The 55718-nt window shown below is 58.5% G+C and carries 57 protein-coding genes (2 of these 57 cut by a window edge); 37 read left to right on the top strand and 20 right to left on the bottom strand.

From position 1 onward, the window contains the following. The 4 genes from relA to eno all read left to right on the top strand — a co-directional run. A protein-coding gene (gene relA / locus PI91_RS04615; protein ID WP_008499628.1) for a GTP diphosphokinase crosses the window boundary here: on the top strand, positions 1–2006 show its 3' portion. 226 nt of this gene lie to the left of the window's left edge; the window shows 2006 of its 2232 coding nt (coding positions 227–2232); the start codon falls outside the window, past its left edge; the stop codon is at positions 2004–2006. A gap of 66 nt (positions 2007–2072) precedes the next feature. After that, positions 2073–2864: a nucleoside triphosphate pyrophosphohydrolase gene (mazG, locus tag PI91_RS04620; RefSeq protein WP_008499627.1), complete on the top strand. Its 792-nt coding sequence runs from the start codon at positions 2073–2075 to the stop codon at positions 2862–2864. A 223-nt stretch (positions 2865–3087) separates the two neighbouring features. Next, positions 3088–4725 carry a glutamine hydrolyzing CTP synthase gene (pyrG, locus tag PI91_RS04625; RefSeq protein ID WP_008499626.1) on the top strand — a complete coding sequence of 546 codons (1638 nt, stop codon included), beginning with the start codon at positions 3088–3090 and terminating at the stop codon, positions 4723–4725. Positions 4726–4807: 82 nt separating this feature from the next. Continuing rightward, positions 4808–6106 (top strand): phosphopyruvate hydratase, encoded by a 1299-nt coding sequence (gene eno / locus PI91_RS04630; protein WP_003862715.1) that lies wholly within the window; start codon positions 4808–4810, stop codon positions 6104–6106. A 53-nt stretch (positions 6107–6159) separates the two neighbouring features. Here eno and PI91_RS04635 read toward each other — a convergent pair whose 3' ends face one another. After that, positions 6160–7269 (bottom strand): SDR family oxidoreductase, encoded by a 1110-nt coding sequence (locus PI91_RS04635; RefSeq protein ID WP_039265526.1) that lies wholly within the window; start codon positions 7267–7269, stop codon positions 6160–6162. Positions 7270–7627: 358 nt separating this feature from the next. Continuing rightward, positions 7628–8452 carry a MurR/RpiR family transcriptional regulator gene (locus PI91_RS04640; protein ID WP_021241902.1) on the bottom strand — a complete coding sequence of 275 codons (825 nt, stop codon included), beginning with the start codon at positions 8450–8452 and terminating at the stop codon, positions 7628–7630. A 165-nt stretch (positions 8453–8617) separates the two neighbouring features. Between PI91_RS04640 and PI91_RS04645 the strand changes: the two genes are divergently transcribed. From PI91_RS04645 to queE, 3 genes are all read left to right on the top strand, one after another. Further along, positions 8618–10177, top strand: a complete 1560-nt coding sequence (locus PI91_RS04645; RefSeq protein ID WP_039265527.1) for a PTS transporter subunit EIIC — start codon at positions 8618–8620, stop codon at positions 10175–10177. Further along, the gene (locus PI91_RS04650; RefSeq protein WP_039265528.1) at positions 10177–10866 is read left to right on the top strand and encodes an N-acetylmannosamine-6-phosphate 2-epimerase; all 690 of its coding nucleotides are present in this window, start codon (positions 10177–10179) and stop codon (positions 10864–10866) included. The genes PI91_RS04645 and PI91_RS04650 overlap by 1 nt, the downstream gene beginning before the upstream one ends. A gap of 72 nt (positions 10867–10938) precedes the next feature. Beyond that, positions 10939–11610, top strand: coding sequence for a 7-carboxy-7-deazaguanine synthase QueE (queE, locus tag PI91_RS04655; RefSeq protein ID WP_021241905.1), 672 nt, complete (start codon positions 10939–10941; stop codon positions 11608–11610). A gap of 88 nt (positions 11611–11698) precedes the next feature. Here queE and queD read toward each other — a convergent pair whose 3' ends face one another. Further along, positions 11699–12061 (bottom strand): 6-carboxytetrahydropterin synthase QueD, encoded by a 363-nt coding sequence (queD, locus tag PI91_RS04660; RefSeq protein WP_008499619.1) that lies wholly within the window; start codon positions 12059–12061, stop codon positions 11699–11701. A 306-nt stretch (positions 12062–12367) separates the two neighbouring features. Between queD and cysJ the strand changes: the two genes are divergently transcribed. The 3 genes from cysJ to cysH are packed head-to-tail and all read left to right on the top strand — an operon-like array spanning position 12368 to position 16635. Continuing rightward, entirely contained in the window at positions 12368–14173 is a 1806-nt protein-coding gene (cysJ, locus tag PI91_RS04665; protein ID WP_039265529.1) for an NADPH-dependent assimilatory sulfite reductase flavoprotein subunit, read from the top strand. Next, positions 14173–15885, top strand: coding sequence for an assimilatory sulfite reductase (NADPH) hemoprotein subunit (gene cysI, locus PI91_RS04670; RefSeq protein WP_023325980.1), 1713 nt, complete (start codon positions 14173–14175; stop codon positions 15883–15885). The genes cysJ and cysI overlap by 1 nt, the downstream gene beginning before the upstream one ends. Positions 15886–15900: 15 nt before the next feature. Further along, entirely contained in the window at positions 15901–16635 is a 735-nt protein-coding gene (gene cysH / locus PI91_RS04675) for a phosphoadenosine phosphosulfate reductase (RefSeq protein WP_023344813.1), read from the top strand. A gap of 98 nt (positions 16636–16733) precedes the next feature. On the opposite strand, the gene PI91_RS04680 is transcribed toward cysH, so the two are convergent. Then, complete coding sequence (locus tag PI91_RS04680; protein WP_008499615.1) at positions 16734–17777, bottom strand: aminopeptidase; 1044 nt, start codon at positions 17775–17777, stop codon at positions 16734–16736. A 237-nt stretch (positions 17778–18014) separates the two neighbouring features. Here PI91_RS04680 and cysG point away from each other — a divergent pair, with 237 nt between their 5' ends. From cysG to PI91_RS04735, 11 genes are all read left to right on the top strand, one after another. After that, positions 18015–19373 (top strand): siroheme synthase CysG, encoded by a 1359-nt coding sequence (cysG, locus tag PI91_RS04685; protein ID WP_039265530.1) that lies wholly within the window; start codon positions 18015–18017, stop codon positions 19371–19373. Between the two features lie 9 nt (positions 19374–19382). Continuing rightward, a complete protein-coding gene (cysD, locus tag PI91_RS04690; RefSeq protein WP_008499613.1) occupies positions 19383–20291 on the top strand; it encodes a sulfate adenylyltransferase subunit CysD in 909 nt (302 codons plus the stop codon). 9 nt (positions 20292–20300) lie between these two features. Next, complete coding sequence (gene cysN / locus PI91_RS04695) at positions 20301–21725, top strand: sulfate adenylyltransferase subunit CysN (protein WP_039265531.1); 1425 nt, start codon at positions 20301–20303, stop codon at positions 21723–21725. Further along, positions 21725–22330 carry an adenylyl-sulfate kinase gene (cysC, locus tag PI91_RS04700; protein ID WP_021241908.1) on the top strand — a complete coding sequence of 202 codons (606 nt, stop codon included), beginning with the start codon at positions 21725–21727 and terminating at the stop codon, positions 22328–22330. The genes cysN and cysC overlap by 1 nt, the downstream gene beginning before the upstream one ends. Before the next feature lie 58 nt (positions 22331–22388). Continuing rightward, positions 22389–22715, top strand: coding sequence for a DUF3561 family protein (locus tag PI91_RS04705; protein ID WP_008499610.1), 327 nt, complete (start codon positions 22389–22391; stop codon positions 22713–22715). A 166-nt stretch (positions 22716–22881) separates the two neighbouring features. Next, a complete protein-coding gene (gene ftsB, locus PI91_RS04710) occupies positions 22882–23193 on the top strand; it encodes a cell division protein FtsB (RefSeq protein ID WP_008499609.1) in 312 nt (103 codons plus the stop codon). A gap of 19 nt (positions 23194–23212) precedes the next feature. Then, positions 23213–23923, top strand: coding sequence for a 2-C-methyl-D-erythritol 4-phosphate cytidylyltransferase (ispD, locus tag PI91_RS04715; RefSeq protein WP_039265532.1), 711 nt, complete (start codon positions 23213–23215; stop codon positions 23921–23923). Continuing rightward, positions 23923–24402, top strand: coding sequence for a 2-C-methyl-D-erythritol 2,4-cyclodiphosphate synthase (gene ispF, locus PI91_RS04720; protein WP_008499607.1), 480 nt, complete (start codon positions 23923–23925; stop codon positions 24400–24402). The genes ispD and ispF overlap by 1 nt, the downstream gene beginning before the upstream one ends. Continuing rightward, entirely contained in the window at positions 24399–25448 is a 1050-nt protein-coding gene (truD, locus tag PI91_RS04725; protein WP_039265533.1) for a tRNA pseudouridine(13) synthase TruD, read from the top strand. The genes ispF and truD overlap by 4 nt, the downstream gene beginning before the upstream one ends. Beyond that, positions 25429–26190 carry a 5'/3'-nucleotidase SurE gene (gene surE, locus PI91_RS04730; RefSeq protein WP_021241911.1) on the top strand — a complete coding sequence of 254 codons (762 nt, stop codon included), beginning with the start codon at positions 25429–25431 and terminating at the stop codon, positions 26188–26190. The genes truD and surE overlap by 20 nt, the downstream gene beginning before the upstream one ends. Beyond that, a complete protein-coding gene (locus PI91_RS04735) occupies positions 26184–26810 on the top strand; it encodes a protein-L-isoaspartate(D-aspartate) O-methyltransferase (protein WP_008499604.1) in 627 nt (208 codons plus the stop codon). Before surE ends, PI91_RS04735 begins: the two co-directional genes overlap by 7 nt. A gap of 94 nt (positions 26811–26904) precedes the next feature. Here the strand turns inward: PI91_RS04735 and PI91_RS26605 are convergent, their stop codons facing one another. Then, the gene (locus PI91_RS26605; protein ID WP_369751013.1) at positions 26905–27036 is read right to left on the bottom strand and encodes a peptidase; all 132 of its coding nucleotides are present in this window, start codon (positions 27034–27036) and stop codon (positions 26905–26907) included. On the opposite strand from PI91_RS26605, the gene nlpD reads away from it, so the two are divergent. Both nlpD and rpoS read left to right on the top strand, forming a co-directional pair. Continuing rightward, complete coding sequence (nlpD, locus tag PI91_RS04740) at positions 26978–28051, top strand: murein hydrolase activator NlpD (protein ID WP_240613108.1); 1074 nt, start codon at positions 26978–26980, stop codon at positions 28049–28051. The genes PI91_RS26605 and nlpD overlap by 59 nt on opposite strands. 59 nt (positions 28052–28110) lie before the next feature. Then, a complete protein-coding gene (gene rpoS, locus PI91_RS04745; RefSeq protein WP_008499600.1) occupies positions 28111–29103 on the top strand; it encodes an RNA polymerase sigma factor RpoS in 993 nt (330 codons plus the stop codon). Positions 29104–29155: 52 nt separating this feature from the next. On the opposite strand, the gene PI91_RS04750 is transcribed toward rpoS, so the two are convergent. Beyond that, positions 29156–29536 (bottom strand): DUF4440 domain-containing protein, encoded by a 381-nt coding sequence (locus tag PI91_RS04750; protein ID WP_039265534.1) that lies wholly within the window; start codon positions 29534–29536, stop codon positions 29156–29158. After that, positions 29533–30735: an MFS transporter gene (locus PI91_RS04755; protein WP_039265535.1), complete on the bottom strand. Its 1203-nt coding sequence runs from the start codon at positions 30733–30735 to the stop codon at positions 29533–29535. Before PI91_RS04755 ends, PI91_RS04750 begins: the two co-directional genes overlap by 4 nt. 108 nt (positions 30736–30843) lie before the next feature. Here PI91_RS04755 and PI91_RS04760 point away from each other — a divergent pair, with 108 nt between their 5' ends. After that, positions 30844–31731 (top strand): LysR family transcriptional regulator, encoded by an 888-nt coding sequence (locus tag PI91_RS04760; RefSeq protein WP_039265536.1) that lies wholly within the window; start codon positions 30844–30846, stop codon positions 31729–31731. Here the strand turns inward: PI91_RS04760 and PI91_RS04765 are convergent. Beyond that, on the bottom strand, positions 31728–32135 hold the full coding sequence (locus tag PI91_RS04765) for a MarR family winged helix-turn-helix transcriptional regulator (RefSeq protein ID WP_039265537.1): 408 nt from the start codon (positions 32133–32135) through the stop codon (positions 31728–31730). The genes PI91_RS04760 and PI91_RS04765 overlap by 4 nt on opposite strands. Positions 32136–32307: 172 nt before the next feature. Here PI91_RS04765 and PI91_RS04770 point away from each other — a divergent pair, with 172 nt between their 5' ends. The 3 genes from PI91_RS04770 to PI91_RS04780 are packed head-to-tail and all read left to right on the top strand — an operon-like array spanning position 32308 to position 34559. Continuing rightward, complete coding sequence (locus PI91_RS04770; protein WP_039265538.1) at positions 32308–32910, top strand: non-oxidative hydroxyarylic acid decarboxylases subunit B; 603 nt, start codon at positions 32308–32310, stop codon at positions 32908–32910. After that, positions 32900–34327 carry a non-oxidative hydroxyarylic acid decarboxylases subunit C gene (locus PI91_RS04775; protein WP_039265539.1) on the top strand — a complete coding sequence of 476 codons (1428 nt, stop codon included), beginning with the start codon at positions 32900–32902 and terminating at the stop codon, positions 34325–34327. The genes PI91_RS04770 and PI91_RS04775 overlap by 11 nt, the downstream gene beginning before the upstream one ends. 10 nt (positions 34328–34337) lie before the next feature. Beyond that, complete coding sequence (locus PI91_RS04780; protein ID WP_003862116.1) at positions 34338–34559, top strand: non-oxidative hydroxyarylic acid decarboxylases subunit D; 222 nt, start codon at positions 34338–34340, stop codon at positions 34557–34559. A 138-nt stretch (positions 34560–34697) separates the two neighbouring features. Here PI91_RS04780 and mutS read toward each other — a convergent pair whose 3' ends face one another. Continuing rightward, the gene (gene mutS / locus PI91_RS04785; RefSeq protein WP_039265540.1) at positions 34698–37259 is read right to left on the bottom strand and encodes a DNA mismatch repair protein MutS; all 2562 of its coding nucleotides are present in this window, start codon (positions 37257–37259) and stop codon (positions 34698–34700) included. 113 nt (positions 37260–37372) lie between these two features. Beyond that, positions 37373–37603 carry a SymE family type I addiction module toxin gene (locus PI91_RS04790; protein ID WP_008499591.1) on the bottom strand — a complete coding sequence of 77 codons (231 nt, stop codon included), beginning with the start codon at positions 37601–37603 and terminating at the stop codon, positions 37373–37375. 175 nt (positions 37604–37778) lie between these two features. On the opposite strand from PI91_RS04790, the gene PI91_RS04795 reads away from it, so the two are divergent. Then, positions 37779–38123 carry a nitrous oxide-stimulated promoter family protein gene (locus PI91_RS04795; protein ID WP_008499590.1) on the top strand — a complete coding sequence of 115 codons (345 nt, stop codon included), beginning with the start codon at positions 37779–37781 and terminating at the stop codon, positions 38121–38123. Between the two features lie 5 nt (positions 38124–38128). Here PI91_RS04795 and PI91_RS04800 read toward each other — a convergent pair whose 3' ends face one another. The 10 genes from PI91_RS04800 to hypA all read right to left on the bottom strand — a co-directional run bounded on the left by PI91_RS04800 (position 38129) and on the right by hypA (position 48065). After that, positions 38129–39349 carry an MFS transporter gene (locus tag PI91_RS04800; protein ID WP_039265541.1) on the bottom strand — a complete coding sequence of 407 codons (1221 nt, stop codon included), beginning with the start codon at positions 39347–39349 and terminating at the stop codon, positions 38129–38131. 16 nt (positions 39350–39365) lie between these two features. Then, a complete protein-coding gene (locus PI91_RS04805) occupies positions 39366–40127 on the bottom strand; it encodes an ABC transporter ATP-binding protein (protein ID WP_008499588.1) in 762 nt (253 codons plus the stop codon). Continuing rightward, entirely contained in the window at positions 40127–41164 is a 1038-nt protein-coding gene (locus PI91_RS04810; protein WP_023294435.1) for an iron ABC transporter permease, read from the bottom strand. The genes PI91_RS04805 and PI91_RS04810 overlap by 1 nt, the downstream gene beginning before the upstream one ends. Then, on the bottom strand, positions 41164–42162 hold the full coding sequence (locus tag PI91_RS04815) for an ABC transporter substrate-binding protein (RefSeq protein ID WP_039265542.1): 999 nt from the start codon (positions 42160–42162) through the stop codon (positions 41164–41166). The genes PI91_RS04810 and PI91_RS04815 overlap by 1 nt, the downstream gene beginning before the upstream one ends. A 154-nt stretch (positions 42163–42316) precedes the next feature. Continuing rightward, entirely contained in the window at positions 42317–44389 is a 2073-nt protein-coding gene (flhA, locus tag PI91_RS04820; protein WP_032675414.1) for a formate hydrogenlyase transcriptional activator FlhA, read from the bottom strand. A 64-nt stretch (positions 44390–44453) separates the two neighbouring features. After that, a complete protein-coding gene (gene hypE, locus PI91_RS04825; protein WP_039265543.1) occupies positions 44454–45464 on the bottom strand; it encodes a hydrogenase expression/formation protein HypE in 1011 nt (336 codons plus the stop codon). Beyond that, positions 45461–46582: a hydrogenase formation protein HypD gene (hypD, locus tag PI91_RS04830; RefSeq protein WP_039265544.1), complete on the bottom strand. Its 1122-nt coding sequence runs from the start codon at positions 46580–46582 to the stop codon at positions 45461–45463. Before hypD ends, hypE begins: the two co-directional genes overlap by 4 nt. A gap of 2 nt (positions 46583–46584) precedes the next feature. Then, positions 46585–46857: a HypC/HybG/HupF family hydrogenase formation chaperone gene (locus tag PI91_RS04835; RefSeq protein ID WP_008499582.1), complete on the bottom strand. Its 273-nt coding sequence runs from the start codon at positions 46855–46857 to the stop codon at positions 46585–46587. Further along, on the bottom strand, positions 46848–47711 hold the full coding sequence (gene hypB / locus PI91_RS04840) for a hydrogenase nickel incorporation protein HypB (protein ID WP_039265545.1): 864 nt from the start codon (positions 47709–47711) through the stop codon (positions 46848–46850). Before hypB ends, PI91_RS04835 begins: the two co-directional genes overlap by 10 nt. 3 nt (positions 47712–47714) lie before the next feature. Next, on the bottom strand, positions 47715–48065 hold the full coding sequence (gene hypA / locus PI91_RS04845) for a hydrogenase maturation nickel metallochaperone HypA (protein WP_039265546.1): 351 nt from the start codon (positions 48063–48065) through the stop codon (positions 47715–47717). A gap of 210 nt (positions 48066–48275) precedes the next feature. Here hypA and hycA point away from each other — a divergent pair, with 210 nt between their 5' ends. The 9 genes from hycA to hycI all read left to right on the top strand — a co-directional run. Further along, positions 48276–48740, top strand: a complete 465-nt coding sequence (gene hycA / locus PI91_RS04850; RefSeq protein WP_008499579.1) for a formate hydrogenlyase regulator HycA — start codon at positions 48276–48278, stop codon at positions 48738–48740. Between the two features lie 71 nt (positions 48741–48811). Next, complete coding sequence (locus tag PI91_RS04855) at positions 48812–49420, top strand: 4Fe-4S dicluster domain-containing protein (protein ID WP_023294427.1); 609 nt, start codon at positions 48812–48814, stop codon at positions 49418–49420. Beyond that, positions 49417–51231: a formate hydrogenlyase subunit 3 gene (hycC, locus tag PI91_RS04860; RefSeq protein WP_039265547.1), complete on the top strand. Its 1815-nt coding sequence runs from the start codon at positions 49417–49419 to the stop codon at positions 51229–51231. Before PI91_RS04855 ends, hycC begins: the two co-directional genes overlap by 4 nt. 1 nt (position 51232) lies before the next feature. Then, positions 51233–52156 carry a respiratory chain complex I subunit 1 family protein gene (locus PI91_RS04865; protein WP_039265548.1) on the top strand — a complete coding sequence of 308 codons (924 nt, stop codon included), beginning with the start codon at positions 51233–51235 and terminating at the stop codon, positions 52154–52156. A 15-nt stretch (positions 52157–52171) separates the two neighbouring features. Continuing rightward, positions 52172–53881, top strand: coding sequence for a formate hydrogenlyase subunit HycE (gene hycE / locus PI91_RS04870; protein ID WP_025912384.1), 1710 nt, complete (start codon positions 52172–52174; stop codon positions 53879–53881). Between the two features lie 9 nt (positions 53882–53890). After that, positions 53891–54433, top strand: a complete 543-nt coding sequence (locus tag PI91_RS04875) for a formate hydrogenlyase complex iron-sulfur subunit (RefSeq protein ID WP_008499573.1) — start codon at positions 53891–53893, stop codon at positions 54431–54433. Continuing rightward, positions 54433–55200, top strand: coding sequence for an NADH-quinone oxidoreductase subunit B family protein (locus PI91_RS04880; RefSeq protein ID WP_021241938.1), 768 nt, complete (start codon positions 54433–54435; stop codon positions 55198–55200). The genes PI91_RS04875 and PI91_RS04880 overlap by 1 nt, the downstream gene beginning before the upstream one ends. Continuing rightward, complete coding sequence (locus PI91_RS04885) at positions 55197–55607, top strand: formate hydrogenlyase maturation HycH family protein (protein ID WP_039265549.1); 411 nt, start codon at positions 55197–55199, stop codon at positions 55605–55607. Before PI91_RS04880 ends, PI91_RS04885 begins: the two co-directional genes overlap by 4 nt. Next, positions 55600–55718 carry the start of a hydrogenase maturation peptidase HycI gene (hycI, locus tag PI91_RS04890; RefSeq protein WP_039265550.1) on the top strand. 337 nt of this gene lie beyond the right edge of the window, so the window shows 119 of its 456 coding nt (coding positions 1–119); the start codon lies at positions 55600–55602; its stop codon lies off the right edge, out of view. Before PI91_RS04885 ends, hycI begins: the two co-directional genes overlap by 8 nt.

Raw genomic sequence — 55718 nt, forward strand, 5'->3', positions numbered from 1 at the left:
TGCAGGCTGCGCTGCTCTTCCCCCTCGCGGATGCGGACGTGGTCAGCGAAGACGTGCTGCGCGACAGCGTCGGAAAATCCGTCGTTGCGCTGATCCACGGCGTGCGCGATATGGCAGCCATTCGTCAGCTCAAAGCCGCGCATACGGATTCCGTCTCCTCAGAGCAGGTCGATAACGTTCGCCGGATGCTGCTGGCCATGGTGGATGATTTCCGCTGCGTGGTCATCAAGCTGGCCGAGCGTATTGCCCACCTGCGAGAGGTGAAGGATGCGCCGGAAGACGAGCGCGTGCTGGCTGCCAAAGAGTGTACGAACATCTATGCGCCGCTGGCGAACCGGCTGGGGATTGGTCAGCTGAAGTGGGAGCTGGAAGATTACTGCTTCCGCTATCTACACCCGGCGGAATACAAACGGATTGCCAAACTCCTGCACGAGCGCCGCATCGACCGCGAGCACTATATCGAGGAGTTTGTCGGCGGCCTGCGCCAGGCGATGAAAGAAGAGAACGTGCGCGCCGAAGTCTACGGTCGACCAAAGCACATCTACAGCATCTGGCGCAAAATGCAGAAGAAACACCTCGCCTTTGACGAGCTGTTTGACGTGCGCGCCGTGCGTATCGTGGCGGAGCGTCTGCAGGACTGCTACGCCGCGCTGGGGATAGTGCACACGCACTTCCGTCATCTGCCCGATGAGTTTGACGACTATGTCGCCAACCCCAAACCGAACGGCTATCAGTCAATCCATACCGTGGTGCTTGGCCCTGGCGGTAAAACGGTCGAGATTCAGATCCGCACCAAACAGATGCACGAGGACGCCGAGCTGGGCGTTGCCGCGCACTGGAAATACAAAGAAGGCACGTCCGGCGGGGCGCGTTCAGGCCACGAAGACCGCATTGCCTGGCTGCGTAAGCTGATTGCGTGGCAGGAAGAGATGGCCGATTCCGGCGAGATGCTCGACGAAGTGCGCAGCCAGGTCTTTGACGATCGCGTCTACGTCTTTACCCCGAAAGGGGACGTTGTCGACCTGCCGGCCGGCTCTACGCCGCTCGATTTTGCCTACCACATCCATAGCGATGTGGGGCACCGCTGCATCGGGGCGAAAATTGGCGGGCGTATCGTACCGTTCACCTATCAGCTGCAGATGGGCGACCAGATTGAAATCATTACCCAGAAGCAGCCGAACCCGAGCCGGGACTGGCTTAACCCGAACCTGGGGTATGTCACCACCAGCCGCGGGCGCTCGAAGATTCACGCCTGGTTCCGCAAACAGGATCGAGACAAGAATATCCTTGCCGGCCGCCAGATCCTTGACGACGAGCTGGAGCATATCGGTATCAGCCTGAAAGAGGCGGAGAAATTCCTGCTGCCGCGCTACAACTTCAACGAGCTTGATGAGCTGTTAGCGGCGATTGGCGGCGGTGATATTCGTCTGAATCAGATGGTGAACTTCCTGCAGGCGCAGTTCAATAAGCCAAGCGCGGAAGAGCAGGACGCGGCGGCGCTGAAGCAACTGCAGCAGAAAACTTACGCGCCGCAGCAGCGCAGCAAAGACAACGGCCGCGTGGTGGTCGAAGGTGTCGGTAACCTGATGCACCACATTGCCCGCTGCTGTCAGCCAATTCCAGGCGACGATATCGTCGGCTTTATCACCCAGGGGCGCGGGATCTCGATCCACCGCTCCGACTGCGACCAGCTTGCCGAGCTGCAGTCCCATGCGCCGGAGCGCATCGTGGAAGCGGTCTGGGGCGAGAGCTACTCCGCCGGCTACTCGCTGGTGGTGCGCGTCACTGCCAACGACCGCAGCGGCCTGCTGCGCGACATCACGACCATTCTCGCCAACGAGAAGGTCAACGTGCTGGGCGTCGCCAGCCGCAGCGATACCCGCGAGCAGCTTGCCACCATCGATATGACCATCGAAATCTATAACCTGCAGGTGCTGGGCCGCGTGCTCGGCAAGCTGAACCAGGTGCCGGATGTGATTGACGCGCGTCGTCTGCACGGCGGCTAAACATCCTCTTCCGTAGGCCGGGTAAGGCAACGCCGCCACCCGGCATTTTTTCATCAGGACAGTATTATGACTCAAATCGACCGCCTGCTCGGCATCATGAAACGCCTGCGCGACCCGGAAAACGGCTGCCCGTGGGACAAAGAGCAGACTTTCGCCACCATCGCCCCGTACACCCTTGAAGAGACCTACGAGGTGCTGGACGCGATTTCCCGTGAAGATTTTGACGACCTGCGCGGCGAGCTGGGCGATCTGCTTTTCCAGGTTGTGTTCTACGCGCAGATGGCGCAGGAAGAAGGGCGCTTTAACTTTGACGATATCTGCGCTGCCATCAGCGACAAGCTTGAGCGCCGCCATCCCCATATTTTCGGTGACGCTACCGCAGGAACCAGCACCGAAGTCCTGGCCCGCTGGGAGCAGATCAAAAGCGCCGAGCGGGCAGAAAAATCCCAGCACTCCGCGCTGGACGACATTCCGCTGAGCCTGCCCGCGCTGATGCGCGCGCACAAAATCCAGAAACGCTGCTCCGCCGTGGGGTTTGACTGGACCTCCCTCGGCCCGGTGCTGGATAAAGTGCACGAAGAGATTGACGAGGTGATGCACGAAGCGCAGCAGGCGGTGGTGGATGAAGCAAAGCTTGAGGAAGAGATGGGCGATCTGCTGTTTGCGACCGTCAACCTTTCTCGCCACCTGGGTGTAAAAGCGGAAACGGCGCTGCAAAAAGCCAACCTTAAGTTCGAACGCCGCTTTCGCGAAGTGGAGCGGATTGTCGCCTCGCGAGGCCTGGAAATGAGCGGTATTGACCTCGACGCGATGGAAGAAGTCTGGCAGGAAGTAAAGCGCCAGGAATCTGATCTCTAACGAAATTTTGCGATCAAGCGCAATTTGTGTGATTTTTTAAATGACAAGCGCTTGATTTGCGTCAAAAACATTTACCCAAAAGGGGCTATTTTCTCACTCCTTATGTTTGTCATGGCCTGGAATGGAGACGGAGAATGAAAGTTTGTGGCGCTCGCCGTGTTCGGGTATACTACTTTCCCGTCCTGGTTATTCCATCGTTTCACCCTAACTTCTCAGGTTCAGCATGACAACGAACTATATTTTTGTGACCGGCGGGGTCGTATCCTCTCTGGGTAAAGGCATTGCCGCAGCCTCCCTCGCAGCCATTCTTGAAGCCCGTGGCCTCAATGTGACCATGATGAAACTGGATCCGTATATCAACGTCGATCCTGGCACCATGAGCCCAACCCAACACGGGGAAGTGTTCGTTACTGAAGACGGCGCTGAAACCGATCTGGATCTTGGCCACTACGAGCGTTTCATTCGTACCAAAATGACCCGTCGTAATAACTTTACGACTGGCCGCATCTACTCTGACGTTCTGCGTAAAGAGCGCCGTGGTGACTATCTGGGCGCGACCGTGCAGGTTATCCCACACATCACTAACGCCATCAAAGAGCGTGTCCTTGCCGGTGGCGAAGGGCATGACGTTGTGCTGGTTGAAATCGGCGGTACCGTGGGTGATATCGAATCCCTGCCGTTCCTCGAAGCGATTCGTCAGCTGGCGGTAGACATTGGTCGTGAACACGCGCTGTTCATGCACCTGACGCTGGTGCCTTACATGGCGGCGGCAGGTGAAGTGAAAACCAAACCGACCCAGCACTCTGTTAAAGAGCTGCTCTCTATCGGTATTCAGCCTGACATCCTGGTTTGCCGTTCCGATCGCGCCATTCCGGCGAACGAACGTGCGAAAATTGCATTGTTCTGTAACGTGCCTGAAAAAGCCGTTATTTCAATGAAAGATGTCGATTCCATTTATAAAATCCCGGGCCTGTTGAAATCACAGGGTCTGGACGATTATATTTGTAAACGATTCAGCTTGAACTGTCCGGAAGCTAACCTGTCTGAATGGGAACAGGTTATTTACGAAGAAGCCAACCCGGCAGGCGAAGTGACTATCGGTATGGTCGGCAAGTACATCGAGCTGCCGGATGCCTATAAGTCCGTGATCGAAGCGCTGAAACACGGTGGTCTGAAGAACCGTGTCTCCGTGAACATCAAGCTGATTGATTCGCAGGATGTTGAAACGCGTGGCGTTGAAATCCTGAAAGATCTGGATGCTATCCTTATCCCTGGTGGCTTCGGCTACCGTGGTGTAGAAGGCAAGATCGCCACCGCGCGTTATGCGCGTGAAAACAATATTCCATACCTCGGCATCTGTCTGGGTATGCAGGTTGCGCTGATCGAATTTGCGCGCAACGTAGCGGGAATGGAAAACGCGAACTCTACGGAATTTGTGCCAGACTGTAAGTACCCTGTTGTGGCGCTTATCACTGAATGGCGTGATGAAGACGGTAACGTCGAAGTCCGTACCGAGAAGAGCGATCTGGGTGGCACTATGCGTCTCGGCGCACAGGCCTGCCAGCTGACTGACGATAGCGTGGTTCGCAAGCTGTACGGCGAGCCGGTCATCACCGAGCGCCATCGTCACCGCTATGAAGTCAACAACATGCTGTTGAAACAAATTGAAGCTGCGGGTCTGCGTGTTGCGGGCCGCTCCGGGGATGATCAGTTAGTCGAGATCATCGAAGTGCCAAACCATCCGTGGTTTGTCGCCTGCCAGTTCCACCCGGAATTTACTTCAACGCCACGTGACGGGCATCCGCTGTTTGCAGGCTTTGTGAAGGCCGCCAGCGACTACCAGAAGCGTCAGGCGAAGTAAAAAAAGTTAGAACGGCAACGCGTACCTTTGGTACGCGTTGTTTGTCTGGAGTTTTAGTTTAACTTGTACTGAGGAAAATCTAATGTCCAAAATCGTTAAAGTCATCGGTCGTGAAATCATCGACTCCCGTGGTAACCCGACCGTTGAAGCCGAAGTTCATCTGGAAGGTGGTTTCGTCGGTATGGCAGCTGCTCCATCAGGTGCTTCTACTGGTTCCCGCGAAGCGCTGGAACTGCGTGATGGCGACAAATCCCGTTTCATGGGCAAAGGCGTACTGAAAGCGGTTGGCGCTGTTAACGGTCCTATTGCTCAGGCTATCGTTGGCAAAGATGCCAAAGATCAGGCTGGCATCGACAAGATCATGATCGATCTGGACGGTACTGAAAACAAATCTAACTTCGGTGCGAACGCAATCCTGGCCGTTTCCCTGGCGAACGCCAAAGCGGCTGCGGCGGCTAAAGGCATGCCACTGTTCGAGCACATCGCTGAACTGAACGGCACCCCAGGCAAATACTCCATGCCTGTACCAATGATGAACATCATCAACGGTGGTGAGCACGCAGACAACAACGTTGATATTCAGGAATTCATGATTCAGCCAGTTGGCGCGAAATCCCTGAAAGAAGCAGTACGTATGGGTTCTGAAGTGTTCCACAACCTGGCTAAAGTTCTGAAAGCTAAAGGTATGAACACGGCTGTGGGTGACGAAGGTGGCTATGCGCCAAACCTGGGTTCTAACGCAGAAGCACTGGCTGTTATCGCAGAAGCGGTAAAAGCAGCGGGCTACGAGCTGGGCAAAGACATCACCCTGGCGATGGACTGTGCAGCATCAGAATTCTACAAAGACGGTAAATACGTTCTGGCTGGCGAAGGCAACAAAGCGTTCACCTCCGAAGAGTTCACTCACTTCCTGGAAGACCTGACCAAACAGTACCCAATCGTGTCTATCGAAGACGGTCTGGACGAGTCTGACTGGGCTGGCTTCGCATACCAGACTAAAGTACTGGGCGACAAAATCCAGCTGGTGGGTGACGACCTGTTCGTAACCAACACCAAGATCCTGAAAGAAGGTATCGAGAAAGGCATCGTTAACTCCATCCTGATCAAATTCAACCAGATCGGTTCCCTGACCGAAACGCTGGCTGCGATCAAAATGGCGAAAGACGCTGGCTACACCGCGGTTATCTCTCACCGTTCTGGCGAAACTGAAGACGCGACCATTGCTGACCTGGCTGTGGGTACCGCTGCTGGCCAGATCAAAACCGGTTCTATGAGCCGTTCTGACCGTGTTGCTAAATACAACCAGCTGATTCGTATCGAAGAAGCGCTGGGCGAAAAAGCACCATACAACGGTCGTAAAGAGATCAAAGGCCAGGCATAATCGCTTAAGCCTTAACATGAAAATGCCAGTCGAATGACTGGCATTTTTTTTGGCTATTTAAAATCGACCGCCATTTGCTCCGGAATGGTCAGCCCCCGGGTGGTTTGCACGCAGCGGGCAATATAATCCGTAAACCGGGGTGGCTTCGGCATCCCCATGCTCAGCAGCTTATCGTTGCTGAAGCGCACGTTAAGCGTGGCAAACGCGCCGTATAACCGCATGGCTCTCAGCATCAGACGTTCGTTGCACGGGCCAAAAATCGTTTTTAGTTCACGGCGCATTCTGACCAGCGTTTCGTAGCTGACCTGCGCGTACTTATCGCCGACGGGTGCTTTCTCCAGCGCCTGCGCCATCGCATTATCAATATCCGCAAAGCGAACGCTGTTCTCTTCTCCGGCCGAAATGTGTACCACTTCCCCCGGACGCGCGTTGCTGTTGAGCAGCATTAACAGCGCGTCGGCACAATAATCCACCGGGACAACGTCGATCCGGTCCTCCATCGAGCACATAAACTTCTGCAGCATCAGGCCCATGCTGAAGACCCAGAAAATACTGCTCGAGGGCGTGCAGCCGTGGCGGGTATGGCCGACAACGATGGACGGACGCGCGATGAGCAGCGGCAGGTTCGGACATTCCTGGCGCATCAGCTGTTCGATGGTTGACTTCGAAAACGTGTATTCCACCAGGTGTTCAGCATTCTCTCTGAATTCGGCGCTTTCGGCGACCAGGGAATCCTGCTCCGGCGTACATGACATTGCCGTGCCCACGTGGAGGAAGCGTTGTAGCGTTGAAACCTGCTCCATGCGGCGCGCCAGTGCCAGCGTTCCTTCCACGTTGACCTTCCAGATGAGCGGGTTGTTACCAAATGAGGCAACAGCTGCACAGTTCACGACATGCGTGACCTGGTCCAGACGCGGATCGTTCAGGAAGGCTTCAGGCTGGCTGAGATCGCCCATGAGGATATTGTCCACGCTCAGAGTGGCCAGTTTGTCCTCAGGAACGTTGAACTTGCGCATGTTCTCCAGCACGCGCTCCAGCCCGCTCTGCGGATCGCTGGCACGCGCGAGCAAAAGCAGTTTTACGGATTGATCGCTGGTCAGCATTTTTTCCAGTACTGCACCGCCCAGAAACCCCGTCACGCCTGTAATCATTAACATCTTCATTAATACCGTCTCATTATGATTGATGAGGCGGATTGTAGGCGTGCAAAAGTAAACGGCATTTAAATAATAAAAAGCCGAAATCGACAGCATCTTAAGCTTATTTTAAGGAAAGGAATTCAGGTGGAGATATTGGACATTACAGGCAGGGTGAAAATTCAATTTATTAAAATGAATATTTCAACATTATGATTTTAAAGTCCTTTTTGTGGCGCTCATCGGATGGTGAACTTAATTCGAAATGTAATAAATATAATACTTTGTTACACCAAACATTTACCGGATAAATGATTTAAACACCACTTAACTTAAATCAGGCGACATTAAGCGCAGGCTATTTTATTTAGCCTGCGAAGGGTTTTTAGAGTAACAGAGGAAGCGTGGCGCTGGCCGTTTGCTGGCTAACGTCGCCGTAACGGCCATCCAGCGCAATCATGGACGTGGTCAGCAGTTCGACCAGCAGCATGACCCCAACTTTGGCATTGAGCGCGCCCGCGCTAAGCGGCCCCTCTGGCTTGGCGGCCACCAGCTGCATGTCGCTCAGGGACGCCAGCGGGCTGCGGGGCGTATTGCTGAGTGCCAGAACCTTAGCGCCGCGCTTGCGGGCAAGCTTCACCACGTGGAGTAGATCTCGCGTTGAGCCGGAACTGGAGATTGCCACCACCAGCGTCTCTTCCGAAAGCGTTGTCGCATTCATGGCCGCGCGGTGCATATCGCTAAACAGCTGTGCGGGTTTGCCCAGCCGCAACAGCTTGTAGTGCAGATACTCCCCGAGGATCGCGCTGGCCGCAACGCCATAAATCTGCACCGACTGCGCCTGATGCAGCGCCAGCGCGGCCTTTTCAAGCAGCGTGCGGTCAAGGAGCCTGGCGGTGTCCTGCAAAGCCTGCACCGACTCATCCACGACGTTATCAATCTCATCCCCCGCCTGGCGCGCGGGCTGGCCCTGCTGAATATCCAGCGCAAGCGCCATTTTAAATTCGTTATAGCCCTTGCAGCCCAGCGTGCGGCAAAGACGCGTCACGCTGGCCTCGCTGGTGTGGCTCTCGCGCGCCAGTTCGGTGATCGTCAGGTAGAGCACCCGGGCAGGATCGCTGAGAACAAACTCACCGAGTTTTTGTTGTGTTGGGCTGTACCCGGAAGCCTCCTGGCGTAGCTTCAGCAGCAGGTTTTCATGGTCTGACATGCTCGATCCTTAATGCGTTTCTCTGCGACTAGTGTGGCGGAAAGCGGGGGAAGGATGCCAGTCATTTCGAAAAAGTATGATCGTCGTCCTGGTTTTTGATGATAATTTTCACTGTTTAAAATTAATATGGTAAAAATTTTCATCCATTAATGGGGGGATGAAAAAATGATGCAAATATTCAGTGGGGCTTCTTCAGGGGGATGGTTTGAAAAAGCGCAGCGCTTTGGCAAATCCTTTATGTTGCCGATTGCCGTGCTGCCTGCGGCGGGTCTGCTGCTGGGGATAGGCGGCGCGCTATCGAATCCCAACACGCTGGCAGCCTATCCGTTTTTAGACGTGAGCTGGCTCCAGGCCATTTTCACCATCATGAGCAGCGCAGGATCCATCGTGTTTGCGAACCTCTCGGTGCTGTTTGCGGTTGGGGTCGCCGTCGGGCTGGCAAAAAGCGATAAGGGCACGGCGGGGCTGGCGGCGCTTCTCGCGTTTCTGGTGATGAATGCCACCATCAACGCGCTGCTGATCCTCACCGGCAAACTGGCGCATGAGAACCCGGGCGCGGTGGGGCAGGGCATGACGCTGGGTATTCAGACGCTGGAAACCGGCGTCTTTGGCGGCGTGGTGATTGGGCTGGTGACCTGCGCGCTCCATCATCGGTTTAACAAGATTGCACTTCCGCAGTTCCTGGGCTTTTTTGGCGGCTCGCGCTTTGTTCCTATCATCAGCTCGCTGGCGGCGATACTCGTCGGTGCGCTCATGACCGTGGTCTGGCCGCATTTCCAGAAGCTGATTTTTGGTCTCGGCGGGCTGGTGGATGCGACCGGCTATCTGGGCACTTTGCTGTACGGCTTCATTTTACGCATGCTGGGTCCGTTCGGTCTGCACCACATCTTCTACCTGCCTTTCTGGACCACCGCGCTTGGCGGGAGTGAGATTGTCAACGGTCACCTGGTGGAAGGCACGCAGCGGATCTTCTTCGCTCAGCTGGCTGACCCGAACACGCAACATTTCTATGAGGGCACGTCACGCTTCATGTCCGGGCGCTTTATTACGATGATGTTTGGCCTGCTCGGGGCGTGCCTGGCGATGTACCACACGGCAAAACCCGAGAACAAAAAACGCGTTGCCGGGCTGCTGCTTTCTGCGGCGTTAACCTCGTTCCTGACCGGGATTACCGAGCCTATCGAATTCTCGTTCCTGTTTATTGCGCCGGTGCTCTACGTCATCCATGCGCTGTTTGACGGGCTGGCATTCATGCTCGCGCACATGCTGCATATCACCATCGGGCAAACCTTCTCCGGCGGTTTCATCGACTTCGTGCTGTTCGGCATTTTGCAGGGAGAAGCCAAAACCAACTGGATGTTCGTTCCGCTGGTCGGCGTAGCGTGGTTCTTCCTTTACTACTTTACCTTCCGCTATCTGATTAACCGCTTTGATTTCGCGACGCCAGGTCGGGAAAAGGAGGCGATGGCTGATGAGGTCAGTCTGCCGCAAAACGAACGCGCAGCCGCGGTGATCGCCGGATTAGGCGGAAAAGACAATCTGGACGAGGTGGACTGCTGCGCCACGCGTCTTCGCGTCACGGTTAAAGACGGCAGCAAAGTGAATGAGTCGGCACTGAAAGCCACCGGGGCGCGCGGCGTTATCGTGCGCGGCAACGGCGTTCAGGTCATTTATGGCCCGCACGTCACGATTATCAAAAACGAAGTGGAAGAGATCTTATCGTAATGAAAACTGTACTGGATAACCTGAAGGGAAAACTGGTCGTCTCCTGTCAGGCGCTGGAAAATGAACCGCTGCACAGCCCGTTTATTATGTCGCGCATGGCGCTGGCTGCGGCACAGGGCGGGGCTGCCGCCATTCGCGCGAACAGCGTGGTGGATATCGAGGCCATCAGGCAGCAGGTGTCTTTGCCGGTCATCGGCATCATCAAACGGGATTATCCCGAAAGCGAGGTGTTTATCACCGCGACAATGAAAGAGGTGGATGAGCTCATGAGCGTCTCGCCGGACATCATTGCGCTTGATGCGACGGCGCGGTCACGTCCTGGCGGAGAATCTCTGGAAACGCTGGTCTCGCGCATCCGCGCACGTTATCCCGCGGTGCTGCTGATGGCGGATATCTCCTCCGTGGACGAAGCCGTGACGGCGCAGGCGCTGGGCTTTGACTGCGTCGGCACCACGCTTTACGGCTACACGGCGGAAACGGCGGGCCATTCACTTCCGGAAAACGACAGCGCGTTCCTGAAGGCGGTGCTGGCCGCCGTGACGGTGCCCGTGGTTGCCGAAGGCAACGTGGATACCCCCGAGCGTGCGGCCAGGTGTCTGGCGCTGGGCGCGCATACGGTGGTGGTCGGCGGCGCGATCACCCGTCCGCAGCAAATCACGGAACGGTTTATGGCGGCGATTGGCGCGTAAAGCACCGATGGAGCATGACCATCCGGCGGGGATCTGCGATACTTATCGTTTATCCCCTTTACTGAGATGACTATGCAGTACCCGATTAACGAGATGTTCCAGACCCTGCAAGGCGAGGGTTACTTTACCGGCGTTCCCGCTATTTTCATTCGTTTACAGGGATGCCCGGTTGGCTGTGCCTGGTGTGATACCAAACATACCTGGGATAAGCTCGCAGATCGGGAAGTGTCGCTGTTTAGCATTCTGGCGAAAACCAAAGAGAGCGATAAGTGGGGCGCGGGCAGTGCCGAAGATCTGCTCGCCATCATTGGTCGTCAGGGCTGGACGGCGCGTCACGTGGTGATCACCGGCGGTGAACCCTGCATCCACGATCTGACGCCGCTGACCGAGCTGCTCGAAAAGAACGGCTACAGCTGCCAGATCGAAACCAGCGGCACCCATGAAGTGCGCTGCTCGCACACCACCTGGGTGACGGTATCGCCAAAAGTGAATATGCGCGGCGGGTATGACGTGCTGTCTCAGGCGCTGGAGCGCGCGGATGAGATTAAGCACCCGGTAGGACGCGTGCGTGATATCGAAGCGCTGGATGAACTGCTGGCCACGCTGACGGACGAAAAGCAGCGGGTGATTGCCCTGCAGCCTATCAGCCAGAAAGACGATGCAACGCGCCTGTGCATTGAAACCTGTATTGCGCGCAACTGGCGCCTGTCGATGCAGACGCACAAGTATCTGAATATTGCCTGAAAAAAAGCCCGGTGGCGCGAGCGCTGACCGGGCCTGGGTTTCGAGGCTTTTGTAGGCCGGGTAAGGCGAAGCCGCCACCCGGCAAGCATCACTCGCCGCGATACACGCAGCCTGCCGTACAGGTCTCTTTGATCATCACCGCGCTCAGCAGCGGTACCCGCGGTTTCATCTGATCCCAAATCCATTTTGCCAGCACCTCGCTGGTCGGGTTTTCAAGGCCCGGGATCTCATTCAGGTAGTAGTGATCCAGACGATCGTAGGTCGGCTTAAACGCCGCCTTCAGCTCGGCAAAATCCATGATCCAACCGGTATGCGGATCAACTTCACCGGTGATCTCAAGACGCACCATGAACGAATGCCCGTGCAGACGGCCACATTTATGCCCTTCAGGGACATGCGGAAGGTGGTGGGCGGCTTCGAAGGTGAAATCTTTAAACAGTGTGGTGGACATGATCGCTCTCAGTAATGCGGAAAAAACCGCCGCATAGTACCGGAAAGCACAATTTTTAGCATTAACTAAAACGGCTCTGAGCGGCAACCGCCTCGTATTCAGGGTGTTTATCGCTATTTGTTCTTTTATTTCAGAAGGTTATTTAATCGGTTTTATCGCTAAGCATGACAACCAAAACAGGTTAGTCCATTTGGTTATTTATTATTTCCATCCCTTCTTTAATTGTTATTATCCTCGCCGTTAACCTTATCTTCAGTTTGGATTTATTCGCTTAAAGTCCGCTTGGCTACTGGAACATAACGACGCATGACAACACAGGCCCCACCTTCAAATTTGCTTCCCCTGAACCCGGAGCAGCTGGCGCGCCTTCAGGCTGCCACCTCTGATTTTTCTCCCACTCAGCTTGCCTGGGTCTCCGGTTATTTCTGGGGAATGCTCAATCAACAGCCTGGCGCTGTGGCGGGTGCACCGGCCACGGCCGTTGAAATTCCGGCCATTACCCTGATTTCCGCCTCGCAGACGGGCAATGCCCGCCGCGTGGCCGAAGCACTGCGCGACGACCTGCTGGCCGCGAAACTGAACGTGAACCTGGTCAACGCCGGGGATTACAAATTTAAGCAAATCGCGTCGGAAAAACTGCTGGTGGTGGTTGCCTCTACGCAGGGGGAAGGTGAACCCGCTGAAGAAGCGGTGGCGCTGCATAAGTTCCTGTTCTCGAAAAAAGCGCCGAAGCTGGATGGCACGGCGTTTGCCGTCTTTGGCCTGGGCGATACTTCCTATGAATTCTTCTGCCAGTCCGGCAAAGACTTCGACAGCAAGCTGGCGGAGCTGGGCGCGGAGCGCCTGCTGGACCGCGTTGACGCGGATGTCGAATACCAGGCCGCCGCCGCCGAATGGCGCGCCCGCATCGTTGAGGTGCTAAAAGCGCGCGTGCCGAAAGAGACGTCAGCCCAGGCCTCGTTCACCGCGACGGGTGCTGTTAACGACATCCACACCAGCCCGTACACCAAAGAGGCGCCGCTGGCGGCGAGCCTGTCGGTGAACCAGAAAATTACCGGCCGCGATTCAGAAAAAGATGTGCGCCATATCGAAATCGATCTGGGCGACTCGGGCCTGCGCTATCAGCCTGGCGATGCGCTGGGCGTCTGGTATCAGAACGATCCGGCGCTGGTGAAAGAGCTGGTTGAGCTGCTGTGGCTGAAAGGCGACGAGCCTGTCACCGTTGACGGTAAAACGCAGCCGCTTTCTGATGCGTTGCAGTGGCATTTTGAGCTGACGGTGAACACCCCGAATATCGTCGAAAATTATGCCACCTTGACGCGCAGCGAATCCCTGCTGCCGCTGGTGGGCGACAAGGCGAAGCTGCAGCATTACGCTGCGACGACGCCGATTGTCGATATGGTGCGCTTCTCTCCGGCTCAGCTGGATGCCGATGCGCTGATCGGCCTGCTGCGTCCGCTCACTCCGCGCCTGTACTCCATCGCCTCTTCCCAGGCTGAAGTGGAGAGTGAAGTGCATATTACCGTCGGCGTGGTGCGTTACGACATCGAAGGCCGCGCCCGCACGGGTGGGGCATCAGGCTTCCTGGCGGATCGTGTGGAAGAAGAGGGCGAAGTGCGCGTCTTTATTGAGCACAACGATAACTTCCGCCTGCCGGCAAACCCGGAAACGCCGGTCATTATGATTGGCCCGGGCACCGGCATTGCGCCGTTCCGCGCCTTCATGCAGCAGCGTGCGGCGGATGGCGCACCGGGTAAAAACTGGCTGTTCTTCGGCAACCCGCACTTTACGGAAGATTTCCTCTACCAGGTGGAGTGGCAGCGCTATGTGAAAGAAGGCGTACTGACCCGCATCGATCTGGCCTGGTCCCGCGACCAGAAAGAAAAAGTATACGTACAAGACAAACTGCGCGAACAGGGCGCAGAGCTGTGGCGCTGGATCAATGACGGTGCCCACATTTATGTCTGCGGCGACGCTAATCGCATGGCGAAAGACGTTGAGCAGACTTTGCTGGAAGTGATTGCCGAATTCGGCGGTATGGATGCCGAAGCGGCGGATGAATTTTTAAGTGAGCTGCGCGTTGAGCGCCGTTATCAGCGAGATGTCTACTAATGAGCGAAAAACATCCAGGGCCACTGGTGGTCGAAGGTAAACTGACAGACGCCGAGCGCATGAAGCTGGAAAGCAACTATCTGCGTGGCACCATTGCTGAAGATCTGAATGACGGTCTCACCGGCGGTTTCAAAGGCGACAACTTCCTGCTGATCCGTTTCCACGGCATGTACCAGCAGGACGACCGCGACATCCGCGCCGAGCGTGCAGAGCAGAAGCTGGAGCCGCGTCACGCGATGCTGCTGCGCTGCCGTCTGCCGGGTGGGGTGATTACCACCAAACAGTGGCAGGCGATCGACAAGTTTGCCGGTGAAAACACGATCTACGGCAGCATCCGTCTGACCAACCGTCAGACCTTCCAGTTCCACGGCATTCTGAAGAAGAACGTCAAGCCGGTGCACCAGATGCTGCACTCCGTTGGGCTGGACGCGCTGGCGACCGCCAACGACATGAACCGTAACGTGCTCTGCACCTCGAACCCGTATGAGTCCGAGCTGCATGCCGAAGCGTACGAGTGGGCGAAGAAGATCTCCGAGCACCTGCTGCCGCGCACCCGCGCCTATGCGGAGATCTGGCTCGATCAGGAAAAAGTCGCGACTACGGACGAAGAACCGATCCTCGGCCAGACCTACCTGCCGCGTAAGTTTAAAACCACGGTGGTGATCCCGCCGCAGAACGATATCGACCTGCACGCCAACGACATGAACTTCGTGGCGATTGCCGAAAACGGCAAGCTGGTGGGCTTTAACCTGCTGGTGGGCGGCGGCCTGTCCATCGAACACGGTAACAAGAAAACCTACGCCCGTACCGCGAGCGAGTTCGGCTTCCTGCCGCTGGAGCATACGCTGGCCGTGGCGGAAGCGGTGGTGACGACCCAGCGCGACTGGGGTAACCGTACCGACCGTAAAAACGCGAAAACCAAATACACCCTGGAGCGCGTGGGCGTGGAGACGTTCAAAGCGGAAGTGGAGCGTCGCGCGGGCATCAAGTTTGAGCCGATCCGCCCTTACGAATTCACCGGTCGCGGCGATCGCATTGGCTGGGTGAAGGGTATCGACAATAAATGGCACCTGACGCTGTTTATCGAAAACGGCCGTATTCTGGATTATCCGGGGCGTCCGCTGAAAACCGGTCTGCTGGAAATTGCGAAGATCCATAAGGGCGAGTTCCGCATCACCGCTAACCAGAACCTGATCATTGCCGGCGTGCCGGAAAGCCAGAAGGCGAAGATCGAGAAGCTGGCGCGCGATCACGGGTTAATGGATGCGGTCAAACCGCAGCGTGAAAACTCAATGGCCTGCGTGTCGTTCCCGACCTGCCCGCTGGCGATGGCCGAAGCGGAACGTTTCCTGCCGTCATTCACTGACAAGGTAGAAGCGATTCTGGAAAAACACGGCATTCCGGACGAGCATATTGTTATGCGCGTGACGGGCTGCCCGAACGGCTGCGGTCGCGCGATGCTGGCCGAACTGGGGCTGGTGGGGAAAGCGCCGGGTCGCTACAACCTGCACCTGGGCGGTAACCGTATCGGCACGCGCATTCCGCGTATGTTCCGCGAGAACATCACCGAGCCGGAAATTCTTGATTCCATCGACGAGCTTGTCGGGCGCTGGGCGAAAGAGCGCGAAGCGGGTGAAGGCTTCGGCGACTTTACGGTGCGTGCGGGCATCATTCGCCCGGTGCTCGATCCCGCCAGGGATTTCTGGGAGTAACCACGAGAGGTAACTATGTCCGAACTCGATCTAAACGCCCTTAATGACCTGCCAAAAGTCGAACGTATTCTGGCGCTGGCAGAAACCAATGCCCACCTTGAAAAGCTGGACGCCGAAGGGCGCGTGGCGTGGGCGCTGGAAAACCTGCCGGGAGAGTATGTGCTCTCGTCGAGCTTTGGTATTCAGGCGGCGGTCAGCCTGCATCTGGTGAATCAGATCCGTCCGGACATTCCGGTGATCCTCACCGATACCGGCTACCTGTTCCCGGAGACCTACCAGTTTATTGACGAGCTGACGGACAAGCTCAGGCTGAACCTCAAGGTCTACCGCGCGACGGAAAGCGCGGCCTGGCAGGAGGCGCGCTACGGCAAGCTGTGGGAGCAGGGCGTTGAGGGCATTGAGAAATACAATGAGATCAACAAAGTTGAGCCGATGAACCGGGCGCTGAAAGAGCTTAATGCCCAGACGTGGTTTGCGGGCCTGCGCCGTGAGCAGTCCGGCAGCCGGGCAACCTTACCGGTGCTGGCGGTGCAGCGCGGGGTGTTTAAAGTGCTGCCGATTATCGACTGGGACAACCGGACGGTGTACCAGTACCTGCAAAAGCACGGGCTGAAATACCATCCGCTGTGGGACCAGGGCTATCTGTCGGTGGGCGATACCCACACCACGCGTAAGTGGGAACCGGGCATGGCGGAAGAAGAGACGCGATTCTTCGGGCTGAAGCGCGAGTGCGGGTTGCACGAAGGGTGATAACCTTTTTGCCCGGTGGCGCTGCGCTTACCGGGCCTACTAAGGCTCGTTCCATATGTAGGCCCGGTAAGGCGTAGCCGCCACCGGGCTTAACGGCCTCAGGCTTTCCCCGCTTTCGCCAGCTCCTTCACCAGCGGCAGCATCACCTTCACCACATCACGACTGCGGTGCTCAATCCGCTGCGGCAGCGCGCGATCGATGTGCTGCTGATTGTCCAGCATCACGTTGTGCCAGCTCGTCCCGTCCGGGAAGGCCTTCGATTTAGCCCGCTGCTGGTAGCCATCTTTTTTGCCCAGCGCCCAGTTCGTCGCTTCCACGTACAGCACCGGAATGCCCGCCTTATCGAACACTTCCCCGTCGTTGCAGCAGCCTGTGCCTCGCGGATAATCCGGGTTACCGCCGGGGTTGCTGGTGGCATAAACCCCATGGCTGCGGGCTATCGCCAGCGCCCGGTCGCGCGTCAGTTTCCGCACGGTACCCGGCGTACTCTGCCCGCTGTTGAAATAGAGCTTATCGCCGACGATCAGGTTGTCGAGGTTGATCACCAGCAGCGTATTTTTCTTCTCCTCAGCGCTCATACGCTTAAGGAGATTCTCAGCGCCGAGTTTGCCCTCTTCCTCACCGCTGGTGGCAACAAAACGAATGCCATATTGGGTGGGAATATCTTTCATCCGCTCGGCCAGTTCGAGCATCACGCCCAGGCCTGCGGCATTATCGTCCATGCCTTGCAGCGTCAGCCCGCCAAGATTGTTATCCGTATCGGCGTCACTCATCGGGGCGTAGGTATCAAGGTGCGCCATAATGATAATTTGCTCTTTTGCGCTGCCTTCGTGGGCCGCAATCACCGTACTGCCGGTCACGTTATGCCAGTTTTTCGTTTTATTGCGTGAGGTATAGACGTAGCGGCTGTGAAACGATCGGATATCGCTCTGGTAACCCATGTCGGCAAACTGCTGGCGAAGATAGTCCGCGGAGAGCATTTCCGCAGGCGATCCGGTCATGCGGCCAGGGAAAACGGTGGCAATATGCCGCGCCTGCATAGTGGCGATTTCACCATAAGGTTGGTTTTTTGCCTGGGCAGGAAGAATAAAGCAAACGCCGAGCGCCAGGGCAGCAATACGGTGGCGCGTTGCGGAAAACATAGTGAGTCCTTAAAAACAGAGCAAAATAATAACCCGCCTAGTATGAAACTGTGATCGTCCATACACAATTTGAATCGTTCTTAAATGCCCGAAATGTCGCGCGTTAAGCACTTTTTGGTATTAGCTTTTTCACAGCGTTATTCCATTGAGTAACTACTCATTCCAATTCGTAATTTCATTCGGTCTAAGCCGCCCCCTATAGTCCCTCTATTCCTCGTTGTTAGTGAGTTGTTGCCTGTGGACTATCTGCCCTTATTTGCTGCGATTAAAGATAAACCGGTGCTGGTGGTTGGTACGGGTGAAATCGCCGATCGCAAAATCGCGTTTCTGCAGCGCGCAGGGGCCCAGGTGAAAGTCGTTGAAGAGGCGGATTTCGACGAGTCACAAATCGACAGCGTTGTGCTGGTGATTGCGGCGACCGAAGATCGTGACCTCAATCGGCGTATCTCCGACGCCGCTCAGGCCCGTTACCGCCTGGTGAACGTGGTGGACGACCAGCCTTTATGCTCGTTTATTTTCCCGTCGATCGTTGACCGCTCGCCGCTGCTGGTGGCGATCTCCTCCGGCGGGACCGCACCGGTGCTGGCGCGCGTGCTGCGGGAAAAAATCGAAGCGCTGCTGCCGACCAGCCTCGGGCGGATGGCTGAGAAAGCCAGTTACTGGCGCAACCATCTGAAAACCCGCCTGACCAGCGTGACGGAACGCCGTCGCTTCTGGGAACGCGTGTTTCGCGGCCGCTTTGCCAGCCTGATGCATGCCGGTAATGAGACAGCGGCGCAGAAAATCCTCGAGGACGAACTGGATAACCCCGGCAGTACGGGCGGGGAGATCATTCTGGTGGGCGCGGGGCCGGGCGATGCCGGGCTCCTGACGCTGCGCGGCCTGCAGGTGCTGCAGGATGCGGACGTGGTGTTCTACGACCACCTGGTCACCGACGGCGTGCGCGAGCTGATCCGTCGCGACGCGGAGCAAATCTGCGTCGGCAAACGGGCGGGCGAACACTCGGTGCCGCAGCACGACACCAACCAGATGCTAATTGACGCCGCGAAAGCGGGCAAAACCGTGGTGCGCCTGAAGGGGGGCGATCCGTTCATTTTCGGTCGCGGCGGCGAAGAGCTGCAGGCGGCAGCCGAAGCGGGCGTTCCGTTCCAGGTGGTGCCCGGCATCACGGCGGCTTCTGCGGTAACGGCCTACGCCGGTATCCCGTTGACCCACCGCGATTACGCCCAGAGCGTCACCTTTGTGACCGGCCACTACAAGGCGGAAAGCACGCCGTTCGACTGGTCGCATCTCGCCCAGAGCCGCCAGACGCTGGCGATATACATGGGCACGATGAAGGCGGCGGACATCAGCGAACAGCTTATTCAGCACGGTCGCGAGGCGACGACCCCCGTCGCCGTCATTTCTCGCGGCACGCGCGTCGATCAGCATGTTGCTGTCGGCACACTTCAAGACCTTGCAACCCTGGCGAAAGACGCCCCGATGCCCGCCCTGATCGTGGTGGGGGAAGTGGTGCAGCTGCACAGCACGCTCGCCTGGTTTCAGCACACAACCGATACAGAAGGCTTTGGTTCTTCTGTTGTAAATTTGGCTTAAGGAACGGTTATGGACCAAAAACGTCTTACACACCTGCGGCAGCTCGAAGCGGAAAGTATCCATATTATCCGCGAAGTGGCCGCCGAGTTTTCTAACCCGGTGATGATGTACTCCATCGGTAAAGATTCCAGCGTCATGCTGCATCTGGCGCGTAAAGCGTTTTATCCGGGCACGCTGCCGTTCCCGCTGCTGCACGTGGACACCGGCTGGAAATTCCGCGAGATGTACGAGTTCCGCGATCGTACCGCGAAAGCCTACGGCTGCGAGCTGCTGGTGCATAAAAACCCGGAAGGGGTGGCGATGGGGATTAACCCGTTCGTGCACGGCAGCGCCAAACACACCGATATCATGAAGACCGAAGGGCTGAAGCAGGCGCTGAATAAATACGGTTTTGATGCGGCCTTCGGCGGCGCGCGCCGTGACGAAGAGAAATCCCGCGCCAAAGAGCGTATCTACTCCTTCCGCGATCGCTTCCACCGCTGGGACCCCAAAAACCAGCGTCCGGAGCTGTGGCACAACTACAACGGCCAGATTAACAAGGGCGAAAGCATCCGCGTCTTCCCGCTCTCCAACTGGACCGAGCTGGATATCTGGCAGTACATCTATCTGGAAAACATCGAGATCGTTCCGCTGTACCTGGCCGCCGAGCGCCCGGTGCTGGAGCGTGACGGCATGCTGATGATGATCGACGACGATCGCATCGACCTGCAGCCGGGTGAAGTGATCAAAAAACAGATGGTGCGTTTCCGCACCCTCGGCTGCTGGCCGCTGACCGGCGCGGTGGAATCCAACGCCCAGACGCTGCCGGAGATCATCGAAGAGATGCTGGTGTCGACCACCAGCGAGCGACAGGGGCGCGTGATTGACCGCGACCAGGCAGGCTCCATGGAGCTGAAGAAACGTCAGGGTTATTTCTAAGGAGCCGCCATGAATACCACTATTGCTCAACAAATTGCCAACGAAGGCGGTGTGGAAGCGTATCTGCACGCGCAACAACACAAAAGCCTGCTGCGTTTTCTGACCTGCGGCAGCGTGGATGACGGGAAAAGTACCCTGATTGGCCGCCTGCTGCACGATACGCGCCAGATTTATGAAGATCAGCTCTCCTCCCTGCATAACGACAGTAAGCGTCACGGTACCCAGGGCGAAAAGCTGGATCTGGCACTGCTGGTGGATGGCCTGCAGGCGGAGCGCGAGCAGGGCATCACGATTGACGTGGCCTACCGCTATTTCTCTACCGAGAAGCGCAAATTTATTATCGCCGACACCCCGGGGCACGAACAGTACACCCGCAATATGGCGACCGGCGCGTCGACCTGTGACCTGGCGATCCTGCTGATCGACGCCCGTAAAGGCGTGCTGGATCAGACCCGTCGCCACAGCTTTATCTCCACGCTGCTGGGGATCAAACACCTGGTGGTGGCGGTCAACAAGATGGATCTGGTGAACTTCAGCGAAGAGAAGTTCGAGGAGATCCGCCAGAGCTACCTGACCTTTGCCGAACAGCTGCCGGGCAACCTGGATATCCGCTTTGTGCCGCTCTCGGCGCTGGAAGGGGATAACGTCGCCTCCCAGAGCGCGAACATGCCGTGGTACAGCGGCCCGACGCTGCTGGAGGTGCTGGAGACGGTTGAAATTCAGCGCGTGGTCGACACTCAGCCGATGCGCTTCCCGGTGCAGTACGTGAACCGTCCTAACCTCGATTTCCGCGGTTTCTCCGGCACCCTTGCGTCAGGCGCCGTAAAGGTCGGTCAGCGCGTCAAGGTGCTGCCATCCGGCGTGGAATCGACCATCGCACGCATCGTCACCTTCGACGGTGACCTGCAGGACGCAGGCGCCGGTGAAGCGGTTACGCTGGTGCTGAAAGACGAGATTGATATCAGCCGGGGCGATCTACTGGTGGATGCCCAGGAAACGCTGGCCGCCGTGCAGGGGGCTTCCGTGGATGTGGTGTGGATGGCGGAGCAACCGCTGACGCCGGGCCAGAGCTACGACATCAAAATCGCCGGCAAGAAGACCCGCGCTCGCGTGGACGGTATTCAGTTCCAGGTGGACATCAACAACCTGACCCAGCGCGAGGTCACAGAGCTGCCGCTGAACGGTATTGGTCTGGTCGATCTGACCTTTGACGAACCGCTGGTGCTGGATCCGTATCAGCAAAATCCGGTGACGGGCGGGCTTATCTTTATTGACCGCCTGACGAACGTCACCGTCGGCGCGGGGATGGTCCGTGAGCCAAACGAACAGGCGTCCGCAGCTTCAGAATTCAGCGCCTTTGAGCTGGAGCTGAACGCGCTGGTGCGTAAGCACTTCCCGCACTGGGGCGCGCGCGATCTGCTGGGAGGCAAGTAATGGCTGCCCATGATGAGAACGTCGTCTGGCATCCTCATCCGGTCACCGTCGCCCAGCGCGAACAGCTCCACGGTCACCGTGGAGTTGTGCTGTGGTTTACCGGGCTGTCCGGCTCGGGTAAATCGACGGTGGCGGGCGCGCTGGAAGAGGCATTGCATCAGCAGGGCGTAAGCACGTACCTGCTGGATGGCGACAACGTGCGCCATGGCCTGTGCAGCGATTTAGGGTTCAGCGACGACGACCGCAAAGAGAACATCCGCCGGGTCGGGGAGGTCGCCAGCCTGATGGCCGACGCCGGGCTGGTGGTGCTGACCGCATTTATCTCTCCACACCGCGCCGAGCGCCAGATGGTGCGCGAACGCGTGGGCCAGGATCGCTTTATCGAAGTGTTTGTGGATACGCCGCTGGAGGTTTGCGAAGCGCGCGACCCGAAAGGGCTGTACAAAAAAGCGCGTGCCGGAGAATTGCGCAACTTCACCGGCATTGACGCGGTATACGAAGCGCCTGAATCGCCTGAAATTCACCTGGAGGGTCAACAATTGGTAACAAATTTAGTAAGCCAATTATTAGACCTGCTCAGACGGGACGATATTATCAGATCCTGAGACGGTATCGTTCGGGAGCTGTCTTCCCGAACGATGAGTCACGGTCACAGGACTAGCTATGCGCAACAGTGAACATTACATCACCACCACCGGGTCGGAGCCGCTTGCGACCGACGACGAAACGACCTGGTCATTTCCTGGGGCCATCATTGGCTTCGTCTCATGGTTGCTGGCGCTGGGTATCCCGTTTCTTATCTACGGCGGCAACACGCTTTTCTTCTTTCTCTACACCTGGCCTTTCTTTCTGGCGCTGATGCCCGTGGCGGTTGTCGTCGGCATTGCGCTTCACTCGCTGCTCAACGGCAAGCTCCTGTACAGTACCGTGGTCACGATTGTGACGGTGGTGCTGATGTTTGGTCTGTTATTTTTGTGGCTCATGGGCTAACTTCAGCCATAATTCAAACCGTAACCAACTGTGTAACGATATTGAGCAGGACGATTCTGCGGAAAAAATGTGGTACATTTGCCCGCGATGTTGCGGCATCTCTGTTACCCCGGCGTAGTGCTCTGGGGAAGTCTTGGGATGATGATGCCGTTTTTCAGGGGGCAGGATGGGTAAACTAACGCTGCTGTTGCTGGCTTTGCTAATCTGGCTGCAATATTCGCTGTGGTTCGGTAAGAACGGACTGCACGACTATAGCCGGGTGAGCGATGACGTCGCGGCTCAGCAGGCAACAAACGCCAAACTTAAGGCGCGAAACGATCAACTCTTCGCTGAAATTGATGACCTCAATGGCGGGCAAGAGGCGATTGAGGAACGCGCACGCAATGAACTCAGTATGACTAAGCCGGGCGAAACCTTTTATCGTCTGGTTCCGGATGCGTCTAAACGCAATCAGGGCTCAGCACAAAACAATCGATAATCAGGCCCAGGATTACGACATGGCAGTAACTTTTTCGGACGTATGCGCCGTGGTGCCGGCCGCAGGTTTTGGCCGGCGCATGCAGACAGAATGTCCCAAGCAATACCTCTCTATTGGCGATAAAACGATCCTCGAGCACGCCGTGGCGGCGCTGCTGGCGCACCCGCGGGTGACGCGGGCGATCATCGCTATCAGCCCCGGCGATGAGCGCTTCGCGCAGCTCCCGCTGGCAAATCATCCACAGATTACCGTTGTCGATGGCGGTGCCGAGCGCGCCGATTCCGTGCTGGCAGGCATTCAGGCGGCCGGTAACGCGCCGTGGGTGCTGGTGCATGACGCGGCGCGTCCGTGCCTGCATCAGGACGATCTCGCTCGCCTGCTGGCATTGAGCGAAACCAGCAAAGTGGGCGGCATTCTGGCCGCTCCCGTGCGCGACACCATGAAGCGTGCCGAGCCGGGCAAACGGGCTATCGCCCATACCGTCGATCGCGTCGATCTCTGGCACGCGCTGACGCCGCAATTTTTCCCCCGCGAACTGCTCCACGACTGCTTAACGCGTGCGCTTAACGAAGGTGCGACCATCACGGACGAAGCTTCTGCGCTGGAGTACTGCGGTTTCCACCCTGAGCTTGTTGAAGGACGTGCTGATAATATTAAAGTGACGCGTCCGGAAGATTTACAGCTCGCGGAATTTTATCTTACCCGTTTGACCCATCAGGAGAAGGCATAATGCGAATTGGACACGGTTTTGATGTACACGCCTTTGGCGGCGAAGGCCCAATTATCATTGGCGGCGTGCGCATTCCTTATGAAAAAGGGCTGCTGGCGCATTCTGATGGCGACGTGGCGCTGCATGCGCTGACCGACGCGCTGCTGGGCGCGGCCGCACTGGGTGATATCGGCAAGCTGTTCCCGGACACCGATCCGGCGTTTAAAGGGGCGGACAGCCGTGAACTGCTGCGCGAAGCGTGGCGCCGCATCCAGGCGAAAGGCTATACCCTTGGCAACGTCGACGTGACGATTATCGCCCAGGCCCCAAAAATGCTGCCGCACATTCCGCAGATGCGCGTGTTTATCGCAGAAGATCTGGGCTGCCATATGGACGATGTGAACGTGAAAGCGACGACGACCGAGAAGCTGGGCTTTACCGGTCGCGGCGAAGGCATTGCCTGTGAAGCCGTGGCGCTGCTGGTGAAGGCGAGCAAATGACAGAATTCGACAACCTGACATACCTGCACGGTAAGCCGCAGGGGAACGGGGTGCTGAAAGCCAGCCCTGAAGATTTCCTCGTGGTGGAGGATCTGGGCTTTGAGCCGGATGGCGAAGGCGAACATATCCTGGTGCGTATTCTGAAAAATGGCTGCAATACCCGCTTTGTGGCCGACGCGCTGGCAAAATTCCTCAAAATTCATGCCCGCGAGGTGAGCTTTGCCGGGCAGAAAGATAAACACGCCGTCACGGAACAGTGGCTCTGCGCGCGCGTTCCCGGCAATGCGATGCCTGATTTAAGCAAATTTGAGCTTGAGGGCTGTAAGGTACTGGAATATGCCCGCCACAAGCGCAAACTGCGTCTGGGCGCGTTAAAAGGCAACGCGTTTACGCTGGTGCTGCGCGACGTGACTGACCGTGAAGACGTTGAAAAACGCCTGAATGCCATCAACGACCGCGGCGTACCGAACTACTTTGGCGCGCAGCGCTTTGGCATCGGCGGCAGCAACCTGCAGGGCGCACTGCGCTGGGCGCAAAGCGACGCGCCGGTGCGGGACAGGAATAAACGCAGTTTTTGGTTGTCGGCGGCCCGCAGTGCGTTGTTTAATCAGATTGTGAGCGAAAGGCTGAAAAAACCGGACGCGAATCAAGTTGTTGTTGGCGATGCGCTACAATTAGCGGGACGCGGAAGCTGGTTTGTGGCAACGGCCGAAGAGATGGCCGATGTCCAGTCGCGCGTGGACGCAAAAGGGCTGCTGATCACCGCCGCGTTGCCCGGTACGGGCGACTGGGGAACCCAGGGGGAGGCCCTGGCCGCCGAGCAGTCAGCCGTGGCGGATGCGCCAGAATTGCAGTCCTTGCTGGTGCGGGAAAAAGTCGACGCGGCACGCCGCGCGATGCTGCTCTATCCGCAGCAGTTAAGCTGGAACTGGTGGGATGACGTGACCGTCGAGTTACGCTTCTGGCTGCCGGCAGGCAGCTTTGCCACCAGTGTTGTCAGGGAACTTATCAACACCTCGGGTGATTATGCGAATATTGCTGAGTAACGATGACGGGATCCACGCGCCAGGCATTCAGACCCTGGCGAAACACCTCCGTGAGTTTGCGGATGTGCAGGTTGTGGCGCCCGATCGTAACCGCAGTGGAGCGTCTAACTCGCTGACGCTGGAGTCGTCGCTTCGCACCTTTACCTTTGAAAATGGCGATATTGCCGTACAGATGGGCACGCCGACCGACTGTGTTTTTCTGGGCGTGAACGCGCTGATGCGGCCGCGTCCGGATATCGTCGTCTCCGGCATTAACGCCGGGCCTAACCTCGGCGATGACGTGATTTACTCCGGCACCGTGGCGGCCGCAATGGAAGGCCGCCATCTGGGATTCCCGGCGCTGGCGGTCTCGTTGAACGGCTACACGCACTACGACACCGCCGCCGCGGTGACCTGTTCGATCCTGCGGGCGCTCGGCCGCGAGCCGTTGCGTACCGGACGCATCCTCAACATTAACGTGCCGGATCTTCCTCTCGATGAAATTAAAGGCATCCGCGTCACCCGTTGCGGGAGTCGACATCCTGCCGATCAGGTGATCCCGCAGCAGGATCCGCGCGGCAACACGCTTTACTGGATCGGCCCTCCCGGCGATAAGTGCGATGCGGGTCCGGATACCGACTTTGCCGCCGTGGAGGAAGGCTATGTTTCGGTTACCCCGCTGCACGTAGATTTAACCGCGTATAGCGCGCATGATGTGGTGTCGGGCTGGCTGGATCGCGCAGGAGTGAACGCGCAATGGTAAACAAACGTGTACAAACTCTTCTGGAACAACTACGCGCGCAGGGGATCCGCGACGAGCACGTGCTTGAAGCGCTCGCCCTGGTTCCGCGTGAGAAATTTGTAGACGAGGCGTTTGAACACAAAGCGTGGGAAAACGTGGCGCTGCCCATCGGGCAGGGCCAGACGATTTCGCAGCCTTACATGGTGGCTCGCATGACGGAGCTGCTGGAGCTGACGCCCGATTCGCGCGTGCTGGAGATTGGCACCGGGTCGGGGTATCAGACCGCGATCCTGGCGCATCTCGTTCATCACGTATGCTCCGTTGAGCGGATCAAAGGTTTACAGTGGCAGGCGCGTCGTCGCCTGAAACAACTTGATTTACATAATGTTTCGACACGACACGGTGATGGATGGCAGGGTTGGAAGGCTCGTGCCCCGTTTGACGCGATCATCGTGACGGCGGCCCCGCCAGAAATTCCAGCAGCCCTGTTGTCGCAGCTGGATGAGGGGGGCATTCTGGTTCTGCCTGTCGGGGACGAGCAGCAGCTGTTGAAGCGCGTTCGTCGGCGCGGCGGCGAGTTTATTATCGACACCGTGGAAGCCGTGCGCTTTGTGCCTCTGGTGAAGGGGGAGTTGGCCTGAGACTCGGAATTATCCAGGGTTATTAAGGCAAATTCAGCGTATGGTGTGGCGCGAAACATTCGTGCCATCACGGTAAATTTTAAGTCACTGGTAGTTAACACATTCCTGGGGGATAAATGAGCGCGGGAAGCCCTAAATTCACCATCAGCCGTGTTGCGGCATTATCACTGGTTTCGCTCTGGCTGGCAGGCTGTACAAGTTCTAACAACGCGCCTGCGCCCGTCAGTTCCGTCGGCGGAAACAGCGGCTCCGGTAACACGTCCAGCGGAATGTTAATCACGCCGCCACCTAAAATGGGAACGGCTGCGCCGCAGCAAACACCACAAATTCAGCCTGTGCAACATCCTGTTACACAGCCAATGCAGGTTCAGCCAGTTGAACAGCCTGTTCAGACCCAAAACGGCCGCATAGTCTATAACCGCCAGTATGGGAACATTCCGAAAGGCAGCTACACCGGTGGCAGCACCTATACCGTGAAACGCGGCGATACGCTGTTCTACATTGCGTGGATCACCGGGAACGATTTCCGTGACCTCGCGCAGCGCAACAACGTCCAGGCCCCATATGGTCTGGAAGTCGGGCAAACGCTCCAGGTGGGCAACGCGACGGGTACGCCGCTTACGCCTGGCAACACGGTTTCAGCAGCCGATGTGACGGCTCAAAATAACAGCGTTAAGCCTGCACAAAAATCCACCACGGTGGTTGCTTCACAACCTGTAATTACGTATTCTGAGGATTCAGGTGATCAGACTGCTAACAAAATGTTGCCGAATAATAAAGGGACTGCGACTGCTGTCACAGCACCGGTTACGGCACCTGTGGTTAGCTCTACTGAACCGACTGCCAGCAGTATGACCTCCAGTTCGCCGATTTCTGCATGGCGCTGGCCGACTGACGGCAAGGTTATCGAGAACTTCTCTTCCTCCGAAGGGGGAAATAAAGGGATCGATATCGCAGGGAGTAAAGGACAGGCTATCATCGCGACCGCAGATGGACGCGTTGTGTATGCCGGTAACGCTCTGCGCGGTTACGGTAATCTTATCATCATCAAACACAACGATGATTACCTGAGTGCCTACGCCCATAACGACACAATGCTGGTCCGGGAACAACAAGAAGTTAAGGCGGGGCAAAAAATCGCTACCATGGGTAGCACCGGAACCAGTTCTACACGCTTGCATTTTGAAATTCGTTACAAGGGGAAATCCGTAAACCCGCTGCAGTACTTGCCGCAGCGATAATTTGACGGGGCATGCCAGCCAGGGTGTCTCGTTCAGGGATCACGGGTAGGAGCCACCTTATGAGTCAGAATACGCTGAAAGTTCATGATTTAAATGAAGACGCGGAATTTGATGAGAACGGAGTAGAGGCTTTTGACGAAAAAGCCTTAGTAGAAGAGGAACCCAGTGATAACGATTTGGCTGAAGAAGAGCTGTTATCGCAGGGCGCCACACAGCGTGTACTGGACGCGACTCAGCTTTACCTTGGGGAGATTGGTTACTCCCCACTGCTAACGGCCGAAGAAGAAGTCTATTTCGCACGTCGTGCTTTGCGTGGTGATGTGGCCTCGCGTCGTCGCATGATTGAAAGTAACCTGCGACTGGTCGTGAAAATTGCCCGCCGTTACGGCAATCGTGGTCTGGCTCTGCTGGATCTGATTGAAGAGGGCAACTTAGGTCTCATTCGCGCAGTTGAGAAGTTTGACCCGGAACGCGGGTTCCGTTTCTCAACCTACGCGACCTGGTGGATTCGTCAGACCATCGAACGGGCTATTATGAACCAGACCCGTACGATTCGCCTGCCGATTCACATCGTCAAAGAGTTGAACGTGTATCTGCGTACCGCGCGCGAGTTGTCCCATAAGCTGGACCACGAGCCAAGCGCAGAAGAAATTGCCGAACAACTCGATAAACCGGTTGATGACGTAAGCCGTATGCTGCGTCTCAACGAGCGCATTACCTCCGTTGACACCCCGCTGGGTGGCGACTCCGAAAAAGCGCTGCTGGACATCCTGGCCGATGAAAAAGATAACGGTCCGGAAGACACCACGCAGGACGATGACATGAAACAGAGCATCGTCAAATGGCTGTTCGAACTGAACGCCAAACAGCGTGAAGTGCTGGCGCGTCGCTTCGGTTTACTGGGGTATGAAGCTGCGACACTGGAAGACGTCGGCCGCGAAATTGGCCTGACCCGTGAACGTGTTCGTCAGATTCAGGTTGAAGGTCTGCGTCGCCTGCGTGAAATCCTGCAGGGGCAAGGTCTGAATATCGAAGCGCTGTTCCGCGAATAAGCAACCTTTCGTCAAAAAAGGCCCGTCGTGAGACGGGCCTTTTTCTTTTGTGTTACGCCTGCGTCGCCGTCTCGTGCAGCAGACGCCAGGTTATTTTGTCACCTTCCTGATTAAGCACCGCGGTTGACCAGCGCACGTTAACGGGCAGGTCTGGCCGGGTTTGCGTCTCCCGGTAGTGAAGCACTGCACCCCGTTCGCCGCTCTGGATCGTGGTTAATTCGTCAATAACGATTTTCAGCCCGGGACGGCTTCCGCGCTGTTTTTCCAGAAAACTGGCCAGGCCGTTATAGTCGACCTGCACACCGCCCGGCGGGATCATCAGAAAATCGCGACGGAAACGGGCGAGCAGGGCGTCGGCCTCGCCTTCACCTTTGCCTAACCATGCTTCAAGCGCAATGTGGAGGTCGATAATGTCGTGTTCGAAAGGCGTCATGAATTCTCCTGTCGCAGCGGGTTTAGCACCTGCGTATTGTTAAGACGAAAAACGTACGGTACAGGCAGCAAGGTCATGCCTGCGGCAAAAATAAACATCCCGTGCCAGGCGTCGTGTGGCGTCAGCCACGCCTGCGCCAGGTTCAGCACCTGCGCCAGCAGCAGGGCACCGGCAAAAAAGCTCAATTGACGATTGAGATTCCACAGCGCGCTGGCATCCGGCATCTCGTCCCGGCGCGTTGTCAGAAACGCGCTGCTCTGAGCCGTGCTGCTGCACAGGCTTCCCCCGGCGCCCATCAGGGCAAACGCGACGGCAGGCAACAGCGTAGCCGAACTGACGTTAATCAAAAGCAGAATGCCCGTCGCCTGCAACAGGCAGCCGATGACGATCAGGGGTCGGGGGCCGATACGGTTAAAATAACGTCCCGTTGCCGTGATGGCGATAAACGATGCCACAGACCACGGCAGCATGAGCATGCCCGTAGCGGCTGGGCTCATGTTCGCCACGTTCTGAAGATAAAACATGCCCGTGACGTTCACCCCAATAAATATGCCAGGAACGCAGATATAGACAAGCATGGAAAAACGCAAAAGCGGGTCCGCGAGCAAGGTCAGGTTTAGCAGTCTGGCCGCGTTCATCGCAGGCATTTCGTGTTTAAGCCACAGGCAGGCCAGAACAAAGGTCACGATAGCGACCGGTAGCGTGGCGAAAAATATCCATCGCCAGCTTAGCGTCTGTACCAGCAGTCCCCCGATAGCCGGGGAGCAGGCCGGGGCAAGCAGCGCGACCAGCATCACCGCCGAGGAGAGTCTGGCACGCTCGTGAGGCTTATACTGTTGCCAGGTCAGCGCCTGTCCAACGGGGATCAGTAAGCCTCCTCCCACGCCCTGAAGCACTCGCCAGGCAATCAGACTTTCCAGCGTTGCAGACAGGCCCGCCGCAGCGGAGGCGGCACTGAACAGAAAAAGCGAGAGCAGGATGACGCGCTTTGGCCCAATGCGGCGCGAGAGCAGGCCGCTGAACGGGATCGCCAGCGTCAGTCCGGCAATGTAGCCGTTACTGACCCAGGCAAGGGCAGAAGGCGTGGTGTTAAAGGCGTGAGCCATCGCCGGAAAGGCGACGCTGGCAATAAACATGTTGATCAAATCAAGAAAAAAGCCCAGCAGATAGACAGCGGCAACTTGGCTGCGATACGTCATGGTGGATCCTCCGGTGAGGTGGCGTATCGTATCGGCTCGGGAAGCACGAATAAACCTGACAAAGCGCGATATACTGTCAAAAATATTTTGACAGTAAAGGGCGTGATGATGATTAACCTACAGCGGACGCAGATGTTTATCGCGGTGGCCGACACCGGCAGTTTTACGGACGCCGCCGAGGCGATGGGGCTGACAAAAGCGGTGGTTAGCTTCAATATCCGCCAGCTTGAAGATGAGCTGGGCGTTACGCTGCTGCTGCGCTCCACCCGCCGCCTGACGCTAACCGAGGCGGGCGTGCTTTTTCATCAGCGCAGCGTGGACCTTCTGAAGGAGGCCGAACGGCTGCAGGATGATGTCCGTGCGAACCATGCGGGGCTCACCGGCGAACTGCGGATCACGACCACGCCTGAATATGGCGCCCGGGTCGTGGTGCCGCTGCTGGCCAGGTTTAGCCAGCAGCACACGGATCTTCGCGTCCGACATGTTTCGTCGTCACTGCACGCAGACCTTATCTCGGAGCGCTTTGACGTGGCCATCCGGCTGGGGACGCTTGTTGATTCGCGCAATCACGCCGCACTGATTTCTCACTTTTCTATTCTCCCCGTCGCGACGCCCGAGTGGCTTGCGGGAAACCCGATCGAATCGCTTGCGCAGCTGGCGCAGGCCGACTGGATTATCCACGAGCGCTTAGCCTCGCCGCTGCGCTGGCAGGTGAAAGATGCCCGCGGTGCGCCTGACGTGCTGGAGATAAAAAAGGCGCCGCGTTTGTTTGCCGACAGCGCTCAGGCCCTTATGGCTTTTGCGCTCGCAGGCGGTGGGGTGGCGTTACTGCCGGAATGGCTGGTGCGCGATGCGCTTGATGCGGGAACGCTGGTGACGATTTTACCGGAGTATACCTTTGCGCGGCAGGGGATCTATGCGGTCTATCCTGATGCCCGGCATGTGCCCGCAAAAGTGCGCACCTTTATCGATTTTATGCGCACCAGCGTGAGTTAATCGTGCATCATCTTTTTGATGAGCGCAGAGAACTGCTCCCGCTCGGCCTTGTTAAGGCGTCCTAAAAAGGCCTCATCAACCTCATTGCCTACCGGCTTACAGTCTGCAAGCAGGGCCTCACCTTCTGGCGTGAGGAAGACAAAGCGACGGCGCTTATCCGAAGGGTCGTGCTCGCGTTTGACCAGCCCGCGCGCCTCCATGCGGCTCAGCATTTCCGCCAGGGTCGCTTTCGTGCTGACCGCGACTTCAGTCAATGCCACCTGTTCAATGCCCGGATGCTCGGCAATCGAGCGCATCACCGCATACTGCGGCTTGGTCAGTTCCGGCAGGGCATGTTGCCACTTCGCGGTATGCTGTTGAAAAAGCTGACGTAACAGGTGGAACGCCTCTTGTCTTAGTTCCATGAACACTCCGACAGAAAAAATCACCCCCTATGATAGCCGCTAAAGTCCAGGATGATAATGCGGCATTTTTTAGCATTTTGTGTGATCGTGTACGAACGATCTTGTCAGAAAAACAATCCGGGAGTAGTTTACCTACAATGTTCGTACACGAACAAATTGATTGAGGTGATGAATGAGATTGATCGTGGGAATGACGGGGGCGACGGGTGCTCCGCTGGGCGTGGCGCTGCTGCAGGCGCTGCGGGAAATGCCGCAAGTAGAGACGCATCTGGTGATGTCGAAGTGGGCAAAAACCACCATTGAGCTGGAAACGCCTTACACCGCCCAGGATGTTGCTGCCCTGGCTGACGTCGTCCACAGCCCGGCTGACCAGGCCGCCACCATCTCCTCCGGCTCGTTTCGTACCGACGGCATGATCGTCATTCCCTGCAGCATGAAAACGCTGGCCGGGATCCGCGCGGGCTATGCCGAAGGGCTGGTGGGCCGTGCGGCGGATGTGGTACTGAAAGAGGGGCGTAAGCTGGTGCTGGTGCCCCGTGAAACGCCGCTCAGCACCATTCATCTGGAGAACATGCTGGCGCTCTCCCGCATGGGCGTGGCGATGGTGCCGCCCATGCCTGCGTACTACAACCACCCGCAAACCGCCGATGACATTACCCAGCATATTGTGACCCGCGTGCTCGACCAGTTTGGCCTGGAGCATAAAAAGGCGCGCCGCTGGAACGGGTTGCGGGAGGCGAAACATTTTTCACAGGAGAATAAAGATGGCATTTGATGATCTGAGAAGCTTCCTGCAGGCGCTCGATGAGCAAGGGCAACTGCTGAAAATTGAGGAAGAGGTAAACGCCGAGCCGGATCTGGCGGCGGCAGCCAACGCGACCGGCCGCATCGGTGACGGCGCACCCGCGCTGTGGTTCGACAACATTCGCGGCTTTACCGATGCCCACGTGGTGATGAACACCATCGGCTCCTGGCAAAATCACGCTATTTCGATGGGGCTGCCTGCGAACACGCCGGTGAAAAAGCAGATCGACGAGTTTATTCGCCGCTGGGATAAATTCCCGATTGCGCCAGAGCGCCGCGCCAACCCGGCCTGGGCGCAGAATACGGTGGACGGTGAAGACATTAACCTGTTCGACATCCTGCCGCTGTTCCGCCTGAACGACGGGGACGGTGGTTTTTATCTCGACAAAGCGTGTGTTGTCTCGCGCGATCCGCTCGACCCGGATAACTTCGGCAAGCAGAACGTTGGCATCTACCGCATGGAAGTGAAGGGCAAGCGCAAGCTCGGCCTGCAGCCGGTGCCGATGCACGATATCGCCCTGCATCTGCACAAAGCGGAAGAGCGCGGCGAAGACCTGCCGATTGCGATTACGCTGGGCAACGACCCGATCATCACCCTGATGGGCGCGACGCCGCTGAAATACGATCAGTCGGAATATGAAATGGCCGGCGCGCTCCGTGAAAGCCCGTACCCGATTGCCACCGCGCCGCTGACCGGCTTCGACGTGCCGTGGGGTTCTGAAGTGATCCTGGAAGGGGTGATTGAAGGCCGTAAGCGCGAAATTGAAGGGCCGTTCGGCGAGTTTACCGGCCACTACTCCGGTGGCCGTAACATGACGGTTGTGCGTATCGACAAAGTTTCTTACCGCACCAAACCGATTTTCGAATCCCTTTACCTCGGCATGCCGTGGACCGAGATTGATTATCTGATGGGGCCAGCCACCTGCGTGCCGCTCTACCAGCAGCTGAAAGCGGAGTTCCCGGAAGTGCAGGCGGTAAACGCGATGTACACCCACGGTCTGCTGGCGATCATCTCCACCAAAAAGCGTTACGGCGGCTTCGCCCGCGCGGTTGGCTTGCGCGCCATGACCACGCCGCACGGCCTGGGCTACGTGAAGATGGTGATCATGGTGGATGAGGATGTCGACCCGTTCAACCTTCCGCAGGTGATGTGGGCGCTGTCATCGAAGGTCAACCCGGCAGGCGATCTGGTGCAGCTGCCGAACATGTCGGTGCTTGAACTCGATCCGGGATCCAGTCCGGCGGGCATTACCGACAAACTGATTATTGATGCGACCACGCCTGTCGCACCAGACACCCGGGGCCACTATAGCCAGCCGGTTCAGGATCTTCCCGAAACCAAAGCCTGGGCTGAAAAACTGACCGCGATGCTGGCTGCACGCCAATAAGGAGGAAAAGATGATTTGTCCACGTTGTGCCGATGAGCATATTGAAGTGATGGCGACGTCACCGGTGAAAGGGGTCTGGACCGTTTACCAGTGCCAGCATTGCCTGTATACCTGGCGCGATACCGAACCGCTGCGTCGTACCAGCCGCGAGCACTACCCGGAAGCGTTCCGCATGACGCAGAAGGATATTGACGAGGCGCCGCAGGTGCCGACAATCCCGCCGCTGCTCTAAAAAAAAGCCCGGTGGCGCTGCGCTTACCGGGCGATAACGTCGTGCGGTCTGTTTTGCCGGGTGCGACTTCGCCTTACCCGGCCTACAAAATTCGTAGGCCCGGTAAGCGCAGCGCCACCGGGCAAAGACCGCAGAGAACTAAACCAGACTCTTCAACCGATAAATCCACTCCAGCGCCTGACGCGGCGTCAGGGAATCCGGATCGAGATTCTCCAGCGCTTCCACGGCAGGCGATGTCTCTTCCGCTGGCACCAGCAGCGACATCTGCGTACCATCGATCTGCGTCGCCGCCGCATTCGGTGACAGGCTTTCCAGCTCACGCAGTTTCTGACGCGCGCGCTTGATCACCTCTTTCGGTACACCGGCCAGCGCCGCAACGGCCAGACCATAGCTCTTGCTTGCCGCGCCATCCTGCACCGTGTGCATAAAGGCGATGGTGTCGCCGTGCTCCAGCGCATCAAGGTGGACGTTAGCCACGCCTTCCATTTTCTCCGGCAACTGCGTCAGCTCGAAGTAGTGGGTGGCGAACAGCGTCATGGCCTTGATTTTATTCGCGAGGCTTTCCGCACAGGCCCAGGCCAGCGACAGACCATCGTAGGTTGACGTTCCGCGTCCGATTTCGTCCATCAGCACCAGGCTGTGCTCCGTCGCGTTATGCAGAATGTTAGCCGTTTCAGTCATTTCGACCATGAAGGTTGAGCGACCGCTCGCCAGATCGTCCGCAGCCCCGACGCGGGTAAAGATGCGGTCGATGGGGCCAATCTCCACGTTTTGCGCCGGGACGTAGCTGCCGATATAGGCAAGCAGGGCAATCAGCGCGGTCTGACGCATATAGGTACTCTTACCGCCCATGTTCGGACCGGTAATGATCAGCATTCTTCGCTGCGGCGACAGGCTCAGCGGGTTGGCGATGAACGGTTCGTTCAGCACCCGCTCGACCACCGGGTGACGGCCTTCAGTGATGCGAATGCCGGGCTTGTCGGTAAAGGTCGGGCAGGTGTAGTTCAGTGTTTCCGCGCGTTCGGCCAGGTTCACCAGCACGTCCAGTTCCGCCAGCGCGCTTGCGCTCAGCTGCAGGTCGGCCAGGTGCGGCATCAGCATGTCAAACAGCTCTTCATAGAGCTGTTTTTCCAGCGCCAGCGCTTTGCCTTTCGAGGTGAGAACTTTGTCCTCGTACTCTTTCAGCTCGGGAATGATGTAGCGTTCAGCGTTTTTCAACGTCTGGCGGCGCACGTAGTGAATCGGCGCCAGGTGGCTCTGCCCGCGGCTGATTTGAATGTAGTAACCGTGAACCGCGTTATACCCCACCTTCAGGGTGTCGAGACCAAGACGCTCGCGCTCGCGGATCTCCAGCTTATCAAGGTAGTCCGTCGCGCCGTCGGCCAGCGCGCGCCATTCGTCCAGCTCCTCGTTGTAGCCCGGGGCAATCACGCCGCCATCACGCACGAGAACCGGAGGCGCATCAATAATGGCACGTTCAAGCAGCTCGCGGAGTTCGGTAAATTCGCCCATGGTTTCGCGGAGTTTCTGTACCGGCGCGCTGTCAACGTCGCTCAGCTGCGCACGAAGTTCCGGCAGCTGCTGGAAAGCATGGCGCATCCGCGCGAGATCGCGCGGTCGCGCCGTGCGCAGCGCCAGACGGGCCAGGATACGTTCCAGATCGCCCACCTGACGCAGGACAGGCTGCAGCTCGGTATAGCGATCCTGCAGGGCGGCAATCGTCTGCTGACGGCAAACCAGCGTAGCGGTATCGCGAATCGGCATATGCAGCCAGCGTTTCAGCATACGGCTGCCCATTGGCGTTACCGTATTGTCGAGGACCGACGCGAGCGTATTTTCTACGCCGCCCGCCAGGTTCTGCGTGATCTCCAGGTTACGGCGCGTGGCGGCATCCATGATGATGCTGTCCTGCTGGCGCTCCATGGTGATAGAGCGGATATGCGGCAGGGCGGTGCGCTGGGTATCTTTCACGTACTGCAGGAGGCAACCTGCCGCACACAGCCCGCGCGGGGCATTTTCAACGCCAAAGCCAATCAGATCGCGGGTGCCAAACTGCAGATTCAGCTGCTGGCGCGCGGTATCAATTTCGAATTCCCAGAGCGGACGGCGGCGCAGCCCGCGACGACCTTCAATCAGCGCCATTTCGGCGAAATCTTCGGCATAGAGCAGTTCTGCCGGGTTGGTGCGCTGCAGTTCGGCAGCCATCGTTTCACGATCGGCCGGTTCACTCAGACGAAAACGCCCGGAGCTGATGTCCAGCGTCGCGTAGCCAAAGCCTTTGCCGTCCTGCCACAGCGCGGCCAGCAGGTTATCCTGGCGCTCCTGAAGCAGGGCTTCATCACTGATGGTGCCCGGCGTGACGATGCGCACGACCTTGCGTTCCACCGGACCTTTTGAGGTCGCGGGATCGCCAATCTGTTCACAGATGGCAACAGACTCACCCTGATTCACCAGTTTCGCCAGGTAGTTTTCTACCGCGTGGTGGGGTATACCGGCCATTGGAATGGGTTCACCAGCCGATGCGCCACGTTTGGTCAGCGAGATGTCGAGCAGCTGCGATGCGTGTTTGGCATCGTCATAAAACAGCTCGTAAAAATCGCCCATACGATAGAACAGCAGGATTTCCGGATGCTGTGCCTTCAGCTTCAGATACTGCTGCATCATCGGCGTATGTGCGTCGAAATTGTCGAGTGTGCTCATGGAGTTATGATGTCCATTTCTTTGAATATAAACCGTTTTGAGCGGCTCAGTGGCCGTTTGTTCCTTCTATTGTCGCATGAAAAAAAGGTACGGCGCAGAAAAATGTCGCCGCTTTACGAGGCATCTTCCGACATGAGCTCAATGACGATTTTTCCATGCTCTACGCCCACTCGCACCCGGGAGTGGGTGGTAAACCCTGCCTTTTCAAGCCAGTCACCTTTTAAGCTCAGCGCCGCATGCACGCTGTAGCGCTTCGGTATCTTGGTATTGCGGTCTTCATGGCGCTTTCTGAAATATCCCACTGTTAAATGGCGATAGGGTTTGTTGATAGCGAGTTCTTGCATAGGGTCTCCCGACAACACGGATAAAAGTCATTACTGATGCCTGTATAAAATACCAGTGATGGTTGGGCCTTGCAGGGCTAAAACTGGAATCAGGCTTCAGAAAACGACATGCAATAACTGAAATCCCGCATTGAAAGGTGTATTATTTTTGCACTTTATTGTTCGGTAAGTGGCTATGTCCGGTAAACGAATTTCACGCGAAAAAGAGACCATCGCGAAAATGATCGCGCTGTATCAGAAGCAGTGTCCTCAAGCCTCTGTGGAAGAGGGGCACTATCAGGCGCTAAATGCCTATGCCGATAAGCGTCTGGATAAATGCGTTTTCGGGGAGGAAAAGCCCGCCTGTAAACAGTGTCCGGTCCACTGCTACCAGCCTGCAAAACGCGAAGAGATGAAGCAGATTATGCGCTGGGCAGGCCCGCGAATGCTCTGGCGTCACCCCATTCTGACCGTCCGCCATCTGATGGATGACCGTCGTCCCGTACCGGAACTGCCGGAAAAGTATCGTCCGAAAAAGTGACCGGTTCAGCTTCTGAGCGGGCGGCAAATCACGTTAAGGGCCAGCGCGCTGCAGAGCGGGAAGAGGGCGAGCAGCAGCCAGGGGAGCATCGCCTGCGTTGAGGGCACCAGCGCGCGATCCAGCAGGCTGCCAAACAGCAAATTTCCGGCCAGTACCGCAATGCCTCCGGCGGTGGCGAGTGCGCCGTAGTGCGCCCCCAGCGTGGACTCCTCGGCAAACCGGGGGACCAGGTCCTTAGCTGAGGGTACCAGCAGCATCTGTCCCAGCGTCAACAGCGTCACGAAACAGACCGACGGCAGCAGGCGCAGCCAGCCCTCAGGCGGTGCCGTCGGCGCAAACATTGCCACGCTTGCAAAGGCGGCGGAGAGGAATAAAAAGCCCACCGGCAGGATCCTCACCGCGCCCACGCGCCGGGCGAAACGCGCCAGCGGCAGCTGTAAAGCAACAATCAGTACAGAGGCCAGCATAAAAAGCGGGCCGAGATCTTTCTCGTTACCGCCGGCGCGCTGGATCTCTACCGGCAGCGCCAGATAGAGCTGGTTATAGCTCAAAAGCCACGAGCTATAGGCAATGATAAAGGCGACAAAGCGGGGCTGGCGGAACGTCGTCCACCAGGGAACGAGCTTCAGCGTCCGCGCGGCGTGGCGTGACGCGGGCAGGCAAAAGTAGAGAACCACCAGCGCAACGAGAAAGACGCCAGCGCCCGCCAGCGCCACCTGGCGAAAGCCCAGGCCGGTGAGCAGGGCGCCGGCAACCGGGCCCAGTACCGCACCGAGTTCCCCGCAGACCGCAAACAGCGCGAACCACTCCGCCCGGCTTCGTTTACCTTTCGCCTCGCTGTGCGTGCCCGCTTTCGCCAGCAATGCTTCAATAGAAGGAGAAAACAGCGCGCCGCCCACCCCCGTCAGGCACGCGCCCAGAATAATGGGCCACAGCGATTCACCAAGCGCCAGCAGCAGATACCCCGTGACGCGAATAATGCACCCGCTCAGGATAACGATTTTCGCGCCAAACCGGTCCGAGAGCGCGCCGCCGACGATAAACATCCCCTGCTGAGAGAACGTGCGCAGGCCGAGGATCAGCCCGATCAGCCCGCCGGAGAGCAGCATATCGTCGCGCAGGAATATCGCCAGGAAGGGGACAACGGCGTAAAAGCCGATGTTAAAAACAAACTGGCTACCCAGTAAAACGGGGGGCCAGAGCGTGGTGGCAGGGCGAAGGGGCATCGTTGGTCACTCGCCCCTAAACGATAAAGTGAATGTGTTTTTTGCCATGGAACGGCGAGATCTCGATTTTGGTTTTGACCCGGAAGACGTCCCAGAGCAACGACTCGGACAGGATGTCCTGCGGCGTCCCCGTCGCCACAATTTGCCCTTTCTGCATCACAATCAGCGAGTCGCAGAACATCGAGGCGTGGTTGAGATCGTGGATAGCGACAATGCTGGTGACCGGTAATTCGCTGATCAACTGCATCAGCTGCATCTGATGATGAATGTCCAGGTGGTTTGTTGGTTCATCCAGCAGGATTTCCGTCGGGGTCTGGGCCAGCGCGCGGGCAATGTGGACGCGCTGGCGCTCACCGCCGGAGAGGCTCAGCCACCCCTGGTCGCTTTTATCCAGCATATCCACGCGCTGCAGAGCGGCGGTGACGGTTTCGTCATCGTGCGTGCTCCAGTTGGAAAAGGCGGAGTGGTGCGGAATCCGCCCGAGTTTGACCACGTCGCGCACGCGCATGTTGGCGTCAGTCATGCCGTGCTGCTCCACGAAGGCGACCCGGCGGGCCAGCTGCTTTTTGGCAATACGAGAGATGTCCTGGCCGTCCAGCGTCACACAGCCCGCATCCGGGCGCCGCAGCCCCGCGAGGATACGTAAAAGAGACGATTTACCGCAGCCGTTAGGGCCAAGCAGTCCTACCGTTTCGCCCCGGGAAACCTTCAGCGAGACGTCATTAACGATGACTTTTTTGCCGACCTTCCAGGTAATATTTTCAGCGCAGATGCTCATCACTTATTCCTTGAGCGGTAGATAATCACGGCAAAGAACGGAACGCCAACCAGCGCGGTGACCACGCCGACGGGCAGGCTTTGCGGCGCAATCAGCATGCGCGAGGCAATGTCTGCCAGCACCATCAGGATCGCGCCTGCCAGCGCGCTGGCAATCAGCAGCGTGCGGTGCAGCGGCCCGAACAGGAAACGCATGACGTGCGGCACCACCAGCCCGACAAAGCCGATTGACCCCGCCATGCTGACGATGGTCGCGGTGATCAGCGCGGTGGTGGTAAAGAGCGCCAGGCGCACCCAGGGGACAGCAATGCCCAGCGACGCCGCGGCGTCATCACCGAACGTAAAGGCATCCAGCGCCCGGGAATAGTAGAGGCACACGGCTAACCCAATCAGCACCACGACCAGTGCCAGCTGGAATTCAGGCCAGCGTACGCCGCTGAAGCTGCCCAGCAGCCAGAACATCACGTCGCGCGCCTGCTGGGCACTGGCGGAGGTGCTAATGGTGTAGGCGGTAATGGCGTTAAAAAGCTGCGAGGCGGCGACGCCTGCCAGAATCGTACGTTCATTCCCGCCGCGCGCCCCGTTCGTCAGAAACGCGACAAACGCAAATGCGGCGAACGCCCCGGCGAAGGCACCGGCAGAAAGGGAGACCGCACCGGTGCCGATCCCCAATACGACAACAGAAACCGCCCCGGTCGACGCGCCCGCGGACACGCCGAGCACGTAGGGTTCCGCCAGCGCGTTCTTCAGCAGGCTCTGCAATACGGCCCCGCAGATGGCCAGCCCCGCGCCGCAGCAGGCCGCCACCAGCGCGCGGCTCAGGCGAAAGTCCCAGATGACGCTTTCATAGATGCGAGTGAGCGGAACCTCGGTGAGCCCCATTTTATTGCTGATGGCGTAAAACACGTTATCCAGCGGGATGGACAGCTCGCCGACGCTGACGCTCAGCGCGATAACCAGAAATAGCAGGACAAAGGCGAGCAAACACGAGGTCGTCAGAACCAGGCTCTGCCTGGCCTGAAGGACAGCGGTGGTCATCAGTGCAGCCCCAGTTTTCTGAGCTGTTCGCCAACCTGCTCAGCCCCGTAAATCGTGCGAATTGTCGGGTTCATGGCCTGACCGTCCATCACCACGATATGGCCTTTTTTCACCGCGTCCAGCTGGCTGACGGCCGAATCGCTTTTCAGGAATTTGATTTTCTCTTCCGCGTTATCCAGCGCCCAGCGGTTGCGATCCAGGCTCGAGACCACAATCACATCCGGATTGGCGGCAATAATGCTTTCCCAGCCCACGGTTGGCCATTCGGTCTCGGAGGTGATGGCGTTATGTCCGCCCATCAGGCTGGCGATAAACCCGGAGGGGCTATTTTTACCGCCTACGTAGGCGTCCGCAGAGGGGGATGAGCTGGAGAACCAGAAGACAAACGATAGGTCTTTTTTGTTCTTGCCGAATTCCTTACGCAAGTCGGCCTCACGTTTTTTGAAATCGGCAATCACGGCCTGACCGCGGTCTTCAACGTTAAAGATTTTGGCGAAATCCTCAATCTCCTGATAGAGATACGTCATATCCCACAGTTTCTGGCGGCTGCCGTACATATCGCCGGTGGCTTTTTTGGTCGCACACATGCCCGGGGACACGTAGCTGTTCACGCCCAGGGTCATCAGATCGTCGCGTTTTGCGACCTTGCTTTCTGGCCCCAGCAGCAGCGGTGACTGCGCGGGGACAAAGTCGGGATTTTGCGCAAGCACGGATTCAAGGGTAGGGATTTCGACCGTCAGGGTTTTGATTTTTGCGTTCTGGTCCGCCAGCTGCGGCAGCACTTTCGTCGGCCAGAAGGCGCTGGCCTTCACCTTATCTTCCAGCCCCAGCAGGAGCAGAATTTCGACGGTATTCTGACCCAGAGCCACGACGCGTTCCGGCGCTTTGGTGAATGTCTCTTTATAGCCACAGTTTTCAATCGTCAGAGGATATGTGGTTGCCAGAGCAGAACTGACCGACGCAACCGCCAGGCCTAACGCGCAGATGACCTTCTTCATGAAACGCTACCCTTGATTAATATTATTATTGATGCAAATGAAACTCATTATTAAGGCGGAATTTTATACAGAGGAAACGATTTTGTGTCAATGAGGGACAATTGCGCAGGGTAACGAAAGGCGGTGTCAGAGCAACACCGCCGGATTGGGGGGCTTAAACCAGGCTCTCTTTATCGATCCCGAGGCGTTTCATGCGCGACAGCAGGGTAGTGCGTTTTAACCCTAAACGCTGGGCGGCACCTTTTGGCCCGGCGACCACGCCGTTGGTCTCTTTGAGTACGCGCATAATGAGCTGATATTCATCTTCTCCCTCTTTCGCCGTCTCGGCGGCGGGCACGGTCACGTCAGGCAGCGTCACTTCAGGCAGGGAGAGCTGCAGCACATTGCCGCGCGTCAGCAGCACCGCACGCTCGATGACGTTTTCCAGCTCGCGCACGTTGCCGGGCCACTCCATCGATGAAAGGGTACGTAACGTCTCGGCAGGAATGCTGTCGATGTTTCGCCCCATCCGACGCGCGATCTTGGCGGTAAACGCTTTGACCAGCAGGGGAATATCTTCCGGGCGCTCGCGCAGCGGCGGCAGGAAGATCGGGAAGACGTTCAGGCGATAGTAGAGATCGCTGCGAAACTCGCGGTCGGCGACCATTTTTTTCAGGTCGCGGTTGGTGGCGGCAATCAGCCGCACGTCAGTCTGTATAAGCTTGTTGCTGCCAAGACGTTCAAACTCCTGCTCCTGCAGGACGCGCAGCAGTTTCGGCTGTAGCTCCAGCGGCATATCGCCCACTTCGTCGAGAAACAGCGAGCTCTTGTCCGCCAGCTCAAAACGGCCCAGCCGCTGGCTGCTGGCCCCGGTGAATGCACCGCGCTCGTGGCCGAACAGGTCGCTTTCCAGCAGGCCTGCGGGCATCGCCGCGCAGTTCATCTTCACCATCCGACGGCTGTTGCGGTTGCTCAGGTTGTGGATGGCCCGGGCAATCAGCTCTTTACCCGTACCGGTTTCGCCAAGGATCAGCACCGTGCTGTCGCTTTGCGCCACCATCTCAACCTGCTTGAGCACGCTGTACATGGCGTCGCTGCGCCCGATGATTTCACCAAACTCGCTGTCCACGTTGTTGAGCTGTTCGGTCAGGGCCAGGTTCTCATCCACCAGCCGCTCTTTCAGGCGGTGGATCTCCTGATAGGCGAGGGCGTTATCCAGCGCGATGGAGATACGCTCGGCGATCTGGCGCAGCAGCTTCAGGTTGGCGGTGGTAAACACGGCTTCATCACACTGCGCCAGCTTCAGCACCCCCAGCATGGTGTTGCCGGACATCAGGGGAAGCAGGCACAGGGTCTGTATCTTGTTGCCCCAGGTGTTAAACAGCATCCGCTCGTACGGTGCCACCGGGTCCTGCTCGCTCAGGTTGAGCAGCAGGATCTCTTTGCTTTTAAATACCCGCTCAGACAGGGTGCCCGCTTCGTCCACTTCGCTCTGCTCGTGCGCCGGGTTGGCTTCATCCAGATAATGCGTGGAGTAGATGTTCAGCTTGCCCTTGCGATGGCCGCGCAGCGCGATGCTGATGGCATCGATTTTGAAATAGTGGTGGATCTCTTTCGACACTTCGCTGACCAGCTCGTCCATATCAAGGCGCGACAGCACGGCGTTGGTGATGGCAACCAGAATGCGGAAGTTGTCGCGCTCGCGGCTCAGCAGGTCGTAATCCACGTTATTGGTCACGCGGCTTTGGATCTGCTCCGCGACGACGGCCACAATCTGGGTAAAGGTGTGCAGACGCTCGTATTCCGCCTCGCTCCAGGGCTGGTCGGTCGTGCGAATAAACTCGCAGCCACCAAAAATATGGCCCTCCGCCGCGAGCGGCAGCATGCTGTAGTGGCCGAACGGCTGGTAGAGGTTGCTCTCCGCGAGCCGCGGCCACGCCGTGCGGAACTCCTCAAAGTTGCAGTGCAGCGCTTCCGGACGGGAGAGAATACGGCGCACCGGGCCATGCGCGAGATACGTTTCGTCTTCATACTCAAACGTTTTGCCATTATCGCGCGTTGAGTAGTAGCTCGCGCGGTGCGTTGCGCTATGCCACAGTACAATCGCCGCGCTGTCGGCCAGCGCTGATTGCCTGACCAGCCGCGTCAGGGCATCGCTCAGCGCGCCGAGATCGGGCTGCTGTAAAAGTGTGCGCGTGATATCAAACAGGCCCTGCTGTCCAAGATCGCTCATCGGTGTATACGGCATTATTGCTTTCCAATAGAAACTGGCAAAAAAGAGACATTCAGTGCTGACCGCTTATGGCGCGGCTCTAGCAAATTCGGGGTAACGGTTCCGCGTGCGGCAGGTCCAGCGTGCGCTTCACGCCGTAAAGTCCGGTCAGGCGCACCCCCTTGCGCTCAACCACTTCGCCGATGATGGCGGCCTCTTTCCCTAATGGATGCGCGCGCAGCTCTGCAAGAACGGCTTCCGCCGCCGTGCGTTCCACGCCGATCACCAGCTTGCCTTCGTTAGCAAAGTTCAGTGGGTCAAGTCCCAATAGTTCGCACAGCCCGCGCACGGCAGCTTTTACAGGCAGGCCACGCTCGGTCAGTTCAATTCCGCACCCGCTGCTTGCGGCGAATTCGTGAACCACCGCATTCACCCCGCCACGGGTGGCATCACGCAAGGCCTTCACGCCGGGAATAGCACACAGCGTCTGAATCAGCGGGGTGAGCACCGCGCAGTCGCTGCGCAGTTCACCGTCCAGCCCTAAGCCTTCGCGCAGGTTAAGGATAGTCGCTCCGTGGCAGCCCAACGTGCCGGTTACCAGCAGCACGTCGCCCGCGCTAAGCCGCTGTGCGCCCCAGTGAATGTTGGCGGGGATAGCCCCCATTCCGGCGGTGTTGATAAACAGCTTATCGGCCGCACCGCGCTGGACCACTTTGGTGTCCCCGGTGACGATAGCGATACCCGCCTCGCGCGCGGTGTGTGCCATGCTGTTCACCACCGCCGAGAGCGTCTCCATCGGCAGACCCTCTTCAAGGATGAATCCGCAGGAGAGGTAGCGGGGAATGGCGCCGCTGACGGCCACGTCGTTGGCCGTGCCGCAGACGGCGAGCTTGCCGATATCGCCGCCGGGAAAGAACAGCGGATCGATGACATAGCTGTCGGTGGAGAAGGCCAGCCGGTCGCCCTGGGCGGTGAGGGTGGCGAGGTCAATGCGCGCCTGGTCTTCCTGCTCGGCGAGCCAGGGGTTGTTAAAGGCCTCCATGAACAGCCGGTTAATCAACTGCTGCATCGCCTGTCCACCGCTTCCGTGCGCCATTTCCACCGTGTTCATGCTTCACACTCCTGGTTGCGATATTGATACCACGCGGCGCATGCCCCTTCGGAGGAGACCATCAGCGCGCCAAACGCCGTTTGCGGGTTACAGGTATTGCCAAATAACGGGCACTGATGCGGTTTGCATTTGCCGGTGAGCACCTCGCCACAGCGGGCCCGGGGATCGTCGCAAACCTGCTGCGGCTGCGGGCGGAAATGCGCTTCAGCGTCGAACGCGCGATAGGCTGGCGTCAGGCGCACGCCGGATTCGGCAATCAGCCCCAGTCCTCGCCACTCGCTGTCGCCTTCGACGCTGAACACCTCCGCAATGGCACGCTGAGCCCGTTCATTGCCGGCATCCGGCACCACGCGGCGGTACTGGTTTTCGACCGCGCTCAGGGCCGCTATTTTCTGCTCAACCAGCATGGTGACACCTTGCAGTAGATCAAGTGGTTCGAAACCAGCAACCACTAACGGACGATTGTACTGTTCAGCGATAAAACCGTAGGCGTCTGTGCCAATCACCATGCTGACGTGGCCCGGTGCCAGAAAGGCGTCAATGCCGTTGCCTGGCGCTTCCAGCAGGCTGCGCAGGGTGGGGATAAGCGTAATGTGCTGGCAGAAGAAGAAAAAGTTATCGACGCCGCGCGCTTTCGCCTGCTGCAGCGTGATGGCCGTCGCGGGCATGGTGGTTTCAAACCCCAGGCCAAAAAACACCACCTTGCGCGCGGGGTTATCCGCTGCCAGCGTCAGGGCATCCATCGGCGAATAGACGATCCGGATGTCCGCCCCGCGCGCTTTCGCCTGCAGCAGCGAGCCGTTTTTCCCCGGCACGCGCATCGCGTCGCCAAAGGTGCAGAATATGACGTCGGACCGGCTGGCAATCTCGATACAGCTGTCGATGCGTCCCATTGGCAGCACGCAGACCGGGCAGCCGGGGCCGTGGATAAACTCAATGTTCTCCGGCAGCAGCTGGTCGAGGCCAAATTTAAAGATCGCGTGCGTGTGCCCGCCGCACACCTCCATGATCCGCAGCGGCCTTTCTTTGGTGTAGTCCAGCAGCGCCGCGCGCGTTTTGAGGTGTCCGATAAGCTGCAGCACCTGCTCCGGCGCGCGGTATTCATCAACGTAACGCATGATTACCGCTCCTCGCCGTACAGCAGCGCGCCGACGTCCGGCTCCACGTCGAACATGTTTTGCAACGCATCCAGCGTGTCGCGGGCTTCCGCTTCGTTAATCACGCTCATGGCAAACCCCACGTGGACCAGCACCCACTGGCCGAGACGCGAGGCGCCCGTTTCATCAGTGCTGCCCACCAGCGTCAGGTCGACGTCGCGCAGGATGCCGCAGACCTCGACTTTGGCCTGATTACCGTTGAGGGAATGGATTTGTCCCGGTACGCCTATGCACATCTTTCGTTCTCCAGCCAGCGTAACCAGCCGTCCATGCCGTCGCCGCGCGTGGCGGAGACCATCATGATCTCAATCTCCGGGTTCACTTCGCGGGCATACGCCAGGCACTTATCCACGTCGAAATTCAGGTACGGCAGCAGGTCGACTTTGTTCAGCAGCATCAGGGATGCCGCGGCGAACATGTGGGGGTATTTCAGCGGCTTGTCTTCGCCTTCGGTCACCGAAAGCACCGCCACCTTGTGTCGTTCACCCAGATCGAAGCTCGCCGGGCAGACCAGGTTGCCGACGTTTTCAATAAACAGGATGCCGTTATCCGCCAGCGGCAGGCGCGGGGCGGCGTCGGCAATCATCTGCGCATCCAGGTGGCAGCCTTTGCCGGTGTTAACCTGAATTGCCGGGGTGCCGGTTTCGCGGATGCGCGCCGCGTCGTTTACCGTTTGCTGGTCGCCCTCGATCACCGCGCAGGAGACGCGCCCGTTGAGGCGTTTGAGCGTTTCGGTCAGCAGCGTGGTTTTACCGGATCCGGGGCTGGAGACCAGGTTCAGCGCCAGCTGTTTGCGGGTGGCAAAGCGGGCGCGGTTGCGGGCGGCGATCTGGTTATTTTTGTCCAGCACGTTGATTTCCACGTCCAGCATCTGGCGCTGGCTCATGCCCGGCGCGTGGGTACCCGCTTCGCCGTGGCCGTAATGCAGGTCGCCCGCGTCGGAACGCTGCGGCGCAAAGGTAATGCCGGTCAGGGCTGCCGCAGGGCGCGGGGCAGGGGAAAAGGGCGCGGAGCGAAACGCGGAGTGGGGACGGTGCTCATCCCCTTCTATATACAGGTTGCCTTCGGCGCAACCGCAGGTACTACACATACTTTACTCCTTCTCGATTTCGAGGCGTTGGATCTGCATGCCGTCATCCGCCACGATGCGCAGACCGCCGCTCTGACACTGCGGACAGCGCTGTACCTTTGATGAGAGCAGGGTGACGTACTGCTGACACTGTTCGCACCAGCACTCCGCCTGCTGCTCCTCAATATGCAGTTCGCAGCCTTCCGCCAGCGTGCCGCGGCACACCAGCTCAAAACAGAAGGTCAGGGCGCTGGTCTCGACGCAGGAAAACGCCCCGACCTTCAGCCAGACGCCGGTGACGCGTTTCGCGTGGTTTTGCACAGCCTGCTGTTCGATAAGTTCCAGAGCCCGCTGGCAGAGGGTGATTTCGTGCATGACGCCTCCTCAATGAATTGCCCCGGTAATGCAATAACAGTGCCAGCTTGATTTTTGTTAAGGCGTGTCGATGTCACCGCTGTCGAAATGACACGTCGACACCGCGATGTTGACAGCGAATTTTTAGTTAAATCCATTGAAAATCATAAGCATAAAAACTGGCATGGAATCTGCTTAACAGCCGCTATCTCCATTAAACGGATACCTTTTATGACTATTTGGGAAATCAGCGAAAAAGCGGAATACATCGCGCAGCGTCATCAGCAGTTACAGGACCAGTGGCACCTTTACTGCAACTCTCTGGTTCAGGGCATTACCTTGTCGAAAGCGCGTCTTCACCACGCGATGAGTTGTGCGGCGCAGGGCGATATGCGCTTTGTCCTCTTCGGCCATTTCATCATCAACGTCACCCTGGCGGATAACTTCAACAGCCACACCATCGAGTACTACCTCGAGACAAAAGACGGTGAAAAACAGTGTATTGCAAAGGCGCAGCTGATGGCTGACGGCATGGTGGACGGCCACGTCAGCAACCGCGATCGCCAGCAGGTACTGGAGCACTATCTGGAAAAAATCGCCCCGGTTTATAACGGCCTGTACACCGCCGTTGAACACGATCTCCCGGTCAACCTGAAGCAGCTGATGGACGGAAATACCTCAGCGAACGTGGCCTGACCCCCAGTGTGTCGAGAAGTGTCGACAAGACAGTTTTTCGTCAAAAATGACTATCACCAGAGGATAACCCGGTGAACCGTTTTGTAATTGCTGACTCGACGGTCTGTATTGGCTGTCGAACCTGTGAGGCGGCGTGTTCGGAAACGCATCGCCTGCATGGGCTACAGTCCATGCCGCGCCTGCACGTCATGCGTAATGAAAAAGAGTCTGCCCCGCAGCTCTGCCATCACTGTGAAGATGCCCCCTGCGCGGGTGTCTGTCCTGTGAACGCCATCACCCGCGTGGATGGCGCAGTCCAGCTGAACGAAAGCCTGTGCGTAAGTTGCAAGCTGTGCGGCATTGCCTGCCCGTTCGGTGCGATTGAATTCTCCGGCAGCCGCCCGCTGCATATTCCGGCCAATGCCAACTCGCCTAAAGCCCCGCCCGCGCCTCCGGCGCCTGCACGCGTCAGCACGCTGCTGGACTGGGTGCCCGGCATCCGTGCCGTGGCGGTGAAGTGCGACCTGTGCAGCTTCGATGAACAGGGCCCAGCCTGCGTGCGCACCTGTCCAACCAAAGCGCTGATTCTGGTGAACATTCGCGACATCGCCCGCACCAGCAAGCGCAAGCGCGAGCTGACCATTAATACCGACGTCGGCGATCTTTCGCTTCTGCAGGCGCTCAACGAGGGGGTGAAATGAACGCGATTACGATGATTACCAGCGCCGTGGCGTACTTTGCCGCCGCCGCCGTGCTGGCGTGGCTTCTGTCATTCCATAAAACCCTGAGCGGCTGGATCGCCGGGATCGGCGGGGCGGTCGGCAGCCTGATGACGCTGGCGGCGGGTGGGGTTGTCCTGCTCGGCGGGCAGTCCGCAGAGGCCGTGATGCCGCTGATTCGCCACACCGTTGCGATTACGCCGCTGAACGCCATCTGGCTGGTGACCTTTGGCCTGTGCGGGCTGTTTATCAGCCTGTTCAATATCGACTGGCACCGCCATCCGCACGCCAAAGCCAACGGCCTGCTGGTGAACCTGCTGATGGCGACGGCGGTGTGCACCGTGATCGCCAGCAACCTCGGCGCGCTGGTGGTGATGGCGGAGATTATGGCGCTGTGCGGCGTGTTCCTGACCGGCTGCAGTGCCTCCGGGAAAGTGTGGTTTGCGCTGGGACGCCTCGGGACGCTGCTGCTGGCGCTGGCCTGCTGGCGGGTGTGGCAGCGTTTCGGCACGCTGGAGTTCGCTGCGCTTAACGGGCATCCGCTGGGCAATGACGTCTGGCTGCTGGGCGTGATCGGCTTTGGCCTGCTGGCCGGGATTATCCCGCTGCACGGCTGGGTGCCGCAGGCGCATGCGAATGCCTCCGCGCCCGCTGCCGCGCTGTTTTCTGTGGTGGTGATGAAGGTCGGTCTGTTCGGGATTCTGGCGATTACGCTGACCGGCGGCCAGCCGCCGCTGTGGTGGGGCGTGGTGCTGCTGATTGCGGGCATGATCACCGCCTTCATCGGCGGCCTGTACGCGCTGATGGAGCACAATATCCAGCGTCTTCTGGCGTACCACACGCTGGAGAATATCGGCATCATCCTGCTCGGCATGGGCGCGGGCGTGACCGGGCTGGCGCTTAATCAACCGGCGCTGATTGCCGCTGGCTTTATCGGCGGTCTGTATCACCTGATCAACCACAGCTTGTTTAAAAGCACCCTGTTCCTCGGGGCGGGCAGCGTCTGGTTCCGCACCGGTCATCGGGATATTGAAAAGCTGGGAGGGATTGGCAAAAAGATGCCCGTCATTTCACTCGCCATGCTGGTCGGGCTGATGGCGATGGCCGCGCTGCCGCCGCTGAACGGCTTTGCCGGGGAGTGGGTGATCTATCAGTCCTTCTTCGCCCTCGGTCAGAGCGAGGCGTTTATCGCCCGCCTGCTGGGGCCGCTGCTGGCGGTCGGGCTGGCGATTACCGGGGCGCTGGCCGTGATGTGCATGGCGAAAGTCTATGGCGTGACCTTCCTTGGCGCGCCGCGTACGCGTGAGGCTGAGAACGCCTGCTGCGCACCGGTACTGATGGGCGTAAGCGTGGTCGCGCTGGCGCTGTGCTGCATCGCGGGCGGGGTTGCCGCGCCGTGGCTGCTGCCGCTGCTGGGCAAGGCCATTCCGCTGCCGCTTGAGACGGCGCACACCGTCGTTTCCCAGCCGATGATCGCGCTGCTGCTGATTGCCGCGCCGCTGCTGCCGTTCGTGCTGATGCTGTTCTTCAAACGCGACCGGCTCACCTCCCGCTCGCGCGGTGCCGCGTGGGCCTGCGGCTATGAACACGAACAGTCGATGGTCATCACCGCCCACGGTTTTGCTATGCCGGTGAAAGAGAACTTCGCCGCCGTGCTGAAGCTGCGCCACTGGCTGAACCCGGTGGGCTGGGTACCCGGCTGGCAGAACGCTGCCGTGCCCGCGCTGTTCCGCCGTCTGGCGTTGATCGAGCTGGCGGTGCTGGTAGTGATTGTGATTTCACGAGGAGCCTGACATGAGTCTGTTACTGGCAATTCTTCAGGCGCTGGTGCTGTTCGCCGCCGCGCCGCTGCTGTCGGGCATCACGCGCGTGGCGCGTGCCCGGATGCACAACCGTCGCGGGCCTGGCGTACTGCAGGAGTACCGCGATCTCTTCAAGCTGCTTTCTCGCCAGAGCGTGGCCCCGGATGCCGCAGGCTGGGTCTTCCGCCTGACGCCGTTCGTGATGGTGGGCGTGATGCTCACCGTCGCCACCGCGCTGCCGGTGGTGACGGTGGCTTCGCCCCTGCCCGTGCTTGGCGATCTGATTACGCTTATCTACCTCTTCGCCATCGCCCGCTTCTTCTTTGCGATTGCGGGCCTGGACACCGGTAGCCCGTTTACCGGCATCGGTGCCAGCCGCGAGGCGATGCTCGGCGTGCTGGTTGAGCCGATTCTGCTGCTGGGGCTGTGGATCGCCGCGCAGGTTGCGGGTTCCACGCACATCAGCTTTATCACCGACACCGTTTACCACTGGCCAGTTGCCCGCTCCCTTCCGCTGGTGCTGGCGCTGTGCGCCTGCGCGTTCGCCACGTTTATCGAGATGGGCAAGCTGCCGTTCGATCTGGCCGAAGCCGAGCAGGAGCTGCAGGAAGGGCCGCTCACCGAATACAGCGGCTACGGCTTTGCGGTGCTGAAGTGGGGCATCAGCCTCAAACAGCTGGTGGTGCTGCAGATGTTTGTCGGCGTCTTCTTCCCGTGGGGGCAGATGACGCACCTCTCCGCGGGCGGTCTGCTGCTGGCCGTCGTGGTTGCCGCCCTCAAGCTGCTGGTCGGCGTGCTGGTCATCGCCCTGTTCGAAAACAGCATGGCGCGCCTGCGTTTTGTGGAAACGTCCCGCATCACCTGGGCCGGGTTTGGTTTTGCATTTTTAGCGTTCGTCTCCTTGCTGGTGGCGTGATTAAAGAGAGTATTTATGTCTGAAGAAAAGAAAGGTCAGCAGTATCTCGCCGCGTTGCATCAGGCTTTCCCGGGCGTGGTGCTGGAGGAGTCCTGGCAAACCAAAGACCAGATCACCGTCACCATTAAGGTGAACTATCTGCCGGAAGTGGTGGAGTTTCTCTACTACCAGCAGGGCGGCTGGCTGTCGGTGCTGTTCGGTAACGACGAGCGCCAGCTGTGCGGCAGTTACGCGGTGTACTACGTGATGTCGATGGAGCAGGGCGAGAAGTGCTGGATCACCGTGCGCGTCGAGGTCGACCCGAATAAACCGGAATACCCGTCCGTCACGCCGCGCGTGCCCGCCGCCGTCTGGGGTGAGCGCGAAGTGCGCGATATGTATGGCCTGGTGCCGGTTGGCCTGCCGGACGAGCGCCGTCTGGTGCTGCCGGACGACTGGCCTGACGAGCTCTATCCGCTGCGTAAGGACAGCATGGACTACCGCCAGCGCCCGGCGCCGACTACCGACAGCGAAACCTACGAGTTCATCAACGAGCTGGGCAGCAAGAAGAATAACGTGGTGCCGATCGGCCCGCTGCACGTCACCTCTGACGAGCCGGGCCACTTCCGCCTGTTCGTTGACGGCGAAAACATTATCGACGCCGACTACCGCCTGTTCTACGTCCACCGCGGCATGGAGAAGCTGGCGGAGACCCGCATGGGCTACAACGAAGTGACGTTTCTTTCTGACCGCGTGTGCGGCATCTGCGGCTTCGCCCACAGCACCGCCTACACCACCTCGGTAGAGAACGGCATGGGGATCGTGGTGCCGGAACGCGCGCAGATGATCCGCGCCATCCTGCTGGAGGTGGAGCGCCTGCACTCGCACCTGCTGAACCTCGGCCTGGCCTGCCACTTCGTCGGCTTTGACTCCGGGTTTATGCAGTTCTTCCGCGTGCGCGAAGCGTCGATGAAGATGGCGGAGATCCTCACCGGGGCGCGCAAAACCTACGGCCTGAACCTGATCGGCGGCATCCGCCGCGACCTGCTGAAAAACGACATGATCCAGACCCGCCAGCTGGCGCAGCAGATGCGCCGCGACGTGCAGGAGCTGGTGGATATGCTGCTCAGCACGCCCAACATCGAGCAGCGCACCGTGGGCATCGGCCGTCTTGACCCGGAAATCGCCCGCGACTTCAGCAACGTCGGCCCGATGGTGCGCGCCAGCGGCCACGCCCGCGACACCCGCGCCGATCACCCGTTCGTCGGCTATGGCCTGCTGCCGATGACCGTGCACAGCGAGCAGGGCTGCGACGTCATTTCCCGCCTGAAGGTGCGCATCAACGAGGTGTTCACCGCGCTGAACATGATCGACTTTGGTCTGGACAACCTGCCGGGCGGCCCGCTGATGGTGGAGGGCTTCACCTACATTCCAAACCGCTTTGCCCTCGGCTTTGCCGAAGCGCCGCGCGGGGACGACATCCACTGGAGCATGACCGGCGACAACCAGAAGCTCTACCGCTGGCGCTGCCGTGCGGCGACCTACGCCAACTGGCCAACCCTGCGCTATATGCTGCGCGGCAACACGGTCTCCGACGCGCCGCTGATCATCGGCAGCCTCGACCCGTGCTACTCCTGCACCGACCGCATGACCGTCGTGGACGTGCGCAAGAAGAAAAGCCAGGTGGTGCCGTACAAAGAGCTTGAGCGCTACAGCATCGAGCGTAAGAACTCGCCGCTGAAATAAGGATTCGTCATGTTTACCTTCATCAAAAAAGTGATCAAAACCGGCACGCAGACCAGCCGCTATCCGCTGGAGCCGATGCCGGTCGACAAAAACTTTCGCGGCAAGCCGGAGCACAACCCGCAGCAGTGCATCGGCTGCGCGGCCTGCGTCAACGCCTGTCCGTCGAATGCCCTGACGGTGGAAACGGATCTCAAAACCGGCGAGCTGGCCTGGCAGTTTAACCTTGGACGCTGCATCTTCTGCGGCCGCTGTGAGGAGGTCTGCCCGACGGTCGCCATCCGCCTGTCGCAGGAGTACGAGCTGGCGGTGTGGAAGAAAGAGGATTTCCTGCAGCAGTCGCGCTTTGACCTGTGCCACTGTCGCGTCTGCCAGCGCCCGTTCGCCGTGCAAAAAGAGATCGACTACGCCATCGCGCTGCTGCAGCACAACGGCGACGCGCGCGCGGAACATCACCGTGAAAGCTTTGAAACCTGTCCGGCGTGCAAGCGACAGAAGTGCCTGCTGCCGTCCGACCGCATTGATATCACCCGCCACATGAGAGAGGCCAGCTGATGGAAAACCTACTGGGCCCGCGCGACGCAAACGGCATTCCGGTGCCGATGACGGTGGATGAATCCATCGCCAGCATGAAGGCGTCGCTGCTGAAAAAAATCAAACGCTCGGCCTACGTCTACCGCGTGGACTGCGGCGGCTGCAACGGCTGCGAGATTGAGATCTTCGCTACGCTGTCGCCGCTGTTTGACGCGGAGCGCTTCGGCATCAAAGTGGTGCCGTCCCCGCGTCATGCGGACATCCTGCTGTTCACCGGGGCCGTCACCCGCGCCATGCGCTCGCCCGCGCTGCGCGCCTGGCAGTCCGCGCCGGACCCGAAAATCTGCATCTCGTACGGCGCCTGCGGCAACAGCGGCGGCATCTTCCATGACCTCTACTGCGTCTGGGGCGGCACCGACAAAATCGTGCCGGTGGACGTCTACATTCCGGGCTGCCCGCCGACGCCCGCTGCGACGCTGTACGGCTTCGCGATGGCGCTTGGCCTGCTGGAGCAGAAAATCCACGCGCGCGAGCCGGGCGAACTCGACAACCAGCCGGCCGCCATTCTGCACCCGGACATGGTACAGCCGCTGCGGGTGAAGGTTGACCGCACGGCACGCAGGCTGGCGGGGTACCGCTACGGCCGTCAGATTGCCGATGATTATCTGCGCCTGCTGAGCCAGGGCGACCATCAGGTGGCACGCTGGCTGGAGGCGGAAAACGATCCGCGCCTCAATGAGATTGTGGCGAACCTGAACAGCATCGTCGACGAGGCGCGTATCCGATGAGTGAAACGGTGGTGTTCAGCCAGCTGAGCCGTAAGTTTATTGATGAGAACGATGCCACGCCGGATGCGGCGCAGCAGGTGGTCTATTACAGCCTGGCGATTGGGCATCACCTCGGGGTGATTGACTGCCTGGAGGCCGCGCTGAGCTGTCCGTGGCCGGAATACCTGGCGTGGATTGCCACGCTGGAGGAGGGCAGCGCGGCGCGGCGCAAAATGGAAGGCGTGCCGAAGTACGGTGAGATCGTGATCGATGTGAACCACATTGCCATGCTCGCCAACGCCTTTGACGCGGCGCTGGGCAGGCAAACCCCCGAGCAGCAGACTTGGAGCAAAACGCTGCTCGGCATGCTGCATGATATTCATCAGGAGAGCGCCATCTACCTGATGGTGAGGAGATTACGTGACTGACGTTTTACTGTGTGTCGGCAACAGCATGATGGGCGACGACGGCGCGGGTTCGCTGCTGGCGGAGATGTGTGCCGCGAACCCGCAGGGCGACTGGGTGGTGATTGACGGCGG

The organism is Enterobacter sp. FB (genome assembly GCF_000805795.1).
GTDB classification, from domain to species: Bacteria; Pseudomonadota; Gammaproteobacteria; order Enterobacterales; family Enterobacteriaceae; genus Enterobacter; species Enterobacter roggenkampii.

Excerpts from the sequence above, each read along its gene's own strand:
- surE (WP_021241911.1), top strand. The coding sequence starts at position 25,429 with ATGCGAATATTGCTGAGTAACGATGACGGGATCCACGCGCCAGGCATT.
- hypE (WP_039265543.1), bottom strand. The coding sequence starts at position 45,464 with ATGAACACGGTGGAAATGGCGCACGGAAGCGGTGGACAGGCGATGCAG.
- cysH (WP_023344813.1), top strand. The coding sequence starts at position 15,901 with ATGTCCGAACTCGATCTAAACGCCCTTAATGACCTGCCAAAAGTCGAA.
- pyrG (WP_008499626.1), top strand. The coding sequence starts at position 3,088 with ATGACAACGAACTATATTTTTGTGACCGGCGGGGTCGTATCCTCTCTG.
- queD (WP_008499619.1), bottom strand. The coding sequence starts at position 12,061 with ATGTCCACCACACTGTTTAAAGATTTCACCTTCGAAGCCGCCCACCAC.
- cysJ (WP_039265529.1), top strand. The coding sequence starts at position 12,368 with ATGACAACACAGGCCCCACCTTCAAATTTGCTTCCCCTGAACCCGGAG.
- hycA (WP_008499579.1), top strand. The coding sequence starts at position 48,276 with ATGACTATTTGGGAAATCAGCGAAAAAGCGGAATACATCGCGCAGCGT.
- PI91_RS04885 (WP_039265549.1), top strand. The coding sequence starts at position 55,197 with ATGAGTGAAACGGTGGTGTTCAGCCAGCTGAGCCGTAAGTTTATTGAT.
- PI91_RS04810 (WP_023294435.1), bottom strand. The coding sequence starts at position 41,164 with ATGACCACCGCTGTCCTTCAGGCCAGGCAGAGCCTGGTTCTGACGACC.
- PI91_RS04635 (WP_039265526.1), bottom strand. The coding sequence starts at position 7,269 with ATGAAGATGTTAATGATTACAGGCGTGACGGGGTTTCTGGGCGGTGCA.
- cysN (WP_039265531.1), top strand. The coding sequence starts at position 20,301 with ATGAATACCACTATTGCTCAACAAATTGCCAACGAAGGCGGTGTGGAA.
- hycE (WP_025912384.1), top strand. The coding sequence starts at position 52,172 with ATGTCTGAAGAAAAGAAAGGTCAGCAGTATCTCGCCGCGTTGCATCAG.
- PI91_RS04790 (WP_008499591.1), bottom strand. The coding sequence starts at position 37,603 with ATGCAAGAACTCGCTATCAACAAACCCTATCGCCATTTAACAGTGGGA.
- PI91_RS04775 (WP_039265539.1), top strand. The coding sequence starts at position 32,900 with ATGGCATTTGATGATCTGAGAAGCTTCCTGCAGGCGCTCGATGAGCAA.
- PI91_RS04815 (WP_039265542.1), bottom strand. The coding sequence starts at position 42,162 with ATGAAGAAGGTCATCTGCGCGTTAGGCCTGGCGGTTGCGTCGGTCAGT.
- PI91_RS04650 (WP_039265528.1), top strand. The coding sequence starts at position 10,177 with ATGAAAACTGTACTGGATAACCTGAAGGGAAAACTGGTCGTCTCCTGT.
- PI91_RS04865 (WP_039265548.1), top strand. The coding sequence starts at position 51,233 with ATGAGTCTGTTACTGGCAATTCTTCAGGCGCTGGTGCTGTTCGCCGCC.
- PI91_RS04705 (WP_008499610.1), top strand. The coding sequence starts at position 22,389 with ATGCGCAACAGTGAACATTACATCACCACCACCGGGTCGGAGCCGCTT.
- PI91_RS04735 (WP_008499604.1), top strand. The coding sequence starts at position 26,184 with ATGGTAAACAAACGTGTACAAACTCTTCTGGAACAACTACGCGCGCAG.
- truD (WP_039265533.1), top strand. The coding sequence starts at position 24,399 with ATGACAGAATTCGACAACCTGACATACCTGCACGGTAAGCCGCAGGGG.
- PI91_RS04875 (WP_008499573.1), top strand. The coding sequence starts at position 53,891 with ATGTTTACCTTCATCAAAAAAGTGATCAAAACCGGCACGCAGACCAGC.
- PI91_RS04880 (WP_021241938.1), top strand. The coding sequence starts at position 54,433 with ATGGAAAACCTACTGGGCCCGCGCGACGCAAACGGCATTCCGGTGCCG.
- mazG (WP_008499627.1), top strand. The coding sequence starts at position 2,073 with ATGACTCAAATCGACCGCCTGCTCGGCATCATGAAACGCCTGCGCGAC.
- flhA (WP_032675414.1), bottom strand. The coding sequence starts at position 44,389 with ATGCCGTATACACCGATGAGCGATCTTGGACAGCAGGGCCTGTTTGAT.
- PI91_RS04805 (WP_008499588.1), bottom strand. The coding sequence starts at position 40,127 with ATGAGCATCTGCGCTGAAAATATTACCTGGAAGGTCGGCAAAAAAGTC.
- ispD (WP_039265532.1), top strand. The coding sequence starts at position 23,213 with ATGGCAGTAACTTTTTCGGACGTATGCGCCGTGGTGCCGGCCGCAGGT.
- ftsB (WP_008499609.1), top strand. The coding sequence starts at position 22,882 with ATGGGTAAACTAACGCTGCTGTTGCTGGCTTTGCTAATCTGGCTGCAA.
- PI91_RS04800 (WP_039265541.1), bottom strand. The coding sequence starts at position 39,349 with ATGCCCCTTCGCCCTGCCACCACGCTCTGGCCCCCCGTTTTACTGGGT.
- PI91_RS04770 (WP_039265538.1), top strand. The coding sequence starts at position 32,308 with ATGAGATTGATCGTGGGAATGACGGGGGCGACGGGTGCTCCGCTGGGC.
- eno (WP_003862715.1), top strand. The coding sequence starts at position 4,808 with ATGTCCAAAATCGTTAAAGTCATCGGTCGTGAAATCATCGACTCCCGT.
- PI91_RS04835 (WP_008499582.1), bottom strand. The coding sequence starts at position 46,857 with ATGTGCATAGGCGTACCGGGACAAATCCATTCCCTCAACGGTAATCAG.
- PI91_RS04640 (WP_021241902.1), bottom strand. The coding sequence starts at position 8,452 with ATGTCAGACCATGAAAACCTGCTGCTGAAGCTACGCCAGGAGGCTTCC.
- mutS (WP_039265540.1), bottom strand. The coding sequence starts at position 37,259 with ATGAGCACACTCGACAATTTCGACGCACATACGCCGATGATGCAGCAG.
- hypB (WP_039265545.1), bottom strand. The coding sequence starts at position 47,711 with ATGTGTAGTACCTGCGGTTGCGCCGAAGGCAACCTGTATATAGAAGGG.
- PI91_RS04680 (WP_008499615.1), bottom strand. The coding sequence starts at position 17,777 with ATGTTTTCCGCAACGCGCCACCGTATTGCTGCCCTGGCGCTCGGCGTT.
- cysC (WP_021241908.1), top strand. The coding sequence starts at position 21,725 with ATGGCTGCCCATGATGAGAACGTCGTCTGGCATCCTCATCCGGTCACC.
- cysD (WP_008499613.1), top strand. The coding sequence starts at position 19,383 with ATGGACCAAAAACGTCTTACACACCTGCGGCAGCTCGAAGCGGAAAGT.
- rpoS (WP_008499600.1), top strand. The coding sequence starts at position 28,111 with ATGAGTCAGAATACGCTGAAAGTTCATGATTTAAATGAAGACGCGGAA.
- PI91_RS04765 (WP_039265537.1), bottom strand. The coding sequence starts at position 32,135 with ATGGAACTAAGACAAGAGGCGTTCCACCTGTTACGTCAGCTTTTTCAA.
- queE (WP_021241905.1), top strand. The coding sequence starts at position 10,939 with ATGCAGTACCCGATTAACGAGATGTTCCAGACCCTGCAAGGCGAGGGT.
- PI91_RS04645 (WP_039265527.1), top strand. The coding sequence starts at position 8,618 with ATGATGCAAATATTCAGTGGGGCTTCTTCAGGGGGATGGTTTGAAAAA.
- hypA (WP_039265546.1), bottom strand. The coding sequence starts at position 48,065 with ATGCACGAAATCACCCTCTGCCAGCGGGCTCTGGAACTTATCGAACAG.
- PI91_RS04760 (WP_039265536.1), top strand. The coding sequence starts at position 30,844 with ATGATTAACCTACAGCGGACGCAGATGTTTATCGCGGTGGCCGACACC.
- ispF (WP_008499607.1), top strand. The coding sequence starts at position 23,923 with ATGCGAATTGGACACGGTTTTGATGTACACGCCTTTGGCGGCGAAGGC.
- PI91_RS04755 (WP_039265535.1), bottom strand. The coding sequence starts at position 30,735 with ATGACGTATCGCAGCCAAGTTGCCGCTGTCTATCTGCTGGGCTTTTTT.
- hycC (WP_039265547.1), top strand. The coding sequence starts at position 49,417 with ATGAACGCGATTACGATGATTACCAGCGCCGTGGCGTACTTTGCCGCC.
- PI91_RS04780 (WP_003862116.1), top strand. The coding sequence starts at position 34,338 with ATGATTTGTCCACGTTGTGCCGATGAGCATATTGAAGTGATGGCGACG.
- PI91_RS04750 (WP_039265534.1), bottom strand. The coding sequence starts at position 29,536 with ATGACGCCTTTCGAACACGACATTATCGACCTCCACATTGCGCTTGAA.
- hypD (WP_039265544.1), bottom strand. The coding sequence starts at position 46,582 with ATGCGTTACGTTGATGAATACCGCGCGCCGGAGCAGGTGCTGCAGCTT.
- PI91_RS04795 (WP_008499590.1), top strand. The coding sequence starts at position 37,779 with ATGTCCGGTAAACGAATTTCACGCGAAAAAGAGACCATCGCGAAAATG.
- cysI (WP_023325980.1), top strand. The coding sequence starts at position 14,173 with ATGAGCGAAAAACATCCAGGGCCACTGGTGGTCGAAGGTAAACTGACA.